Raw genomic sequence first — 57,671 nt, 5'->3', positions numbered from 1 at the left:
AGCGAACCGATCACGCTGACCAGTGAGAGCATTCCGCCTTGGAAGGCGTAGATCATCGTCCCGTTCGCGACGACGTCGAGGACGCTGACGTACACCGCGAGTTTGAGTGGCTCGCCTCGTGGGAGAACGAAGTGACCGGCCGCCAGCGCGACCAACCACACCACGACGGTCGCGGCGCCGCGAGATACGGCCAACGCCCACAGTCCGCTGCCCTCGCCGATCTGGTGAAGTGCGATGAACGAGAGAGCAAATGCGCCGCCGCTTCCGACGGTCAGAAGCGCCACTTGCCTGGTGAAGCGGAGAGTGATTCCGCCGGCGACCTCACCCGCGGTGTCGTCAGGCGACTCGCGGCTGACCAGGACGACGGCGACCAGCGCGACGGCAATACCCAGGTACGCGATCAACCCCGGCCGCTCACCGAATGCGAATCCGACGAGCACCGGAATACCCGCCACCAGAACAGCTGTCAGCGGCGAGACCACCGACATTGGGCCAGTTGCCAGCGCGAGATAGAACCACCACACCGCCAGACCACTCGTGACGCCCGCGATCGCGCCCCAGATCAAACCGTTCAGCGTCAGCGTCCCGGATACGAAAGGTGCTGCGATCAGAACGATGACGAGCGAGAGCGGATACGAGACGATCACCACACGCAGTGCGGCAACTCGTCGTGATGCAACTCCCCCGACGAAGTCGCTGACTCCGTAGGCAACTGCCGCCACGAGGGCAAGCAGGATGGAGGTCAGCGCATGCCCTTGATACGACGACCGAGCTCGCGGGTCACCTCGCGCTCGGCGGTCCGCTTGGCCATGTCCTGGCGCTTGTCGTAGTCCTGCTTACCCTTTGCCAGCGCGAGTTCGACCTTGACCTTGCCGTCGTTGAAGTACATCGACAGCGGAACCAGTGTCTGGTTTCCCTCGCGGGTCTTGCCGACGAGGTGCTCGATCTCACGCTTGTGCAGCAGGAGCTTTCGGGTGCGACGCGGAGAGTGGTTGTTCCACGTGCCTTGCGTGTACTCCGGAATGTGCAACGAGCGCAACCACACTTCGCCGTTGTCCACGGTGGCGAACGCATCGACGAGCGACGCCTTGCCTTCACGCAGACTCTTGACCTCGGTCCCGACGAGCGCGATACCGGCCTCGTAGGTGTCGATGATCGTGTAGTTGTGGCGTGCTTTGCGATTGGTCGCAATGACCTTGCGGCCCTTTTCCTTCACTGTCCGGGCCTCTCAGTCCGCTGTCTTGCTGTCGAATGGTTCTTGCTGTTCCAGCATAGAAGCTCGTGCAAACCGATTATTCGCGGACGTACAGACGCAGTGTCACGTACGCCGTCACCGCGGCCATTCCGACGCCGGCAAGCACGAGGATCGGCGAGACGAACAGCACGTCACTGTTGGAGATCCGCGCCACGATGTTGGCTTCGTAGACATCGGACAGGACCCCGTCGATGAAGACGTTCTTCGCCGTGAACAGTCCGGCAATGGCGAGCACCGCACCGATCAAGGCCGCCACGACGGCTTCGAGGAGGAACGGAAGCTGGGTGTACCACCGCGTCGCGCCGACCAACCGCATGATGTTGACCTCGGTACGACGCGTGAACGCGGCGATCTGGACCATGTTGGCGATCAGCAGGATGGCCGCGATCGCCTGGACGATCGCGATCGCGAACGCTGCGTTGCGCACTCCACCGAGCACGCTGAACAGTCGGTCCACCAACTCGCGCTGATTGAGCACACTCTCGACGCCGGGCCTCGAACCGAAGGTGTCGTTGATGACGCCGAATCGCTCCGGGTCACTGAGCTTGACCTTGAACGACGCCGGGAAGCTGTCCGGGCTCACCAGCGCTGCCAGCTCGGGCTGGTCCTTGAACACGCGCTCGGTGGCGTCCTTCACGGCGTCTTCGCGGTTGAGGTACTGAACCGCGACGACGGACGGAGTCTGCTCGAGTTCCTTGCGCAACGAACTGCAGATCTCCTGCTCGCAACCGGGATCAGCCGAAGAGATGTCGTCGGTCAGGAAGATCTGCACCTCGACGCGTTCGAGGAAGATCTGCTGGGTCTTGCCTGCCATCTGCACGACCAGCAGACCCCCGCCGAAGAGACCGAGGGAGATTGCCGTCGTCAAGATCATGGCGATGGTCATCGTGATGTTGCGGCGTAGGCCGGTCAGTACTTCGCTGAAAATAAAGCTGGCGCGCATCGGGGAATCCGATTCCTTTTCGAGAGGCCGGTTGTTTCACGACAACCGGTGGGCGTACGGGACGTGTGGTCGTAGTCGGCGCTACCTGCCGACGCCGTACACACCCCGCGCTTCGTCTCTGGTCACCTTGCCGAGATCGAGTTCGATGACGCGTCGACGCATGGAGTCGACGATGTGGTGATCGTGGGTCGCCATCACGACGGTGGTGCCTGTGCGGTTGATCCGCTCGAGCAGCAACATGATGTCCTGGCTCGTTTCGGGGTCCAGGTTGCCGGTGGGCTCGTCGGCGAGCAGCACGAGCGGGCGGTTCACGAATGCGCGGGCGATGGCGACGCGCTGCTGCTCACCGCCGGAGAGTTCGGTGGGCAGTCGATCGGCTTTGCCGGCCAGACCGACCATGTCGAGAACCTCGGGCACAGTGCGCGCGATGACGTTGCGGGGTTTGCCGATGACTTCCAACGCAAAGGCGACGTTCTCGGACACCGTCTTCTGCTGAAGCAGGCGGAAGTCCTGGAAAACACAACCCATGCTTTGGCGAAGCTTCGGCACGCGGCGGGCCGCCAACTTGTTGACGTGGAAATCCGCGACCTCGATGTCACCGGACGTGGGCGACTCCATCTTGAGCAGCAACCGCATGAACGTCGACTTGCCGGAGCCGGAGGGGCCGATGAGGAAGACGAACTCCCCCTTCTCCACCTCCACGCTCACTTTGTCGAGCGCCGGCCTGGTGGAGGCCTTGTAGGACTTCGACACATTCTTCATGCTGATCACAACTAGCCAGTCTAGCCGTTATCTAACGGTGACCTTGGCGCCACGCGCGAGCACCCTCGTCCTTATCCGGTACCTGTGGTCGCAGGTGACTGTGGCACCGACGTCGGTGCCTGCATTGCCGCGCCAGGTTGCGGGACGGTCGTCGTCGCAGGAGTCGTCGGCACTGTGGTCGCAGACTGTTCGGCGTTTCCCGGAGCAGGCGCTGGACCAGAAGTCGGCGTCGGAGAACCGGAGCTGCCCGTACTCGATTCCGAGGACGGAGCCTCGGAGGTGGTCGTCTGCTCGGTCGAGGACGGCACGGGGGTCGTCGTCGACGGTTGTTTGACCGAAGGCGCGACGTACGGCTCGGTCTGCGACGTGTCGACGCTCGGCGGCGGGTTTGCTGCCGTTTCTTCCGGGTTGAGGTACGTGTGCAGCAGATACGTGAGGATCCAGGCGACCACGAGAATGAACGTCGAGGTGCGCATCCGGCCACCGAAGATCCGTGACGGAAGCCAGTCCAGGTGAATCAGGCGGTCGAGTCCGCGGCGCGGTTCCTGATCGGTCATTCGCTCGCCTCCTCGGTCCGTGCGGTGTGCAGATCCGGTGACACCGTGATCCCCTGACGTCGCAGTGCTGCGGCGACGCGGACACGAAGTGCTCGCCCGACCTGGAATTGTTTGCCAGGCAGCGTGCGCGCAACCATCCGCACGTTGACCTGATCGACCTCGAGGCTTTCGACGCCCATGACAGTGGGCTCGTCGAGCAGCAGTTTCTTGAGTCCACGGTCAGCCATCGCGTCGACTCCGACCTGACGAAGTACCTCGTTGACCCGGGTGAGGTCGGCAGTCGCCGGAACCGGAACGTCGATGACGGCGCGTGCCCAGTCCTTGGACAGGTTGGTCGCTTTCACGATCTGGCCGTTGGGAACGGTGATGACCTCGCCGTCGGAGTTTCTCATCCGCGTCACGCGCAGGGTCACGTCCTCGATGACACCTTCGGCGTCGTCGGAGGAGCCGGTGATCGCAAGCCGGACGGTGTCACCGAAGCCGTACTGGCGTTCGGTGATGATGAAAAAACCGGCAAGAATGTCCTGCACGACGCGCTGTGCACCGAAACCGAGCGCCGCACCGAGAACAGTTGCCGGCGCCACGAGACTGCCGATCGGCAAATTCAGTTGGTCGAGAACCTTCAGCGTCGCGATCACGTAGATGAACGTGATGACCACCCAGGTGATGACCTGCGCGACCGAGTGGCGATGCTTGGTCGCCTCGGAGCGAACCAGCGCATCGCCCAACTGATAGTTGGAGTCGATCTGGTCGGTGACCTTGTTGCCGCCCCAACTGACCAACCGGGCGAGAATCATCGCGCCGAGCACGGTCATGAGGACGGACAAACCGGTGGTTTGAAGCCAATCGAGCAGGTTCTGCCCAGGTCGAAGTAAAGTCATCGTGCCTTTCGGTATCCGAACGCTATGCGGACTGGTTCTCGCTCATGCGCCAGCGGATGCCGGCCTCGAGGAACCCGTCGATGTCGCCGTCGAGCACTGCCGACGGGTTGTTGACCTCGTACTCGGTACGCAGGTCCTTGACCATCTGGTACGGATGCAGAACGTAGGAACGCATCTGGTTGCCCCACGAGCTGCCGCTGTCGCCCTTGAGCGCATCCATCTCGGCGCGCTCTTCCTGACGCTTGACCGCGAGCAGCTTGGCCTGCAGGACGCGCATCGCCGACACCTTGTTCTGGAGCTGCGACTTCTCGTTCTGACAGGTGACGACGATTCCCGTCGGGATGTGTGTGAGTCGAACGGCGGAGTCAGTGGTGTTCACGGACTGGCCACCCGGACCGGACGAGCGGTAGACGTCGACGCGGATGTCGTTCTCGTTGATCTCGATGTGGTCGGTCGTCTCGACGACCGGCAGGACCTCGACCTCGGCGAACGACGTCTGGCGACGCCCCTGGTTGTCGAACGGGCTGATTCGGACGAGCCGGTGGGTGCCCATCTCGACTGACAGCGTTCCGTAGGTGTACGGACCCTTGATCGCGAACGTCGCGCTCTTGAGTCCGGCTTCTTCGGCGTACGACGTGTCGTAGACCTCGACGCCGTAGTCGTGCTTCTCTGCCCAGCGGATGTACATACGCATGAGCATCTCGGCCCAGTCTGCGGCGTCGATTCCGCCGGCGCCGGAGCGGATGTTGATGAGTGCGTCGCGCTCGTCGTACTCGCCCGACAGCATGGTCTTGACTTCCATCGCCGCGATGTCGTCACGCAGGCTCGCCCGCTCGGCGTCGGCATCGGCCACCGCGTCGGGGCCTTCGTCTTCTGCCAGTTCGTAGAGGATCGGCATCTCGTCGAGCCGCTCGCGCAGTGCGACGATGCGGCGAAGCTCCGCCTGGGCGTGGGATAGCTGGCTGGTGACCTGCTGGGCGTGTTCCTGGTCGTTCCACAGACCGGGGTCGGCCGCCTGGTGCTCGAGCTCGTCGATGCGTCGGCGCAGCTCCTCGACGTCCACAACCGATTCGCAGGTGCGAAGGGTGGTGTCGAGGGCGTTCAGGTCTGCAATTACGTCGGGATGCACGGTTCTCAAGGCTACCGGGTGCCGACCTGGGCTCTGCTGTGCGTCACCCTGTCCGCTCCCCCGTGCGTCACCTATTGGGATCACCGCGACTGGAAGCCTTGCCAACCAGGGTCCGAGGGAACCTACTGGAGTGATGACTGTCACCGACGAATACCTGCAGAACAACGCCGCCTACGCCGAGCAGTTCACCGGTCCGCTCCCCCTCCCACCCAGCAAGCACGTTGCCGTTCTCGCCTGCATGGACGCCCGCATCGACGTCTATCGGGTGCTGGGGATCCAGGAAGGTGAATCGCACGTCATCCGCAATGCGGGTGGAGTCGTCACCGACGACGAGATCCGATCCCTCGCCATCAGCCAGCGTCTGCTGGGAACTACCGAGATCATCCTCATCCACCACACCGACTGCGGAATGCTGACGTTCACCGACGACGACTTCAAGCGATCCATCCAGGACGAGATCGGCATCAAACCCAACTGGGCTGCCGAATCGTTCCCCGACATCGACGAGGACGTCCGTCAGTCGTTGAAGCGCATCGAGAACAGTCCGTTCGTCACCGCGACGACCTCCCTACGCGGATTCGTCTTCGACGTCGCCACCGGAAAGCTGAACGAAGTCCTCCCCGTTTGAGCCGGTAGGTTGTGTACCCGTGACCGATCGCGCATCCGACCTCGCACTCGCCCTCCGTATCGCCGACGAGGCTGACGCGATCACTCGCGCCCGCTTCGGTGCGCTCGATCTTCGAGTCGACGACAAGCCGGACCTCACCCCTGTCTCCGACGCCGACCTCGCTGTCGAGCGTGCAGTGCGCGCGACACTCGGTGAGCACCGACCGGAGGATTCCGTACTGGGCGAAGAATTCGGCGGCGACGCAGTCTTCGAGGGCAGGCAGTGGGTGGTCGACCCCATCGACGGGACCAAGAACTTCGTCCGCAACGTACCGGTGTGGGCCACGCTGATCAGCTTGCTCGAGGACGGCGTCCCCGTCATCGGCGTCGTGAGCGCACCCGCCCTGAATCGGCGATGGTGGGCTGCAACAGGTTTGGGCGCACATACGTCCTTCGGGGACAGTGATGCGCGGGCGATCCAGGTATCCGCCGTCGATCGCAGCGAGTCAGCGAGCCTGAGCTTCTCGAGCCTCTCGGGGTGGAAGGACCGCGGAATTCGCGATCAGTTCGTCGAACTCACCGACCACGTATGGCGCGTGCGCGGTTACGGGGACTTCTTCTCCTACTGCCTCGTGGCCGAAGGCGCCGTCGACATTGCTGCCGAACCCGAGGTTTCCCTGTGGGATCTGGCAGCGCTCGACGTATTGGTCCGTGAGGCCGGCGGCGCGTTCACCGATCTGGACGGCGGCGCAGGTCCGCACGGCGGCAGCGCGGTCGCCACCAACGGACTGCTGCACGAAGACGTTCTGGCCCGCCTGCGGTAACCACCCGGATACCAGAACATCCCACCCGCCGCAAGGGCCCGAGGGAGGAGTTCCGACAGGCCCGTCGGCAGGATTCGGCACGACATCTCGGCCCGTTGACTGGAAGTAGTTGATCACGCACTACTTCCAGGAGAACGATGAACCGGATATCCAGGCGCACGATTCTGTTCGGTCTGGCCGCAGCGCCCCTCGGGCTCGCGGTGGGCTGCGGCGCCGACCCGGCAGCGAAGAGCACCACGTTGGCGGTGGCCGGAACTTCGCGTCCGCTACCGATTCCGCCGCTTGCCGAATCCACCGTCGACGACGCTGGTGTTCGCCACTTCACACTCCGTGCCGGTGCCGGAACCGCCGAGATCGTCGCGGGAAAACTCACCGACACTTGGGGTTTCAACGGATCCATTCTGGGGCCCACCGTCCGCGCCGAGCGCGGAGAATCTGTCGCATTCACGATCGACAACACACTGGCAGAGCCCACGACCGTCCATTGGCACGGCATGCATCTGCCCGCCAGATACGACGGTGGCCCGCACCAGACCATCGAAGCCGGCGGACGCTGGGAACCGGCGTGGACGATCGGCCAGCCGGCGTCGACGCTCTGGTATCACCCACACCCGCACGGATCCACCGAACGGCACGTGCAGCGCGGTCTTGCCAGACTTTTCCTGATCGACGATGCCGACACGCGGGCGCTGGACATCCCCAAAACCTATGGTGTCGACGATGTTCCGCTGATAATCCAGGATCGTCGATTCCTCGCCGACGGCAGCTTCGACGAATCAGATCCGACCGACATCGGCCTGCTCGGCGACACGATCGTCACCAACGGCATCTCCGACGCCTACCTCGACGTCACCACCGGGGTCGTCCGGTTGCGCATCCTGAACGGCTCTTCCGGCCGTCTCTACAACCTGGGGTTCCCCGACGACCGCACGTTCGATCTGATTGCCACCGACGGCGGACTGCTCGAATCACCGATTGCAATCAAGCGGATTCAGCTCAGCCCCGGCGAACGAGCCGAGATCGTGGTTCGCGTCGACCCCGGTGCGACGACCACACTGGTGTCGTTCCCGATCGAGGACGGCGGTGGCGTGAGTTCCTCCGACGCCGAGAACTTCGGCATGAACGACCGCTTCGACATCATCGAACTGCGGGGCGTTGCCAGCCGCGCGTCACGGTCGACTCTCCCGGCGCAGTTGGCCGCACTGCCGCGTCTCGATCCGTCGAAGGCTAGCGTTTCCCGAACCTTCGATCTGCAGTGGTACATGATCAACGGGCAACGAATGGACATGAACCGCATCGACTTCGAGGCCGAGGTCGGCGCGACCGAGGTGTGGACGATCACCAACAAGGACAACTGGCCACACAATTTCCATGTCCACGACGTACAGTTCCAGATCCTCGACGTCGACGGTCGCACTCCCCCGCCACACTTGCGCGGACTCAAGGACACCGTCTACACACCGCCGGGCGGCAGGGTTCGCGTCGCACTGCAGTGGTCCGAGTACACCGATCCCACGTTCCCGTACATGTTCCACTGCCACCTGCTGATGCACGAGGACCAAGGGATGATGGGCCAATTCCTCGTCCTCGAGCCGGGACAGAAGGCGGCTCCGATGCAGATGGACATGCCGATGCCTGGTTCGCACTCCGGTCACTGAGAGTTCTGCAAGTGGTACACAGCGAGGCGAACCCGATTGTCGCAACCGGTCTTCGACATCAGGTTCGCCACGTGTGTCTTCACCGTGGTCACACCCAGATGCAGCGTGTCCGCGATCTCCTGATTGCTCTTCCCTTCTGCCACCAGTGCGAGGACCTGCGATTCGCGATCGGTCAGCGGAACCCTCTCTGTCACCGCAGTGTCTGCGATACCACCGATCACCGCTCGATCCACAACGCGGCGGAGAAGTTCCGAAGTGAACACCATCTCGCCCTCGGCGACCCGCCGAATGGCGCCGAGCAGCTCGGCGGGTTCGGTATCCTTGACGAAGAACCCCGAAGCCCCCGCGGCGAGTGCGGGATACAGATGATCGTCGTCGTCGAAGGTGGTCAACACGAGAATGCGCGCTCGTCGACCGGCCTTGACGATCTGCTGCGTGGCACCGATCCCGTCCAGCCCGGGCATTCTCAAGTCCATCAGAATCACGTCGGGATCCAATTCGGCAGCGAGTGCTACCGCCTCGACGCCGTTCGACGCCTCACCGGCCACGGTCATGTCCTCGGCTGCAGCGCACAGCATCCGCAAACCGGCGCGCACCAGTCGCTGGTCGTCGACGATCAGCACGCTGATCACGAGACACCGCCCGAGACAACCAGTGGAATACTCACGTGCACTTCCCATTTCCCGTCACTGTTCGTGCCGGCGGTCATCTCGCCGCCGACCAACTCCGCGCGCTCCTGCATTCCCACCAGGCCATGACCTGCATTCCGGGGCGATCCCTCGACGTCGTTGACAACCCTGACATGCACCCGGTTGTCATCGCGACCGACCGAGACCGATACCAGCCCCTTCTTGTCGCCATGCTTCATGACGTTGGTCAGTGATTCCTGAATCACCCGCAACAACGTCAGCCTCCCGATCGCATCGAGATCGGCTGCGCCTGACTCGACATTCTCCTGGGTATCGAAAACCGACTGCACCTCGAAACCTGCCGCACGCACACGATCTATCGCCGCACCGATTTCCGCGTCTACGGCATCCGGCTCGACCAGAGCGACCTCACCGAGCGAAGGATCACGAAGTGCGACCAGAAGCCGACGGATATCGGCCAACGCATCCGACGCCGTCGCACGCACATCCGCGAGGACCTCACGCACGGCCTCGTCCTGGGGCGCCAAGACATGTTGAGCCACGCCGATTCTCAGGACGATCGATGCCATGTGGTGTGCAACCAGGTCGTGCAGTTCGCGGGCGAGCGCACTGCGCTCCGCAGCGCGGGTCTGCGCAAGATTGTTCGCGGCCAATTCACGCTGCGAGCGCAGATACAGTCCGAGCAGCAGTGGCAACCCCACGTACGCAAGCACTTTCACAGCCGTGGTGACCGAGAAGAATGCTTCGTGAGCTTCGAACCAGATCCCCGCGAGCACCGAACCGCACCATCCTGCTGCCGATACGGCAACCATTTCTCTGCGCTCGGCCCGCATCGTGACGTCGACGACGGCGACAGCCCCGAGATACGGAACAAGTTCGGACAGCCCCCAGGCGTCGGCGACGAACATCGGAACGGCGAGCGCCGAGATGACCAGTGAAGCGAAGACCGGCCATCGACGGCCGGCGACGAAGGCGAGCGCCGACAGCATCGACAGCATCCAGTAGGTGACGGGAACTCGATACTCCCCCGGATACGTGCTGGCGATCAACAGGCACGGGACCACCACCAACGGCGCGTAGCGCATATATCGCTGTATCCGATCTGGCACCTCTGTCCGGCTCACCCCTCGAGCCTATGACGCGCATCATTTCGCGGTTTCTCGACAACAGACCTTACTGATGAGTAAGATAAAAATCGTCCAACGCCCCAACACCGAGAAACAGCTGGTGATCATGACCAAGCAAGACAGTGTTGCCCCCGACAAGAGCGCTCAGCGCAGCGAATCGGGCGCGCAGCGCGGCGGCGCCAAGGGTGCGCCACGCGACACGTCCGCCGTCGGCCTGAACCCGATCAAACGCGACGCCATGGGCGCAGCCATGCGTGTGCTTACCAAGATCACCGGTTCGGAACTGGCCGAGAAGTTCAATCTGCGTCAGACCATCGATCGCGTGACCTACGAGGGCACCAAGACGGGCTTCAAAACCCTGGGTGCCGCCACTCGAGGATTCCAGAAGGTCTCGGGCAACGGTGCACCCAAGCGCCTGCCCGACAACCCGAGCAAGAACGCCGACTACTTCGATCTCACCCCGGACGACGACCAGAAGATGATCGTCGAGACGGTGCGTGAGTTCGCGGCCGAAATCCTGCGTCCCGCGGCCTACGACGCCGACGGCGCAGCTCAGGCCCCCGCCGATCTCTCCAAGCGCGCGGCCGAGCTCGGTATCACGCTGATCAACGTTCCCGAAGAACTCGACGGAGCAGCCGCCGATCGCGGCGCAGTCACCAATTCTCTTGTTGCCGAGGCACTTGCGCACGGAGACATGGGACTTGCACTTCCGATCCTCGCACCGAGCGGTGTTGCAGTTGCACTGACGCAGTGGGGCACCGACGCGCAGCAGAAGACCTACCTTCCGGCCTTCACCGGCGAGCAGGTCCCCGGCGCAGCAGTGGTGGTCAACGAACCACGCGCACTGTTCGATCCGTTTGCCCTGCAGACCAAGGCAGTGCGCTCCCCCAGCGGATACAAGCTCAACGGCGTCAAGAGCTTGGTGCCCGCCGCGGCTACGTCCGAACTCTTCGTCATCGCCGCGGAACTCGACGGCAAGCCGTCCTTCTTCATCGTCGAATCCGACACCAAGGGACTCGTCGTCGAAGCAGATCCCAGCATGGGTCTGCGCGCCGCCGGCCTGGGTCGCCTGATCCTCACCGACGTCGCTGTGTCGGAGTCCGCACTGCTCGGCGACGGTGACGCCGAGCAGCGCAAGGCCGAATACGCCGACGCGATTCGCCTGGCTCGCCTCGGTTGGGCGTCCATGGCCGTCGGCACCAGTCAGGCAGTTCTCGACTACGTGATTCCGTACGTCAACGAGCGCGAAGCGTTCGGCGAGCCGATCAGCCACCGCCAGGCGGTTGCCTTCATGGTCGCCAACATCGGCATCGAACTCGACGGACTGCGTCTGGTCACGCTTCGCGGCGCTTCACGCGCCGAGCAAGGCTTGTCCTTCGCTCGCGAATCCGCTCTGGCCCGGAAGCTGGCTTCCGAGAAGGGCATGCAGATCGGCCTCGACGGTGTGCAACTCCTCGGTGGACACGGGTTCACCAAGGAACACCCGGTCGAGCGCTGGTACCGCGACCTCCGTGCCATCGGCGTTGCCGAGGGCATCGTCCTCATCTGACGCCGCTGAACTTCCAGGAGAACCACGATGATCAACCTCGAACTTCCCAAGAAGCTCAAAGCATCAGCGAACCAGGCACATCAGGTCGCGGCGCAGATCTTCCGACCCATTTCACGTAAGTACGATCTCGCTGAGCACGAGTATCCCGTCGAGCTCGACACCATGGCCGCCATGGTCGAAGGCCTCTCCGATTCCGGTGGAGACATCGGCGGTGCCAGCGGCGGACGGTCCGACGCGAGCGCCAAGGGTGGCAACGCCAACGGCGGCAACATGTCTGCGCTCCTCAACTCGCTCGAAACATCTTGGGGCGACGTCGGACTCATGCTCTCGATCCCCTACCAGGGGCTCGGCAACGCCGCGATCGCCGCAGTGTCCACCGACGAACAGCTCGAACGTTTCGGCAAGGTGTGGGCCTCGATGGCCATCACCGAACCGAGCTTCGGTTCCGACTCCGCCGCAGTGACCACCACCGCCGTTCTCGACGGCGACGAGTGGGTTCTCAACGGCGAGAAGATCTTCGTCACCGCCGGTGAGCGTTCGACGCACATCGTCGTGTGGGCGTCAGTCGACAAGTCGAAGGGCCGAGCGGCCATCAAGTCGTTCGTCGTTCCGCGTGACGCACCGGGCCTGAGCGTTGCTCGCCTCGAGCACAAGCTGGGCATCAAGGCCTCCGACACCGCAGTACTCCTGCTCCAGGATTGCCGCATTCCCGCGGACAACATCCTCGGCAGCCCGGAGGTCAACGTCGAGCAGGGCTTTGCCGGCGTCATGCAGACGTTCGACAACACCCGGCCCCTCGTTGCAGCCATGGCCGTCGGCGTCGGACGCGCGGCTCTCGAAGAACTGCGCGGCATCCTGACCGAAGCCGGTGTCGAGATCTCCTACGACACACCGGTCTACAACCAGCATGCAGCTGCAGCCGAGTTCATCCGTTTGGAAGCCGACTGGGAGGCCGCGTACCTGCTGTCTCTGCGCGCGGCGTGGATGGCGGACAACAAGAAGCCGAACTCGCTCGAAGCGTCCATGTCCAAGGCGAAGGCCGGCCGCACCGGCACCGACGTGACGCTCAAGGCAGTCGAGTTGGCCGGAACCTACGGCTACTCGCAGCGCCCGTTGCTCGAGAAGTGGGGCCGCGACTCGAAGATTCTCGACATCTTCGAGGGCACCCAGCAGATCCAGCAGCTGATCGTCGCACGCCGCCTGCTCGGAAAGTCGTCCGCCGAACTGAAGTGACGGTCGAACTGAAGTGACGGTCGCACAGACCCGATCCCGAAACCCTCCGCCCCGCCACCTTTCGAGGTGGCGGGGCGGAGTGCTCGGTCGCCATCGTGAAACTTCACCACCGAAACCTGATTGCCCATTAGTGTGTAATCAGTCCTACAACGACGCTCGGAAGAGGTTCACGTATGCCCGGATTGGTCACCAAGGTCACTGACACCATCGGCGCGGCGGGGGTCATGTTCCGAGCCGGACTCGTCCCGTTCCCTCGCCTCGATCGCGGGCTCAAATCCATTGCAGCCGTGGACAAGTACGGACCCTTTGCCGGGCCGGTCCATGCACACGCCGAGAACGGCTACGACGCGGTGGCGATCATCGACGAGCGCGGACCCATCACCTATGCCGAGCTCGAGCGTCAGAGCAACGCGTTGGTCCGGGCGTGGCAGGCCGACGGCATCACGTCCGACTCCGTCATGGGTGCGATGTGCCGTAACCATCGAGGCTTGGTCCTGACCATGCTGGCGGCAGCGAAGAACGGAACGAAGCTCGTTCTCATGAACACGGGCTTCGCACGGCCCCAACTCGTGGACGTCGCAGCGCGTGAGAAGGTGGTCGCCTTCGTCTACGACGACGAGTTCGCTGACATCGCCGATGCCTTGCCGGACGACGTCGTCGTCTATCGTTCCTGGCCAGAGGGCACGGCCGCGGACGGTTCCACGGCAGCTACTCTCGACGAGGCCATCGCCGGACGCACCACGTCGTCGGTGCCGGCACCCGAGAAGAACGGTGGCTTCGTCCTCCTCACCAGCGGCACAACGGGAACTCCCAAGGGTGCGCCGCGTGGCCACACCTCCCCTCTCGCGTCGGCGCAGTTCCTCGACCGCGTGCCGTTGCGCCGCGGACAGACCATGATGATGGCGGCCCCTGCCTTCCACGGAACCGGCGTTTCGCAGTTCGCTCTCGCGTTGGCGCTCGGCCAGACCGTCGTCATGCATCGAAAGTTCGACCCGGAGAACACGATCAAACTTGTCGCACAATACAAGTGCGACAGTCTGGTCGTGGTCCCGACGATGCTCACTCGCATCATCGACCTCGGTCCCGACGTGCTGTCCAAGTACGACACGTCGAACCTGAAGATCATCTTCTCGGCAGGTTCGTCACTCTCACCCGATCTGTGCAAGCGAGTCACGGCCTCGTTCGGCTACGTCCTCTACAACCTGTACGGATCCACCGAGGTCGCGGTGGCAACAGTCGCGACTCCCGAGGATCTGACCATTGCGCCGGGAACCGCGGGCCGCGCGCCGGTGACCTGTCACGTCGAACTGTTCGACGAGAACAACAAGAAGATCACCACCCCACACACGATCGGCAGAATCTTCGTCGCCAGCGGGCTGAGCTTCGAGGGATACACCGACGGGCGTGACAAGGAACGTATCGACGGACTTCTCTCGACCGGCGACGTCGGACACTTCGACGCCAACGGCCTCCTCTTCGTCGACGGCCGCGACGACGACATGATCGTCTCCGGTGGCGAGAACGTCTACCCGCTCGAAGTCGAGAACCTGCTCGCCGATCGAGAGGACGTCTTGGAAGCGGCAGTCATCGGAGTCGAGGACGCCGACTTCGGGCACCGCCTGCGAGCGTTTGTCGTCGTCGCCCACGGCGCCGACCAGAACTCCGACGAGCTGAAGGATCACGTCCGGTCGAATCTCGCGCGCTACAAGGTTCCCCGCGAGATCGTCTTCATCGACGAACTTCCCCGCAACGCCACCGGAAAGCTGTTGCGCCGCGTCCTGATCGAGATGGAGATCAGCGAAGACTGAGCACAGTCACAAAGCGCTGAGCGTCCGGATCAATTCCGCCTCGTCGACGCGAGTTGAGTGCCCGTCGCGGAGCACGACCTCGCCCGCAACCAACACCGTGTCCACGATCTGACGACTGCCCGTCGTGAGAATGGACGCGCCCGGATCTCGCACCGGGAGGCAACCGAAGTCGCGTTCGAACCGAATCATGGTGAGGTCGGCGGGATCGCCCACGGAGATCCCGCCAGACCTGGCCGGCAGACCGAGTGCTGCGTTCGCACCGCCGGATGCGATGTCGATCATGGCTTCGAAGCCGAGCAGGTCGGCGCGGCCACGCGCGGCTCGCTGCACGTAGGCGCCGGTGCGCAGCGTCTCGAGCATGTCCTGAGTATCGTTGCTGGCTGCGCCGTCCACACCCAACCCCACCGCGATCCCCGCGTCGAGGAAACTCGGGACGGGCGCGATTCCGCTACCGAGGCGCATGTTGCTGACGGGGTTGTACGACACTCCGACGCCGCGCTCCGCCAGCACCTTCTGACCACGGTCGTCGAGTTCGACGCAGTGGACCGCCAGCACCCGGTCCCACAAGAACCCATGGGAATCGAGGTAGTCGACCGCGTTCATGCCCGCGTGTTCGGTACACATCGTGTTGTCGGTCTGCGTCTCGAGCAGGTGAATCGAGACCGTCAGGTCGCGAGCCTGCGCGAACTCACGCACTTCCGACATCCCGTCCGGGGTCAGCGAACGCGGGTTCGGTACCGCGACTGCCACGTCAATGCGGGAACCGGCGACGTCGCGCATCATCTGATCCGTATGTGCGAGAACATCTCCGAGTGGTTGCATGAGCCGCGGATCGAAGCCCCACTTCCTCGTCTTGTCCGCCCGGTCTGCGGTTCCGCGTCCCAGCACCGCACGAATCCCGGTGTCGTGCAACGCCCGGATCACAGCGTCGTGAACCTCGCTGGACGGGTGCGGCCACATGTGTTCGACCAGGGTCGTCGTACCGCTGCGCAATGCCTCCAGCGAGGCTGCGACAGTGGCCGTGTGTGCGCGCTCCGGCGTGATCTGAACCGACTCTTCTGCGACCGCGAGTAGCCATTCGAGAAGCGGTGTCCCTTCGGCGATCCCACGCATCAGTGACTGCTGAAGGTGCGTATGGGTGTTGACGAACCCAGGGATCAGATACGCCCCCGATCCGTCCACACTTCCAGGTGTGGCGGTGCCGGTCGACTTCTCGATCAATTCGACCACCCCATTCGAGACGACGACGTCGCGGCCGGTCAGCCATTGCCCGCCGCTGTACAACGTCACGTCCCGGATGATCGCGTCGGTCATGTTCTTGGGCGCGGTAGTCATCGCCAGTTCTCCTGAAAGTGTGTGACGGAACGGATACGGATCAACGCGCGAAGTTCGCGCGTACTCGCTGGTCGATGTAGTCCTCGGCAGTGATCGGCGGGTATTTGCCCGCCGGCCCCTCGATGGTCACGTCGCGGTTCGCCTGAGCGAAGAACGCGAGGCTGTAGCGGGCTCCCCGATAGTCGGTGACTCCGGGACTCTTGACCCGGTGGAAGTTCGACGGCAGGACATCATCACTCCATCTCATCAGCATGTCGCCGATGTTGCAGGTGATCGCTTCCTCGGCCGGCACCACCGACGTCCATTCCTGGGTGTCCATCTCCTTGCCCGGGCACAGTTGCAACCCGCCCTGACCGTCACGCTGGAAAAGCAATGTCAGGCAATCGAAATCGGTGTGCGCTCCGGCACGCCACATCCCTTCGACATCTGCGTCGGCGGCAAGGGGGAAGTAGTGGAGTAGTCGCAGTGTGCTCTGGTAGGTGGCCACCGACGGGTCATGTGCCCTGGTGAAGAAGTCTCGTTCGAATCCCAGCTTCTCGGCGAAGCACGACAACAGGTCCATCGCAATGCCCCAGCACTTGGCTTCGAAGTCCAGGATCGTTTCGCGGAATCCACCCAATTCGTCTGCAGTGGGCCACAGATCACCCATATGCGGGCGGGTCACCTGGTAGGACTCTTTCTGATCAGGTGTTCCGATGGACGGACGCACCTGCGTCATGCTCTCCCAGCCGGAGTTGAAACCCTTCTTGAGCGGGTACTGCGCCTTGACCTCAGTGGGCAGTGCAAAGAATCGCTCGGCCGCCGCGAAAGCCTCGCGGACCTGGTCCAGATCGATTCCGTGATTGACGATTTGGAAGAATCCGATGTCGGTCGCTGCCGACCACAACTCCTCGGCGATCTCGCTGCGCCGGTTCTCGAAATCCGAGAGATCGATTCTTCGGACCTCGCGGTCGGTGGTCTCCGTGCCCAGGCCACCCATGCGGGTCTCGCGGTTGAGTTCTGTCATGTCGTACGTCATTTGCTGTGAGCTCCTTCAGCGGATTCCGATGGACCGATCGGTGAATTTGTCGGTGTAGATCTCTTCAGCAGTCAATGACTGCGGTATCGCCGCACCCCCGGCGTTGAGAATGGGCTTCAGTTCTTCGACGGTGTGAGCGACTCGCGTCATGTCGAACGTGCCGACGGATCCGTCTGCCTCGTTCGCGATCAGGCCTTTCTCTTTCAGGAGCTGGGCACTGAACGCTGCTTCACCCTCGGTGTAGGGAGAGAACGACACGTCCTGCGAGACGACGTCGACAATGGCAGCATTCGCCGCATCCGGCGCAGTGATGTAGTCCGCGGTGGCCTGCTGAATGATCGGAACCAGCTTGCTCAAACACGGCGAGAGTGTCTCGACCTTGTCGGCACGAACGGAAACATTGGACGCGTAGATGTCGAAACCCGAATCTTTCAGCAGGTCATAGGAAACCGGCTTGTCCCACGCCGGCGTCTCCTTCTCGTACGTGTACGGTTCCGAATTCGCGAATCCTTGCTGAGCGATGGTCGGGTCACCGACAAATCGCGAGGGAGCTCCGTCGTAGCTCGTGTCGAGCTGAGACTGCTTCAGTAGTCCTTTCGCCACGAGCCACTGCGGAAAGAGTTGCTCCTTGGAAACGACGACACTCGCGTCGGACTTGCCGATATCGGCAACACTCGTCCAGTCCGGATGAGACTCTTTGTCCCACATGAGGATTGCCGGGCTGTATTTGAGCAATGGCGTGACGGCCACAACGGGCTGACTTGCCGCTGCCGCGATCACCTGATCCCCGTGCACCAAGCCGAGAGTGATGGAATCGTCGACGTACATCTGGGAGCTGACGGATTGGAACCCGATTGCCGGTCCCCCGGCCCGCAAGGTCAGGTCGACTCCGGTGTCCTTCCCTCCGGCGACAAGAGTCCCACTGACGGACTTGTCGTCGGTGTCGACCGAATAGCCGGGACCGAGCATCTCGAAGAGCGCTCCCATATCCGACTGTGGCTGCCATTGGAGTTGAACCACAACGTTTTCCGGACAGAGACCCGCAAGGTTCTGCGCCTCGGCAGCTGGTTCGAGAGATTCGGCTTTCGCCGTCTCAGCCTCACTGGAGCTGCACGCAGTCAATCCGATGGCTGCACACATGGCCAGTGCCGCGCCCGCCGCTCCCACACTTCTGCGATTGGAATGCACCTTGCGATTTGAATACACAGCGTCTCCTTCGTGAAAACAATTGGGATGTGGGCGAACCAAGAAGGGTGATCCGATGAGCACACTCTGCAGCACGTGGATTACATGCAATCGCCTCGTTGTTTCCATCAGGTAACGCGCGCCAGGATTCTCGCTTCACCTGCAATGTCACCTCACATTTACATTCAGCAATCTAAGCGACATACATGCAATTCAAGATAGTTCCTACATCTTGAAGAACTTTTGCATGCATTACCGAACCGGAGGCTCAGATGGAACTCGCGAACACGATGCAGGATGCCGACGCTCGCAAGCTCACCGCGCCGATGCAGATGGTCTTTTCCGATGTCGTCAAGAAGTTCGATACCGGCACTGTCGCGCTGGACGGCATCGATCTGGACGTGGAGCGAGGAGACTTCGTCGCCGTGGTCGGACCCTCAGGCTGTGGCAAGTCGACTTTGTTGCGCATGGCGGCCGGCCTCGAGCGACCGACCAGTGGTGCGGTTGCCTTCGACACCGAATCAGTTGGCTTCATCTTCCAGGAGCCGACTCTCCTCCCCTGGCGAACCGTGCAGGCCAACGTCGAATTATCGGCTGAACTCGGTGGCGGCGACAAAGCAGCGCGAAAGTTGCGCGCCGACGAGGCAATCCGCGCAGTCGGCCTTGCGGACTTTGCGAAACAACTGCCCAATGCGTTGTCAGGCGGAATGAAGATGCGTGTCTCGTTGGCGCGTGCGCTCACCCTCGCACCCGCTGTGATGCTGCTCGACGAACCTTTTGGTGCGCTCGACGAGATGACACGACTGGAGATGCAGGTAGAGCTCCAAAGGCTCTACACCGACAAAGGGTTCACCTCGATGTTCATCACGCACTCGGTATCCGAGGCCGTGTACCTCGCGAACAAGGTGGTCGTCATGACCGCCAGGCCTGGACGAATACATTCGGTCGTGGACATCGATTTCCCGTACCCGCGTAGCCCGGAACTGCGCTACGACGCCCGATACACCGAACACGTCGCCGAGATCTCGGCCAGCCTCCATGGGAGCTCACGATGACCGAAGTCCTTGCAGTACAACAGGGCACCACCGTACGCAATACCGCCGTTCGTACTGATTCTGCGACCACGGCGCAAGCACAGGCACAGTCCGGACGGCCCTCTCGAATGAGAGCGCTCGGCACCTTCCTGCTCTATCCGCTGCTCTCACTTGCCGGCGCGGTCGCAGCGTGGTCGATCGTCAGCTACCTCGTTCTCTCCCCGGAACGTCGATTTCTCCTTCCGCCGCCGAGTCAAGTACTGACGAAGTCGCTACTCGACTGGAAACACCTCTCTCCCATGCTCGAAGCCCTCGCAGTGACGGCACAGGTTGCGCTGGTCGGCTTCGTCGTCGCGGTGGCAGTCGGCGTCGGAACCGGCGTGCTGATGAGCCAGGCCAAGTGGATCGAGCGGATCGTCTATCCATATGCCGTTGTGCTGCAGGTCATTCCCATCCTCGCCATCGTCCCCCTCATCGGGCTCTGGTTCGGCTACGGCATGACCGCGCGCACCCTGGTTTGCGTTCTCATCGCAGCCTTCCCGATCATCACCAACACACACTTCGGGTTGCAATCGGTCGATCGCGGACTGCACGAACTCTTCACCCTCGGCCGCGCCTCGCGTTGGGATCGACTGGTGAAACTCGAACTGCGAGCGGCAATGCCGGCCATTCTCACCGGTATCCGCACCGCCTCCGGCCTTGTTGTCGTCGGTGCCATCATCGGCGACATGTTCTTCGCCAAAGGACAACCCGGGATCGGGACCCTGCTCGACGTCTACCGAAGCCGCCTTCAGTCCGAGGATCTGATCGCCGCGATCGTGATCGCGTCGGTGTTCGGCGTCCTCGTCTTCTCTGCCTTTGGATTCCTCTCACGTGTGCTCGTCGGTAAGTGGCACACGTCCGGCCGCAAGGACTTTAAATGACCCACGAAATTCCCGCCTTCGAAATCCCTACGATCGATATCAGCCCGTACCTCACCGGCGAGGCATCGGCTGCAAACGCCACCAACAGCACTGCCTGTGCGGAAGTGGCAGCTCAACTCGATCGCGCGTGCCGGGAGGTCGGATTCATACAGATTGTCGGACACAGCATTCCACGATCGGCGACCGACGGACTGGCCGACGCTCTCGACGAGTTCTTTGCTCTCCCACTGACGGTGAAGAACAACTATCGCCGTCCCTCGTCCGAGAACCGTGGCTACTCGCCACCGAAGTCGGAATCACTCAGCATGAGCCTGGGCGTCGCCGCTGCGAACCAGATGAACGATTTCTACGAAGCAATAGTCGTGGGCACAGAGGTGAGCGACTATCCGGGCGTCGACCTACCCGAGTCCAGCTACGCCGCCAACACTTGGCCCGAGGCCGCGCCCGGATTCCGACCGGCAATCGAAGAGTATTTCCGTCATGCCCAGGGCTTGGCACGAATCCTGATGTGCGCCTTTACCGACGCCCTCGGATTGCAGCCCGAGTACTTCGATTCGATGCTCGACCATTCGATCGACGCGATGAAGATGAACAACTACGCACTGCCTGAGGGCGAGATCCGCATCTCCGGCGACATGACGGGAATGGGCGCTCACACCGACTTCGGAATCTTGACCATCCTGTGGGCAGATCAAGTTCCGGGCCTTCAAGTTCTGAGTACCGATGGCATATGGCACGACGTCCAACCTGCCGACGGCGCACTCTTGATCAACCTCGGCGACGCGATGGCACGATGGACGAACGACCGATGGCGCTCGACAGTGCACCGAGTCGACCCACCTATCGTCGATGGTCAGATCATCCGACGTCGCTCTGCCGCATTCTTTTTCGACGGAAACTACGACGCCGTCATCGAAGCACTGCCAGGGACTCTCGAACCGGGCGAGGTGGGATACCCGCCGATCACGATCGCCGAGAACATCGCGGCCAAAGTGGCCGGACTGAAAGGCGCGACGGCGCCCGACGTCGACAGTCGCAGCGCTGACCGGGTGCGCGCCGCCGGATAGCGCTCCCGGGTACCGTCGATATCGTGCAGGATCGAAGTGAGGACAAGATGACCACCACCGAACGAGCTTTGCTCACCGAGTCCGTGCACGAGACGCTTCGAGAACTGATCTTTTCGGGAGAGCTGGCGCCGGGGACACCACTGAGTGTTCCCGCGCTGGCGAGCAAGCTCAATGTCAGTCGAACGCCGGTCCGCGAGGCCGTGCAGCAGTTGATCTACGAGGGCATCGCGGTCCACACCCGAAATGCGGGTGCAAAAGTCGATTCGCTGGACGCAGAGTCTCTGCGCGCGGTCTTCGAGGTGCGTGAGGTACTCGACGGTCTCGCGGCTTTCAACGCGACGGCCAATGCCACGCATGAAACCGTGTCACAGCTGAACAAGATGGTGCAGGTGCAACGCGAACTTCTCGAGAGCCCGCCGGATCAGCGTCGCGATTCGACGCTGGACCTCGAGTTCCACACCTTGATTCGTGAGACTGCATGCAATCACCCGCTCAGTGAAGCCCTACATCGTCTCGACGGACAGTCACATCTCTACCGTTCGGACATGTGGAGCCTCGAGCTCAATCGACGGATCGCCGTCACCGAGCACGCTCGTATAGTCGCGGCCATCGAATCGGGTGACGCCTTGGAGGCCAGAACTGCCGCGAGCGCACACGTAGCCGGGCTACTCGTCCGAACAACCCGGACCTGAAGCTTTACCGAAATGACGGGAACAACGTGTCAGGCCAGGTGATGTCGCCGTCGTTCTCGTCCACGAACGTACCGACACAGTCGCGCCCCAAAGCGCTGATCGCTCCCGAGATGACCTCTGGATGCTCGAGCTCGGTGAGATGGTCTGCTCCGGTTCCGGCCCCGGGAACGCCATCGACGTACACCCGGCACTGGCCCCCGTCCAACCGACCGTCCGCCCACTCGCCCGAACTCTGCACCACCGAATAGTAGGCAGATCCAGGAGTGTCCTCACCGGCATTGAGCTTGGCGAGAACTTCGGAGAACATGCAGGTGTCGTAACCGTCGGCAGGGCCTTGTACGCAGCCACCGGGGCTACCGTACTGCGGAGCACCGATGGCGACGAATGAATCCACTACTTCGGAGCCACCGAGGAACTTCGCGTAGTACCGGGAGCTCAGTCCACCCGCACTGTGTGCGATCACCCCGACGGAGTCAGCGCCGGCAGCGTAGGAGCGAATCGAATCGGCAATCAGCTCGGCGTCGGCCGCAATCATCTTGCCGGGTGCGTCGACGAAGTGTGTCTCGTAGCCCGCAGCGCTCAGTGCCTCGTCGAGGGCGCGGTAGGTCGCCTGGTGCGTTTCTCCCGAGTTGTAGAGCTGCTGCCCTGGAACGATGAAGACCACGCGCTTCGCATCGGCGATCCGCCCACCGGCGGCAGCGCTTCCTGCCGAGAACGCCAGAGCGGTGGTCACCAGCGAAGTAGTCACCGCCATCGCCAAAAGAATCTTCGAGAGTCGCACGTCGCCACCCTACGACGGCTGCGCACAAAAAAGGACCGCCGCACTGAAATCCAGTGCGGCGGTCCTTTTCTAGTAGCGGGGACAGGATTTGAACCTGCGACCTCTGGGTTATGAGCCCAGCGAGCTACCGAGCTGCTCCACCCCGCGATGCATTGACAAAGTTACACGAGCAGATGAACGGAACGCAAATCGCCTGCGCTGGAGCGAAATACACGCCTGAAAGTCGAAGAATCGGGTGACTGGGTTCACAAAATGCCCGTGAGCATCAACACATAACAAGCATGTAACGAACGTACCTCGAAACGGCATCGGAAAGGCTCTACCAGCATAAACGCCGAAAATCCTGGATGGGAGAAGACCAGGTGGTCCGGAAAATCGCGAATCGACCCTCGTTCAGCGCTCCCGTACGGTCGGTCCCGGCCCGAATCAACCGGGCGAACGCCGACCCGCCGCTGCTCCACTCTGCCCCGCGGGATCGGAACCCCCGAAACCTTCGAGGGGCAGAGACACGGAGAGACAAGCGCCCGGGAAAGTCAGCATCATCGCCGACCCGCAGGCCCGCCGATGTCAGCAAGCGCGGAGAGGATTTACCCCGACATGACGTACACCAGCATCAGCAAGCGTGCATTCGGCACATTGGCAGTAGCCGGCGCACTTGTCGCAGTGCCCCTCACCATGAGCACCGGCACCGCTTCCGCAGCCACCCACAACTGGGACGGCGTCGCACAGTGCGAGAGCGGTGGCGACTGGAACATCAACACCGGAAACGGCTACTACGGCGGCCTGCAGTTCTCGCAGAGCACCTGGACCGCCAACGGTGGCACCGGCTCGCCCGCCAACGCTTCCAAGGAAGAGCAGATCCGCGTCGCCGAGAACACCCTGCAGAGCCAGGGCCCCGGCGCATGGCCAGTCTGCGGCCAGCGTCTGACCGTCGCAAGCGAGCCGGCAGTCGAAGAGGCTCCCGCCGCAGCACCGGCTCCCGTCGCCGAGGCACCCGCAGTTGCTCCCGCCGTCGAAATCCCGGCCGAGCTCAAGCCCGCCGCACAGCAGGCTTACGACACCGCTCGTGACCTCGCCGGCCAGTACGGATTCGCCGCACAGTTCCAGCAGCTCTCCGATGCCAACGCACCGATCGTTGCAGCACTGCGCTGATTCAGCTCATACAGCTTCACCTGAGCACACAAGAAGGCCCACCATCCGATCGGATGGTGGGCCTTCTGCTGTTCATGAACTGACGCCGCTTACCGCGGCAGCGCCTGGTACGCGTCAACAGCCTTCTGCAGGCGGTCGAGCGCAGCACCGTAGCTGGTGAAGTCACCGCTCTGTTGCGCCGACTTCAATGCCGCCATTGCCGAATTGACCTCGGCCAGCGCCTTCGTGACGTCATCCGAAGAAGCCGGCGGGGCCGGTGCCGTCGGAGTTGTCGGCGTTTCCGGTTGCGCTCCGGTATCCGGATCGGGTGCCGGCTGGGTGACAGTCGCTGCCGAACCTGCGCCCGGCCAAATCTGACTGATCGCCTCGGAGACGGTCGGTGCATAACCGATCCGAATGCCGTTGGTGTCGCTGAAGCTCACCAGTACACGCGCCAACTGAGGGAACGCGTTCTGCGAGTTTCGCTGCGAGTACAAAGGCTCGACATAGAGGATTCCACCCTCGGCAATCGGCAGAGTCAGCAAGTTTCCGTACTGAATCTTGTTCGACTGCTTGAGCAGTGACACTTCCGAAGCAACACGCGAATCCGACGTCATCGCAGACTGAGCCTGCTGTGGACCCTGAGTCTGCGTATCGGTCGGCAACTGCAGCACCGTGAACTTGCCGTAGTTCTCCTTGTCGTTCGCCACCGAGATGTAGGCCGACAGCAACTCACGACTGAACCCGACCATCGGACTGGTCAGACGGAAATCCGCCTTCGCGGTGTCCTTGTCGCCCACCAGCACGTAGTACGGCGGTTGGTTGGCCGACGTGTCGATCGTCGGATCGCTCGGAACTGACCAGAACGCGTTGTTGGTGAAGAACTCACTCGGATCGTCGACGTGGTACTTCGCCAGCATCTCTCGCTGAACCTTGAACATGTCTTCCGGGTAGCGGAAGTGTGCCTGCAGGTCGTCCGAGATTTCGCTCTTCGGCTTCACCGTGTTCGGGAAGACTCCCATCCACGCCTTCAGAACCGGATCCTGCTCGTCGACCTGGTAGAGCGTGACCGTGCCGTCGTAGGCGTCGACCGTGGCCTTCACGGAGTTGCGGATGTAGGAGAACTCCTGGCGCGGAATGAGGCGCCCGGTCGTCTGGTCGATACTGTCCTCGACCAACCCGTCGAGCGAACTGCGCTGCGCGTACGGGTAGTCCTGGGCGGTGGTGTAACCGTCGATGATCCACTGCATCTTGCCGTCGACCACTGCCGGGTAGGCAGCGCCGTCGGTCGTCAGCCAAGGCGCGACCTCCTCGACCCTTTCCTTCGGATCACGCTTGAAGATGATCTTGGAGTTCGAGCCGATTGCACTCGAGAACAAGATGTTGCGCTCGGTGTACTTCGCCGCGAAGGCAAGACGGTTGAACCAGTTGCCGATCGAGACACCACCCGAACCGGTGTAGGTGTACTTCGAGGTGTCGGTGTCGTACTCACGAGGTCCCTCGCCGTCGACGGAACCGACGATCGAGTAATCGGCGTCCGACTGGCTGATCACCTCGCCGTAGTACGACCGAGGATTGTCTACCTTGAGGTTCTCGTTCTCGGGCGTGGTCGTCAGGTCGCTGACCGAGTAGATCGGGTAACCACCGGTGTTGTTCTGACTGTCGCCCTGCACGGCCGTGACTTCGTTTGCCTGGGCCGCGACGAAGCCGTTGCCGTGCGTGTAGACCGTGTGCTTGTTGATCCAGTCCGTCTGGTTGCCGGAAAGGTTGTTCGGCGACAGCTCACGCGCGGCGACAACGAAGTCGCGCAACTGGCCGTCCTGTTCGTAGCGGTCGACGTTGAGCGTCTGCGGGAACCCGTAGAAGTTCTTGAGCTGACGCTGAGCGGTGAACGTCGGCGACAGAATGGTCGGATCCAACAGTCGGGTGTTCGCGATCGTGGTCCGGTCGGCCGGAACGTCCTGGGGCTGCTTGGTGCCAACTCCCGGATAGTCGACGTAGTCGACGTTTTCTTCCGTGATCCCGTACGCCTGACGGGTCGCTTCGATGTTTCGTTCGATGTACGTGCTCTCCTTCTGCGCCGCATTGGGCTTGACGGAGAACTGCTCGACGATCATCGGGTAGACCGCACCGACGAGCACCGACGAAAGAACCAGTAGAGCGACTGCCATGGCCGGTATCCGAAGATCCCGCGTGAAGATCGAGGCGAAGAACGCCAAGGCGCAGATGACCGCAATGGACAACAGAATCAGCTTCGCCGGCAGAACCGCATTGATGTCGGTGAAGCCCGGACCGGTGAACGTCGGTTCCTTACGACTACTCGACATCAACGAGTACCGATCGAACCAGTACGCCACCGCCTTGAGGAGCACGAAGGTGCCGGCGATGACAGCCAGTTGAACACGTGCGGCAGTCGTGAATGTCCCAGCGCGCCCGGCCAACTTGATCCCACCGAAAACGTAGTGGGTAACCAGGTTTGCCACGAAGGCAAGCAGAATCGAGACGAACAACCAGTTCAGAACGAAGCGGTAGAACGGCAGATCGAACGTGTAGAAGCCGACGTCCAAGTTGAACTGAGGATCGGTGATGCCGAACGGCTGACCGTTGAGGAACAACTGGATCGTGACCCAGTTGGCCTGCGCGATGAGACCGGAGAGAATGCCGATCGCGACCGGAATGATCACGCCGAACAGACGAAGTCGCGACATGACGGTCGTGCGGTAGCGCGCGATCGGATCGTTGGGTCCGGAGACCGGAACGAACACCGGACGTGCGCGGTACGCGAGAAGCATCGCGAGCCACACGATGGCTCCGACGACAATTCCGACCACGAGGAAGAGCACGAATCGCGTCAGCAGAACCTTGGTGAAGACACCGCGGTAGCCGACTTCTCCGAACCACAACCAGTCCGTGTACATGCCGATCAGTCGCGGCCCCACGAGCAGCAAGGCCGCCACTACGACAGCCACCACCAACAAGATTCGACTGCGTCTGGACAGAGAGGGTAAACCTGCGGGGGGCCGCATGCCCACGTGCCACGCTCCAAGATTTGGCGACGCCGTGGCGTCGCAACCGATTGCATCGATCACTGCGGCCACGCCCGAGTGGACTTGGCCGTTTCCGACCACTCTACGTAACAACGGTCACGGGTTGACAACACGGAGAGCAGGGAGCCGGACAGAAGGTGGGAGGATGAACGTGTGAGTGAAGAGAATATGAGCAGATCACCGAGTGCCCTCGCCCGGTGCGTTCATGAAGTTGTCGACCACATCGACGCCGAAGGCTGGGATCAACCGCCGAAGCTGTACGCGTTGGTGCCTACCGAAATGCTCGCCGCGGCCGAACCAGGACTGCTCGACCAACTCGCCGAGGGCGCCGAATACACACCGATCGAACAGGAATCGCTTCCCGAGGACATCATCGGCGGTTCACGGGCACTCGACGAGTTCCTGGCAACGACGCATTGGCCCGAGTCGGTGCAGGGTTGCATCCTGGTTCAGGAGATCGTCGTCCTGCCGCCCGAGGCGGAATCGGATCTCGATCACGCCACGGCGCCGGTATTGACCGATCAGCATGCTGCGGACGAGGTCGCGCGACTGACGGCCAACGCGCATCCCGATCGACGCGAGGCTCGACTGTTCGTCGGCGTGCTCCGTGACGGTCCTTCGCTGTCGCTTCTGCAGATGCGTCCCGACGAGGATGCGGATCCGTACGGCGACCTGGAACTGCTCACCTACGACGGTCTTGCACCTCACCTGGTTCACGCGTTGTATGCGACGCTCGACGAGGTCGAAGAAGACTGAAAGAAGAAGACTGACCGAGTCTGTCTTCGGCAAGGCAGGTTTCAGCAGCGGGGTGCGTCGCCGCCCGTGTTGAGGCTTTCGAGTGAGTCCACTGCGCCGGGCAGGTTGTCGACCTTGACGAGTCGAAGCCCGTCCGGCGCATTCTGTTTCGCCTCGTCACAGTTCTGGGCCGGCACGAGGAAGGTCTCAGCACCGGCTTCGGAGGCGGCGATCAACTTGTACCTGATACCGCCGATCGGACCGACCTCGCCGTCGGAGTCGATGGTGCCCGTTCCGGCCACGAACTTTCCGCCGTTGAGCTCCCCTGGAGTCAGCTTGTCCACCAACGCAAGTGTGAACATCAGTCCGGCAGAAGGACCGCCGATGTCGGCAAGGTTGAACTGCACGGTGAAGGGAACGTCCGGGACCTCGTTGGGCGTGACGCCGAGGTAACCCGATTCGGGCTTGTTGGGCCGCGCCCCGACGGTGACCGGCACAACGGTCTCCACACCCTCGCGAAGGACGGTGACGTCGATCGCGGTGCCGGGCGCGATCGCACCGACCGTGTCCTGAACGCCGGTGATGGTGGTTACCGGAGTGTCGCCGATCTTGACCAGGACATCGCCCTCTTGCAGGGCACCCGCGGCGGGGCCGTCCGGGGTCACCTTCGAGACAGTGAGTGCCACCGGCTTACCGAGAAAGTGCAGTGCAGCCAACTCGGCACTGTCCTCGGACTGCTGGAAGTCGGCGGTGTTGGCCTGCTGAATCTCTTCCTTCGACTTCTCAGGCGGATAGATCTCCGAGCGAGGGACGAGTCCGTTGCTGCCACTCGCCCACAGTCCGAACGCTTCGAAGACGTTGAGGCCGTCGCGAACCGACACCGTTGTCATGTTGAGGTTGCCGTCGGTGGGATCGACCTCGGTCCCCTGGATGTCGACGACGGGCTTACCGTCGACGTCGCCGAGGGTGTTGAAGGTGGGGCCAGGACCGAGTGCGACATAAGGAACAGTGACCATTGTTCCGACGACTCCCAACACGACGATGGGTGCGAGTGCGGCCAAGAGCGTCACTATCCGTCGATTCACCTGATCCAGAGTAAAGCGCGAAGGCGCCGGAGCACCGATCGCACCGCCTGAGCGCCGTGCGTGTTCGCCGTCAGCGTGACTCGGAGGGCGACTCCGACCGCTCGAGCCTTGTACCGTTGAGGTATGAGCAATATGCCGTTCGGCTTCTCCAACTCCGACGACGATCCCGATCGCGACAAGAACGCGGCGGGTGGCAATCCGTTCGGGGGTGGTGACACGCCGTTCGGGTTCGGCGCGGGCGGTGAGGGATTCGATCCGGCTCAGCTCGGCCAGATGCTCACCCAGTTCGGTCAGATGCTGAGCGGGATGGGCTCGTCGATGGGCCAGGGCGGTACTTCCGGCCCGGTGAACTACGACATCGCCAAGAAGCTGGCACGCCAACAGATCGGATCGGTTACACCGATCACCGAGGGCAATGTCAAGGCGATCGCCGACGCCGCACATCTGGCGGAGATGTGGCTGGACGCCGCAACGACGCTTCCGGCCGGAGCGAGCCGCACTCTCGCCTGGACTCCGAACGACTGGCTCGACAACACGATCGACACGTGGAAGCGACTCTGTGATCCGGTGGCCGAGAAGGTGGCGGGCATGTGGGTCCAGGGACTTCCCGCCGAAGCACAGCAGATGGCGGGCCCGATGCTGGGCATGCTCGGCCAGATGGGTGGACTCGCGTTCGGCTCGCAATTGGGCCAGGCACTCGGCCAACTGTCCACCGAGGTGCTCTCCTCCACCGACATCGGCTTGCCCCTCGGACCAGAGGGCACCGCGGCCCTTCTCCCCGCTGCGGTTCAGGCGTTCAGCGAGGGTCTCGAACAGCCGCATCAGGAAGTTCTGGTGTTCCTCGCTGCGAGGGAAGCAGCTCATCAGCGCCTTTACAGTCACGTTCCGTGGCTGCGACAGCGTGTTCTCGCCACAGTCGAGGAATACGCCCGCGGGATCACGATGGACTTTTCGGCAATGGAAGAATTTGCCAAGGACCTCGACCCGTCCGCTCTCACCGATCCGAGCAAGCTCGAAGCGCTGATGCAGCAGGGCACGTTCGAGCCGCAGAACACCCCGGAGCAGAAAGCCGCTCTCGAACGGCTCGAGACTCTGCTTGCGCTGGTCGAGGGTTGGGTGGAGACGGTCGTCACCGCCGCACTCGGCGAGCGACTGCCCGGTGTTGCCGCGATGAGCGAGACGTTGCGGCGTCGCCGTGCCACCGGCGGCCCCGCCGAACAGACCTTTGCGACGCTGGTCGGACTCGAACTTCGTCCTCGCAAGGTCCGTGAAGCGGCCGGGTTGTGGCAGAAGCTCACCGCGGAAGCCGGTATGGACACTCGTGACGGCGTCTGGTCACATCCCGACCTCATGCCCGATTCGAGCGATCTCGACGCACCGGACGGATTTGTCGCCCGGGTCCTCGGCGGCGGCGAAGCCGGCAATTTCGACGACCCGATCGCCCAGCTCGAAGCCGTCGAGGCAAAAGAGCGTGCGGCCGAGGCAGCGATGGACAAGACCCGCGAGGACGACGAAGAGAAATAATTCCTTCTCGACACATTTTCGCAGTTCAGCCATGCTGACGTCCTGTGGATAACTGTCACTGACGCGGACTCGCCGACGGCCCGCCGTGCCAGCATCGAACGATGACCGGTGACACGCAAGACGACACCACACAGAACAGCACGTCACAGCGATCCGCGGGACCCCGATGGGACCCGCGGATCGCTGTTCTGTCGCGCCCGGACGGTCGGCTGCAGCTGGGATGGACACCCGGACGTGCCGTCCTGCTGACGCTGCCTGTCGGGGTCGATGCGCGCGCGGTGAAGTCGATCCTCCGCAAAATGGACGGCTCCAGATCCCGCGCGACCATCCTGTGGGAAGCATCGACGCGCGGGATTTCGACGTCGGTGACGGAGAAGTTGCTCGAGCAACTCACCGATTCCGGATTCGTCCACACTGCCGCCAGGAGGACCGTGTCCGTCCGGATCCACGGTGTCGGTCCACTCTCGGACGCCGTCGAGCGCGCCCTGGTCACCGGCGGGGTAAGCACGCGTCGCTCGCGCGGGTATCGCAACACCGACGTCGTGCGCACGTGGAACGAACAACTGGTGGTCCTGGCCGACGACGTTGTCACTGATCCTCGCCTGGTCAGCGATCTCGTTCGCTGCGGACTCCCCCACCTTTCCGTCCGCATCCGCGACGGCAACGGCGTGATCGGTCCTCTTGTCGTGCCGGGCCAGTCGAGTTGCCTGCGATGCGCCGACATCATCCGATCCGAACTCGACCCTCATTGGCTTCATCTGTCCGCGCAGCTACTCGGCAGCGCCGGCCACGCGGAATCGGCGATGATCCATGCAAGTGTCGCGCTGGCCCTGGCCGAGATCGACTCCGCATTATCCGAGACAGCGGCGACGCATGCGGCGAGTCTGTCGTCGACGCTCGAGATCGCGCTCCGTCCGTATCGGATCACAACCAGGCGCTGGCCTCGGCAAATATCTTGCAGTTGCCAATACCTGGCACCTGTTTCGGGCAAAGGACGCCCCAGTCAGACATGATGGTGTGGTGTCCGAGATCCCACGCAAGAGTTCTGCCCGTACTGCCAAACTCGCGAGCATCCCCCTGGGGATGGCCGGTCGCGCCGCCATGGGCTTCGGACGCAAGCTCGCCGGCGGCGACAAAGGCGAGATCGACGCCCAGTTGAGCGCGAAGGCCGCCGAGCAACTGTTCGCGGTGCTGGGCGAACTCAAGGGCGGCGCGATGAAGCTGGGCCAAGCGCTCAGCGTCATGGAGGCGGCGATTCCGGAGGAATTCGCGGAGCCGTACCGCGAGTCGCTGAACAAGCTCCAGGCCGCCGCCCCGCCGCTGCCGACCAAGCAAGTACACAAGATGCTCGATCAGCAACTCGGAACCAAATGGCGCGACCGTTTCCAGTCGTTCGACGACGAACCGACCGCGTCGGCAAGCATCGGGCAGGTTCACCGTGCGGTCTGGGCGGACGGCCGCGACGTGGCCGTGAAAGTTCAGTACCCCGGCGCCGACGAAGCTCTACGCGCCGACCTCAAGACCTTGGGCAGATTTGCCGGTCTCTTCGGTTCTGTCATGCCCGGTGTCGATGTGCGCCCCGTGATCGAGGAGTTCACCGCGCGCACCGAGGAAGAACTCGACTATCGGATCGAGGCGAACAATCAGCGAGCTTTTGCAAAAGAATTCGACGGCGATCCCCAATTCGTGATCCCGCACGTCGTGGCGAGCGCGCCGAAAGTGGTCGTGACCGAATGGATGACGGCAACCCCGTTGACCAGAATCATCGAAAGTGGAACGCCGGAGCAGCGCAATGCTGCCGGTGCACTACTCGCCGAATTCCACTTCGCGTCTCCGGCCCGTGTCGGCTTGCTCCACTGCGACCCGCACCCCGGCAATTTCATGCTTCTCGAGGACGGCCGACTCGGCGTCATCGACTTCGGTGCGGCTGCGCCGTTCCCGAACGGACTGCCACGGGTTCTCGGCACGATGGTGCGCTTGGCTGTCGAGGAACAATTCGACGAATTGACGGAGTTGTTGCGCGCCAACGGTTTCGTGATTCCCGGACGCACGGTGACCGACAAGGAGATCGCGGATTACCTGCGACCCTTCACCGACCCGATCCAGACCGAGTCATTTCACTTCACTCGGTCGTGGCTGCAAAAGGCCGCCGGAACCGCCACTGACTTCAACAGTGCGCAGTTCCGAACGGCCCGTGCACTCAACCTTCCGGCCGAGTATTTGATGATCTTCCGAGTTCTTCTCGGTTCGGTCGGCATATGCGCCCAGTTGGACGCATATGCCCCGTACATGGAAATCCTGACTCGTTGGTTGCCAGGGTTCGCGGAGCCGGTTCTGGACGACACCGGCTCCGCCGAATAGGGCTCTCACGCGCACACGAGTTGCTTGCGTGGGCGCCCCCTCGGTCTCTTGCGCGCTATGACGGCCCCCTGATCGAGGATCTCGCCTCCCCACACCCCCCACGGCTCGGCGCGGTCGAGAGCCGCACTGAGACAACGGGAACGGATGGGGCACTGCGCGCACAGTGCCTTCGCCTGCTCGAGTTCGGCCGGAGCTTCGGCGAACCAGAGATCGGGGTTGGATGCCCGGCACGGCAGGTCGCGGCGGGTGGACGCGACCTCGATGAACGTGACTGCAGCCGAAGTGACGTCGGTGGAAGTTACTGCAGTGGTGGAGTTTTCGGATTCCACGCGGATTGTCTGGGCAGACAACTCGGTCTCCTAGTGCTCGGATGCGAAACTGTGTCGCACGATATGGGTTCGATGGGTGCGAACCTGAGCCGAGTCGGAAACCGGATAAAGAGGGGTATCCAACACAAAGGCCACGGTCCGCAGGGGCTGCGGGTCCGTGGCCGTAAGTGAACGGATGTGTCCTACCGAGAAATACCTCGATGGCTTAAGAACACGGACTCGACAGCTGCTTTCTTTGCTGCTGCTTGAGGGCGCAGGCGGAACGCATGCTGCGCCCATCCCGCTGCACGCGGCAGCATGGGGGCGGCAACAGCGAACTTTGCGCTTGCGCACGCTTCATACGAGATCAAGTTCGTCATTTTTTTGCCACCTCCATTTCGTGTCGGTCCGGATAGTTTCTGCGCACAGGTTGCCCCGTAACACTGAAAACCAGAGTAGAGAATTCGTCGAATCTGCACAACCTATTTTTGACCTGCGGTTATGTAACTCACCGTTGTCGATTCGGATGCATTTCAGATATCGAGTGTTGCCGCACGCAGTTCGCCGCGAATGACAGCTAGTACGTCTTCTCCGAAGTTGTCGAGTTTCTTCGGCCCGATTCCAGGGATCGAAACCAGTCCACGATTGTCCTGTGGTCGTTGTTCGGCAATAGCCATCAGTGTGTTGTCACTGAAGACGACATAGGCCGGAACTTTGAGTTCTCGGGACTTGTCCAGACGCCAGGCCTTGAGGTGCTCGAGCAATTCCAGGTCGACATTGGACGGGCATTTTTCGCAGCGCCCGAGCATTGTCGCCGACGTCCCGATCAACGGTTTGCCGCAGACGCGGCAGCGCGGACGCTTCTTGTTCCCCGACGACGGCGCGGCAACGCGCGAAGCCGGTGAGTCCTCGGGGATGAGCCCGTTGAGGAACCTCGACCGGCGACGGGACTTGCGTCCACCCTCATTGCGAGCCAATGCCCAAGACAGCTGCAGATGCTCGCGGGCGCGGGTAACCCCCACGTACAGAAGCCGACGCTCCTCCTCCACCGCGACGTCGTCGGCGCCCGAATTGGCGTCGCCGAGAACGTGTTGGATCGGCAGGGTGCCGTCGTTGAGGCCGACCAGGAACACCGCATCCCATTCGAGCCCCTTGGCCGCGTGAAGGGAAGCCAACGTCACGCCCTTCACGGTCGGTGGGTGCCGCGCCTCGGCTCGGGCTGTTAGCTCCTGTAGAAGCCCGGTGAGCGACAGTTCGGGTTCGTGGACGAGTTGTTCTTCGGTCAGCGCCACGAGAGCCGAGAGCGACGCCCAGCGCTCGCGGGCTTGCGTGCCCGAAGGTTCTTCGTTGGTCAGACCGAGTGGCGCGAGTACAGCGCGAACCAGTGAAACCAGCGCTTCGCCGTTGTCTGCGCCTTCGGGGAGGTCGTCTCGTCCGGCGGCCTGACGCAGTGCCGCCACTGCCTGACGGACCTCGGTGCGGGTGAAGAAGCCCTCTCCACCACGCACCTGGAACGGAATGCCGAGCTTGGTGAGTGCCTGCTCGTGCGCCTCCGACTGAGCATTGATCCGATACAGAACAGCGATCTCGGCCGCTGGAGTGCCTGCCGCGATCAGCCGTTTGATCGCCCGCGCAACGCCGAGCGCTTCGGCAGGCTCGTCGTCGAACTCCATGAACTCCGGCTCAGGCCCCGGAGCGCGTTGCCCGATCAACTGAAGACGCGTCCCGGCGATCCGTCCGCGCGCTGCACCGATCACGCGGTTCGCCAGCGACACGACCTCAGGGGTGGAGCGGTAGTCCCGTTCGAGCCGGACGACGGTCGCTTCGGGGAATTTCCGCGAGAAATCCAACAGATAGTTCGGGGTGGCGCCGGTGAAGGAGTAGATGGTCTGATTCGCATCGCCCACCACGGTCAGGTCGTCGCGGTCGCCGAGCCAGGCGTCGAGCACCCGCTGTTGCAGCGGGGTGACGTCCTGATACTCGTCGACCACGAAGCAGCGGTACCGCTCGCGGAACTCGTCGGCAACCGTCGAATGCTCTTCGAGCGCAGCCGCGGTGTGAAGTAGGAGATCGTCGAAATCGAGGAGCATTCCGTCCTGGCCACGTGCCTTCAGCTCTTCGTATGCCGCGTAGACCTGCGCAACCTTGGTGGCCTCGACCGGCGCCTCGCGACGAATCTTGGCTATCGCGCGTGGGTAGTCCTCGGGCGCGATCAGTGAGGCCTTGGACCACTCGATTTCGCTGGCGAGGTCGCGCACGCTTTCCGTACTGGTGGACAACCCGACACGAGCGGCGGCACTGCTGACAACCGCGAACTTCCGATCGAGCAGACGCCACGGCGTGTCACCGATCACCTGCGGCCAGAAGTACTTGAGTTGACGAAGAGCGGCGGCGTGGAAGGTGCGAGCCTGTACCTGCGGCCCACTTCCACCAACCCCCAGCTCACGAAGCCGTCCACGCATTTCGCCGGCCGCTCGCGCTGTGAATGTCACGGCAAGCACCTGGCCGGCGGAGACATGGCCGTCGGCAACCAGATGCGCGATCCGGCGGGTAATGGTGCGGGTTTTGCCTGTTCCAGCGCCCGCGAGGACACATACCGGGCCGCGTGGCGCGAGCACGGCGGCCGATTGTTCTGGATCCAGTCCGGTGTCCGCAGGCATGGGGACCATCATGGCAGGACGTTCCGACACGCCATTCGCCGCGCCCGACGGTATGTGGGCAAGAGAACACGGGCCGATACGGAACAACGCTCTCGGTCGTGGTGTTATATCGGCCGTGACTTCTACCGAAAATGCGCCTGCCCTGACCATCTACTCGACCACGTGGTGTGGCTACTGCCGCCGCCTCAAGACGCAGCTCAACGCGTCGGGGATCGAGTACACCGAGATCGACATCGAGAACGATCCGGCAGCAGCCGATTTCGTCGGCAGCGTCAACGGTGGAAATCACGTCGTTCCGACCGTGAAGTACGGCGACGGCAGCGTCGCGACCAACCCGTCGCTCAACCAGGTCAAGCAGGCCCTGGGTCTTTAGAGCCTTTCAGGCAGCTGTCTGACCCAGCACTTATTTGACCCAGCTCTCGAGCATTCCGCGAGCGATGGAGATCGAGCCGGGCAGCAGCAGTGGCGCGTCCGCTTCCGAACCCCAGTCGCCGAGTTCGAGAGCGGCACGCACCTCGTCCTTCGTGAACCAGGTGCCCTCGGCGATCTCGCCGTCCGCGAACAGAAGCGGAGCGGCGGGGTCGCCGATTGCGGCGAAGCCCAACATCACCGAGCGAGGGAACGGCCAAGGCTGGCTCCCGAGGTATCGAACGCTGTGCACGTCGATGCCGACTTCTTCCTTGATCTCGCGGACAACGCACGTTTCGAGCGACTCCCCGGCCTCGACGAATCCCGCGAGAATCGAGAAACGTCGCTGCGGCCAGGTCGGCTGACGCGCGAGTAGAACTCGATCGCCGCCGTCGTGCACCAGGCAGATGACCGCCGGATCCGTTCGGGGAAACTCCTCGTGGCCGGTGGACGTGGAAATGCGTGACCAGCCGGACATGGTGGGTTCACTCGGTGCGCCGTCGATAGCGCTGAATCCGGCACTGTCGTGCCAGTTGAGAATCGCGACGGCACCGGTCAACAAACCGGCGTCCGCGTCGTCGAGTGTTCCGCCGAGCATGCGCAATTCGGACAACGTGCCCGCCAGCAGCGACACCCGCACCGCCCAGACGTGGCGATTCTCCCGAATTCCCAGGAACACTGCACCGCGCACCGGTTCCGGACCCAGTTCGGTTGCCTCGGCGAAGACCAACTGACCTTCCGGTGAGACCTTGACCTGACCCCGTGAATTCACACGGAGGAGCAGCGCGTCCGCCCAACCCGTGGTCAGTGCGGCGGCATCCGACCGCAATTCCTCGGCGCGGCCGACGCTCGAGCGTGAGAGCAGCGGTGTTTCGGTCAGCTGGAAGTCGTTCACGCTCACGACATTACTGCGCGCACGAAGCTCGGCAGCACTCAGTTCGTGACGCGGCGGATGTAGAGCAGGCGATCGTTCTCCTCGACGGCGTCCACCTCGGGCGAACCGACGCGAACCAGACGGCCGTCGCGAACTACCCCGAGCACGATGTCGGAGAGATGACGCGGAGAGCCGCCGACCTCGTCACGTTCGACTGCGCGCTCGGCGATCGCGAATCCGGCTTCCGGGGTCAGAAGGTCTTCGATCATCTCCACGACAGTGGGCGTTGTGGTCGCGATGCCGAGGAGTCGACCTGCCGTCTCCGAGGACACGACCACCGAGTCTGCGCCGGACTGACGCAGAAGATGCGCGTTGTCGGCTTCACGGATGGCTGCGGCGATCTTGGCTTTCGGCGCGATTTCGCGGGCTGTCAGCGTCACGAGCACTGCGGTGTCGTCACGATTCGTAGCCACGATGATCGACGACGCATTCTGCGCGCCTGCCAACCGAAGTACGTCCGATTTCGTCGCCGAACCGAACACCGTCACCAGGCCCTTGCTCGCCGCGGAGTCGAGGACTGTCTGATCGGTATCGACGACCACGATCTCCGACGCCGGTACACCGTCACCGAGCATTGCTTCGATTGCCGTCCGCCCCTTGGTCCCGTATCCGACGACGACGGTGTGATTACGCACGTGCTGCCTCCAACGCTGAATTTTGAACGCCTGACGCGAACTCTCGGTCAGAGCTGAAAGTGTGGTTCCGACCAACACGATCAAGAAGAAGATTCGAAGTGGCGTGATCAACAGGACGTTGACCAGGCGCGCCGACGGAGTGAACGGAGTGATATCGCCGTAGCCGGTGGTCGAGAGCGAAACCGTCGCATAGTAGATGCAGTCGAGCAGCGAAAGCTCGTTGTCCTGTGCGTCTCGGTATCCGGCGCGATCGATGTACACGATCAACACGGCGGCACCGAGGGCACCCAACGCGATGAGAACTCGCTTGTAGATGGCCCGCGCCGGACTTGTCTGTAGCTGGGGAATGCGCAGCACCCCGACAAGGGCGAAGTCAGGCTGATCGGTCAATGCTTCCGACCTGGTCAAACGCGCCCGGAGCTTACCGGCCATACATCGACTCTCTCACTCGAACTTACGAAATACCTACACGGACATCGGCAGGCAGCGTAACCCTCGAAGATCGACTTCGGAACTCGGGCGCCGAATAGCGTGCGGGTCGTGGCGCCGGTAGTGGCAAGAAGGTCCACCGTGAGGCAGGCTGGGCAAATGCCTTTCACCGGTTCGACGTCCACTCCCAGCCAAGCAGCCGCTCTTCGTTTGTCGGCCCTCCTTCTCGGCGCCGGCACCATGCATTTTGTAGCGCCCTCGTTCTTCGACAGCACCGTTCCCCGCCAGCTTCCCGGACAGGCCCGCACCTACACCCAGGTGTCCGGCGTCGCGGAACTGGCGATCGGCGCTGCCTTGGCCGTGCCGAAGACCCGCAAGCTCGGCGCGGGCCTTGCCGCCGCGCTCTTTGTTGCCGTGTTCCCCGCCAACATCCAGATGGCGATCGACTGGTGCCGAAGCCCGAAGACGTCCACCCCGCAGAAGATCGGTTCGATCGCACGTCTCCCCCTGCAGGTTCCGCTGGTGACCGAAGCACTCAAGGCTCGCCGAAACGCAAGCTAATCTTGCGCGCCTGCCGTTCGGATGAGGCGAGCGAGAGCCTCACCGTCCGGCAGGTTCTCGGGTGCGATGGTGCGACCCGATCGAACGTAGTGAAACGCCGCCCGCACCTTGTCGGCCGGAAACTGTTCGTTGCGCCCCGCCGAACGAGCTCTGGCTGACATCAATTCGGCCCAGGCCACCCGATACGCGGCCAACTGCATCACAACAGCGTCCTCGTTGGCGGCCGACGGTTCGGCACCGGTCTTCCAGTCGATCACCGTCCATCCGCCGTCGGGATCGGCGAACACAGCGTCGATCCGACCGCGCAAAACCGTTCCGGCAATGGATGTTTCGAAAGGAACTTCCACTTCGATCGGGCTGCGATTGGCCCACGGGGACCGCAAGAACGCATCCTGAAGTTTCACCAGGTCGGTCTCGGGACCCGCGCCGGTATCCGCGGCGCCGGGTAGCTCGTCGAGATCCAACAGCCGAGTCGCACCGAACCTTCGCTCGATCCAGGCGTGAAAAGCGGTTCCGCGACGAGCCAACGGGTTGGGCGGATACGGCAGCGGACGACGTAGGCGAGCCGCCAGTTCGTCCGGATCTGCCTTGAGGTCGACGAGCTGAGTCACCGAAAGCTGCGCCGGGAGAATCACTTCGGCACGCGCGTTTGCGCGGGCCTCGCGCTCGGCCAGGAGAACGTCGACGTCCGAGGCCCAGTTCTCCGGATCGTCCTCCGGTTCTTCCGCCTCTTCGCTGTCTTGCGGCAGCGATGCGAGTGCGGACAGGACGCTCGCGGCTCCGGCCTCGACGGCGCCGCGCCGCGCACCCAGCGGATCCGGCGGCCACTGCGCCGTACGGGGCGTGGCGGCCAACGGGTTCTCGGTATCGGGTTCCGGGGCCGGCGCCCATTCCTCCACGACACCGATCGCACCGCGTGAGTCTTCCTCATCGGCATCGTTGTCGGCCGTGACCATCTGATGCAGCTCGTCCAGGAACTCCGAAGGCCCCTTCGGTTCCGAACCGGATTCCGCCCAGTGATGCGCCGAGATGAACAGCGCCCGTTCGGTTCTGGTCAGCGCGACGTAGAACAACCGCCGGTCCTCGTCCAGTCGACGGTTGGACAAGGCCTTCTTGTGCGCTGTTATCGCGTTCTCGAGGTCCTTGCGGTTGTAGAGCTCCTCGAGGTCGAGCACCGGAACTCCGTCGGCCGAATCCGCGTCGACCGCCCGGTCACCACGCAACGACGGTGGCAGTTCGGCGAGCGCCCCGAGCCACGATCCGGACGCGGTGGACGAGGGGAACACCCCGTCGCTGACATGCGGGATCGCCACTACTTCCCATTCGAGCCCCTTCGCCGAGTGCACGGTCAGGATCTGGACCCGATCCGGCGCCACCTCCACTTCGCCTGGCGTGAGGCCCTTTTCGATCTGTTCGGCTGCCGCGAAGAAAGCCAGCATCCCGGTCAGATTGGCAGTTGGACGCGTCGCGTAGTTGGCGACGACGTCGGCGAAGGCGTCGAGATGCTCGCGGCCCGCGGTCCCGACGACGCCGACTCGGGTCCGTGCGCCCGCCTCGATTCCGATCCCGAGCACCCGCTCGACCTCCGCCACCAATTCGGTGAGCGGCTGGCCGATACGTTCGCGCAACGACGCCAACTCTGCCGCTATCGCGTTGATGCGTGTGTACCCGAGAGCCGAATAGCGTTCTGCCGGGCCTGGATCGGAGATCGAGTCGACCAATCCTGCTTGCTCGGCGTTCTCCCCGGGCAGAGCATCGTGGACCGCCGAGGTAAGCGCCTCGGCGTCGGTGACCGCACCCGCCGTTCCGTATCCCGCGGAGATGGCAAGTTCGCGGGAGCGTTGAGAGAGTGCGGCGAGATCCTTCGCGCCGATCTGCCATCGCGCGCCGGTGAGCAGCCGAACGGCAGCGCTTCCTGCAAGCGGATCGGCGACCACCCGGAGCATGGCGATCACGTCCGCAACCTCGGGTGTGTGCAGGAGCCCACCGAGTCCGACCACTTCGACCGGCAGACCTTTGGACCGCAAGGCCTCGGCCAGCGGAGCGGCATCGGCGTTCCGGCGGATCAACACCGCTGCCGTGGGCGTCGGGCGGTCTTCGGCACGTGCCGCCTCGTATTCTTCGGCGATCTTCTCCGCCACCCACTGACGTTCCTGTTCGACGTCTCCCAGAAGCGCCAGTCGAACGTCTCCGGCGACGGCTCCCGGCCGTGCACGCAGGGTACTGACGGCCACGCCGCGTCGACGCAACGGTGCCGACGACAGGTTAGCCAGCTCGAGAGCCTCCGGCGGGTTACGCCAACTGGTGAGCAGTTCGAGCGTCGGAGCCGGTTTTCCGTTGGCAAGCGGGAAGTCGGTTGCAAACCGGGGCAGGTTGGCCGCCGACGCGCCGCGCCAACCGTAGATCGACTGCATCGGATCGCCGACGGCCGTCAGCGCCAAACGGCCGTCGGCTCCCCCACCGAACAACGAGGACAACAACACTCGCTGAGCGTGACCGGTGTCCTGGTACTCGTCGAGAAGAACCACCCGAAAGCGCTCACGCTCGGTCTGCCCGACCTCGGGATGCTCGGCGGCGACCCGGGCAGACAGCGACATCTGGCTGCCGAAATCCAATGCGCCTTCACGCCGCAGCGTCTCACCCAGCCGGGCGACGAGAGGCAACAGTTCGATGCGCTTATGTTGCACATCAAGGTAATTCAACAGCTCCTTGCTCGGTCCACCCCGCTGTTTCGGGCCGGCGGGCAGAGTGTGAATCAGCTTGTCCAGCTCGGTGTGTGCCTCGAGCAACTGCTCGGGATCGACCAGGTGCTCCGCCAACTGACCGGCAAGAGCCAGAACGGTCTCGGTGATCGAACCCGGATTCTTGTCGGTGTCCAGATCACTGTCCCAGCCGCTGACGACGCGGTGCGCAACCTGCCACAGTTCGGTCTCGGACAACAACGTCGCCGAGGGTTCGATGGGCAACAGCAGTCCGTGTTCGGAGAGCAACCGTCCCGCGTAAGCATGGTAGGTACTGACTTCGGGTTCGCCGGCCAGAATCCGGGAACGCACTCCGCCGGTCGGGTCGAGTGCCCGCAGAACGTCCGAACCCGCCAGCCGCGCCAACCGCTTGCGGATTCGCGACGTGAGCTGTTGCGCCGCTTTGCGCGTGAAGGTCAGGCCGAGAACCGCCTCGGGGTCGACGAAGCCGTTGGCCACCAGCCACACGACGCGAGCAGCCATCGTCTCGGTCTTTCCGGCACCGGCGCCGGCGACCACCAATGTCGGACCGAGCGGTGCGGCGATCACTGCTGCCTGCTCGGACGTCGGAGGGTGCTGACCGAGCGCGACCGCCAGGTCGACAGGGTCGATCTTCGGTCGGCGTGCCTTCTGCGTCGCGGCAGCCACTTAGTTACTCACCTGTCGTCCCTCGTCGTGTGCCGGGCAACTCGAACGCACCGGGCAATGTCTACATCCGTCGTTGACCCTGGCCAGATACTGCGGCCCTTGGGTCGCTGCCGCTGCGTTGTGAATGACGTCTCGCCACATCTCGACAGCTTCGGCCGTCAGCGGCGGCTGAACTCGCTGCGCCGCACCGTCCTTCTTGTTGGACTTGGCCACGAATACCAGGCGCGCACCGCCGGGTTGTGTGGCCGGTTCGCCGGCAATCGCACCTTCGGCCGCTGCGACCTGGTACGCCGCCAACTGCGCATGAGATTGCGCGGCCTCGTTGCTGACGGGGTTTCGCGCAGTCTTGACGTCGACAACCACTGGACGACCTTCGGTGTCGCGCTCGAGCCGGTCGATCCGGCCACGTAGCTTGACCGCAGGCGCTCCTTCTTCGCGCGGTTCGAGGACCCCCTCGACCGCCACCTCGACGCCGACTTCGGTCAGCTCACCGCGAGTTGCGTTCATCCAGGCCGTGAACGTCGCCAGCATCTCCCGAGTTCGATTGAGTTCACGGCGCGAGTACCACTGCGATCCCAGATCGATGGATTCCCAGGCATTTTCGAGTGCCTTCTCGACCTGATCCGGTGGAATCCGGCCGGCCAGTGCCTGCACCAAGGTATGGACCAGCGTACCGGCGATCGCATGAGTGTTGTCTCCGTCGCTGCCACCGTGGCGCTCGAACACCCATCGGAGAGGACATGTTTCGAGAAGCTCGATGGTGGACGGGGACAGTGAAACCGGTCCGTCCTCGGGTTGCCACATGGGAGCAGCGGTACTCGGCTCGGCTGTGCCGTACCACTGATCCGGATGCGCGCCTCGTACTCCGGCCGCAGCCAGACGGGCCAACTGGCGAGCAGCCCGAGAATGCTTCTCGGGGTCGAAATGCGCGATGTCGGGATCACACACCACGCTGCGAAGCTGTGCGACCAGTGCAGGCAGCGACAGAACCCGGGTATCCCCGGTCTCGGGTGCAACGACGTCGAGATCGGAGGACGGGTCGTCCGAGTACGCGTCACCACGGATCAATTCGTCCACGAACCGCGAAGGCACCAAGTCGGTGTCCCCCGAAGCCGATTCGACTGCGGTGATCAGCAGACGGCGACGAGCACGGCTACAGGCGACCAGGAACAACCTGCGTTCTTCGGCCAGAAGCGGCGCGGTTCGCGAGAGTCGTTCGGCAGCCGAGTCACTGCCGTCGGAGACTCCGTTGACCAGGTCGATAAGTGCTTCGGTACGCAGTAGCGAGCCGCGTGCCCGCAAACTCGGCCAGAGCCCCTCCTGCACACCCGCCACCGCCACCACCGCCCATTCGCGCCCCGCCGCGGCGTGAGCGCTGACCACGGTGACGGCGTCGGGAGCGATGACCGATCGGCTCCGCGAGTCGGTCGGTATCTCCTGGCTGGTCAAGTAGTCGACAAAACCGGAGAGTTGCGAACGCGGCAGCCGGTCGACGTAGTTGGCAGCCGCGTCGAAGAGTGCGACTACGGCATCGAGGTCTCGATCGGCTTGTGAGCCGATCGGTCCGCCGCGCGCCGACGCAGCCGCCCAGCGCCGTTCCAGCCCCGTCGCCTGCCAGGCCGCCCACAGAACTTCTTCGACCCCGAGACCACGCTCGAGAGGCACTCGGGCCTTGCGAAGGACCGACAGCACGCGATTGAGGGCCGCAGCTTCGACGTCTGTCAGCTTGCCCATCAGGCGCTTGGACTGCGCACGATCCTCGTCGATCAGTATGAGCCGCAACAACTCCGAGGATTCCCGATCACTTCCCGATGCCAACTCGACTCGGCGCAGGCCACGACGCAATCGGCGCAGGGTGACCGGTTCGGCGCCGCCGATGGGACCGGCCATCAGGGCAAGCGCGTCGTCGCCGGTGAACTGATCGCCGCCGAGCGCCCGGAGGACCAGCAGCAGGCCGGACACTCCGTGTTGCCGCGCGAGCGGCAATTCGGTGGCAGCGGTCGTGACGGGCACCCCCGCCGCGAGCAGGGCTCGCCGGAGAGGGGCGAGAGTGCGCGGGACCGACCGCACGATGACGGCCATGTCGGACCACGCAATCCCGTCCAGCAGATGCGCCCGCCGCAAGGTATCTGCGACGACTGCCGCTTCTTTGGCCGTCGTACCGAGAACCCGCACCGACGCCCGTCCCGGATTCTCATCGGTGAGATCGGATGGAACCGCGATGCGATGAGCCAAGTTGCCAGGCAGCCGCGCAGCGATCTTGGCCGCGATCGACGCGACGTCGGCGTTGTTGCGATACGTGACGGGCAGAACGATCTGGCGCTCGTCTCCGCGCTCGGCCAGTCCGAGCAGGAACGCCGAATCCGCACCGCGGAATCCGAAGACGGACTGATCGGGATCACCGGCGATGATCGTGCCCGCAGTTCCGGTTCCGATCAACCGAACCAGTTGCGCCGCCTGCGGATCCAGATGTTGTGCGTCGTCGACAAGGAGGTGCCGGATCCGAGCGCGCTCGGAGCGAAGCAATTCGGGATCGGTGGCGAACGCGGTCAAGGCCGCACCGATCAACTCGGCCGCGTCGAGCGCCGGCGCCGTCGCCTCCGGAGCCTCGACACCGACACTGCCGCGCAGCAGCACGCCTTGCTCGTAGGCCTCGGCGAACCGCCCGGCCGCCACCCACTCCGGACGGCCACGCTTCTTGCCGAGCTTGACCAGATCTTCGGGGCCGAGCCCGCGCTCGTTGGCTCGCAGCATCAGATCTCGAAGTTCGACGGCAAAGCCGTTCAAACCCAATGCGGGTCGCAGGCGCTCCGGCCACCGGAGCGCACCGTCTTCGATGTCGCCGCGCAACATCTCGCGGAGCACCGAGTCCTGCTCGGCGCCGGTGATCAGGCGTGGCGGCGCGTTGCCGTGTGCTGCGGCTTGAAGCCGGAGAACGGCAAAGGCGTAGGAGTGAACGGTGCGTACCAGCGGCTCACGGGTTGCCTGCGGTCCGCGTTCCTGTTGGTACCCGAGCAACCCAGCTGTGATCTGCTCGCGGACCTGCGTCGCGGCTCGGCGTGACTGGGTGAGCACCAGGACCGATTCAGGATCTTCGCCACCCGAGATCTTCTGCACTGCCAGATCCACGAGAAGGGACGTCTTGCCGGTTCCGGGACTGCCGAGTACCTGCCAGGGATTCCAAGCCGCTGCCGAACCGAAAGAAACAGGGCCGAACGCGAGCTGGAACGGATCCTCGGACGGCGGCGCGAAGAGCCGCGTCGTCCCTTCATCCCACGTTCGGGGTATCGGAGACGGCGCAGTTCGGTGCACCAACCGCGCCCGCGGAATGGTGACCTTGCTGCGTGTTGCCGTCTCACTCACCCAGGCATTCCACCAGAGCGCACCGACAACTCACACATCGCCTGCATCCGGCATGATTGACCTCGTGTCTGCACTCCATACGTATCTCTACGGACCCGTCGGGGCGCCGGAGATCCTTTCGCTGCACGGTCTGACCGGTCACGGCCGCCGTTGGCAGTCGATGGCCGAGAACCAACTGCCCCAAGCGCGCTGGATCTCGCCCGATCTGCGCGGTCACGGGCGCTCGACCTGGGCTCCCCCGTGGAACATCGAATCCCACGTGGAGAGCCTGCTCGAGACACTGGACGAACATGCAAACGGACCGGTGGTGATCGTCGCGCATTCGTTCGGCGGAATGCTGGCGCTTCACCTCGCGGCCACCGCGCCGGAACGCGTTCGTGGGCTCGTTCTGCTCGATCCAGCGATCGGCTTGGATCCGACTTTCATGCAGGAAGTGGCCGAACTCACAATCGGCTCACCGGATTACACCGATGCGGCCGAGGCGTACTCCGAGAAGATTCACGGCTCGTGGGGTGAGGTTCCCACCCAGGACCTCGACGTCGAGATGGCCGAGCACCTGATTCAACTGGGCAACGGGCGCGTCAACTGGCGCCTGTCCACGCCCGCAATCGTGACCGGGTGGGGCGAACTCGCTCGCCCGATCGTGCTGCCACCGCCTTCGATGCCGACCGTGCTGGTTCAAGCAATGAAAGTCCAGCCTCCGTACGTCACCGACGAGTTCCGGGCAGCGCTCACCGAGCACCTCGGTGAAAATCTGACCAGCGTCGAATTCGACTGTGACCACATGGTCCCGCACGTGCGGGCCGACGAAGTCGCCGCCCTCGTTCGCAGCGTGCTCTGAAGGAACCGACATGGCAGCCACCACCGAAGAGCAGATCGAAGAGGTACGGCGACTCATCGCGTCGATTCCCGCCGGTTTCGTGGCGACGTACGGCGATATCGCTGATGCTGCAGGACTTTCCAGTGCTCGCACGGTCGGTTGGATCATGCGGACGGACTCTGCCGACCTGCCGTGGCATCGGGTTCTCGGCGCCTCCGGCAAACCGTCGGCGCACCTGGCTCATCGTCAGATCGCCAAGCTCGAACTCGAAGGGGTACCGATCAAGGAGGGTCGGATCGACCTGAAGAAGGCACGGTTTCACTTCTGATCCCGTGTCACCGGTCGTCCTCACCCCGGCGATGGGGCAGCATGGAGGCATGACCACCACGCCGCCGACTGCCGCCGTCATTCTGGCGGGTGGTCGCGGGACCAGAATGGGTGGTGTCGACAAACCTGGCCTTCTCGTACACGGTCGCAGGCTCCTCGACATCGCGCTTTCAGCAACGTCGCATCTCGACGCCGTCGTCGTGGTCGGCCCGCATCGACCTGAACTTGATCCTGGAATCACCCAAACTCAGGAATCTCCGGCCGGAGCCGGCCCTGTCGAGGCGATCTGGGCCGGGTTGTCTGCGACCCGGTTACCCGATAACGCCGTGGTGGTGGTGCTGGCGTCCGACCTGCCGCACATCGAGGCCGAATCAGTCGACGCCTTGATCGCTGCCACGTCGACGGACAATCCGGTGACGTGTGCCGTGGACGAGAACAACCGAACCCAATTCCTGTTCTCCGCATGGACATTTCGCGAACTCCGGCAACGCCTGTCCACATTGCGGGAGAGTTCGGGGCTGGAGAACCAACCTATGAAAGCGATTGTCACCGAGCCGTTCTCGACGCTGAGTGTCGCTGGTACGACCGACTGCGACACACCGGAAGACATCGATCGCGCGCGAAGCCATCCGCGGCTGACGGTCGATCAAGCCCGCGCCGCCGTCAGGAACTCGCTGACAGCATTGCCGCCGCACCGTGCCGATCTCGCCGACAGCCTCGGAGCAACGCTCGCGCAGCCTCTGGTCGCCCTGGGTGATCTTCCCAGGTCAGACGTTTCGGCGATGGACGGGTACGCGGTCTCCGGCGAGGGCCCTTGGCGAATCCGCACCGAGATCCGCATCGCGGGCGCCGACGGGCAACTCGAACTCGGCGAAGGTGAAGCGATTCGCATTGCCACGGGAGCACACCTGCCCCTCGGCGCCACCTCAGTAATTCGTGACGAGTATCTGTCCGTCGACGGGCCATCTCGGATGGTACGGAGAATGCCGGATGCGCCGCACCGCAACGACGCTCGACCACGAGGGGAAGATTGGACCACCGGATTCACGATCGCCCCGACAGGTACCGCGGTGACTCCGGCGGTGATCTCCGCAGCTGCCAGCGGTGAAGTGTTCGACGCCCTCGTCCGTGGTCCGGTACGGGCACGCCTGATAGTCACCGGCGACGAGATCCGGCGGACCGGTCCACTGCGTGAAGGTCAGACTCGCGACTCCGTCGGCGGGATTCTCCCCTACCTACTGGAAAGCAACGGCGTACGGTGCGTGGCGAATTCGCACCTGCGAGACACTGCGGACAGTTTCGAGCGGGTGCTCGCAGACGGAGTCGACCAGGAAGCCGATCTAGTCGTCGTCATCGGCGCGACGGGAGGCGGCGCTGCCGACGAAATGCGCAGTGCGCTCGATCGACTCGGCGCTCGCACGATTGTCGGGCGAGTCGCCTCGCGCCCCGGCGGATCTCAGATAACGGCCGTCCTGCCCAGTGGCCTGGTGGTTCTCGGCCTCCCCGGCAATCCGTATGCCGCCGTGACCACCCTGTTGACGATGCTGCCCACCGTCGTGGCCGCCTTGACCGGAAGCGACACGCCGCCGCCACTACTCGGCATCATCGAGAATGCCGCTGCGGTGAGTTCCGATGCGGTACGCCTGTTGCCGGTGACACAATCCGAAGACGGTCGCTGGCGCGCCGATCCGTCTGTACGTACCGCGCACCTTGCGGGGTTGATCGAACGCTCGGCGTTTGCACTCGTACCGGCACACTCCGACGACGGCGCCGTCGCCGAATTGGTCGTCCTCCCACGCTGATAGGGTCAGCGGTTTCGGCGACTGCGCCGGCCGACGTCCGCCAGCACGATCACGCCGACCACGATCGCGAGCACCAGCGAATACACGCCCCACAGCACCAAGAACGGCAGCAGCCAGCCGGCATCAACGGTCTGACCGCGCGGTCCGACGCAGTACAGCGTGAAATTGGTGGACGTACCGTCGCCGTCGGTAAAGGAATCCGAGACGACCATCGCGCTCGATGTCGGTTCTTCACAGAAGATCGGCGCCAAGTGCGCGACCTGGCCGGGCCAGATCACCGAAGACAGCAGTGCGGCAAAGATTCCCACGACCACGATCACCGCTACCGAGATCAGTAACGGAGCGATTCGGCGGCTCACAGCGGCTGCACCAGAAAGGGAGTTCCGTCAGGCTCGAAGACCACAAGTACTCGCGAGCGTGGGGATTCCACCATCACGGAGGCGTGTATCGACTCGGTGCGACTGACCGAGATCCCGGAAACTTCGCCGTCGTCGACTCCGCTGCTCGCCAGCGCGTCGTCGACCAACTTCTCGACATTCGCCAATGCCGGCACTTGATCCAGCGTGAACGATCGCGCATCGAGATCGTCGGTGACACTGACTTGCACGGGGATGGGCTCGCCGAGAATGACGCCGTCGAAAGAGAATCTGTCGAGCTGTGACGGCTTCCCGGGGTCACGAACGGTGACGCCGAGCGTCTCGATCGGGCTGATGTCGATGCTGGTCACCGATATCGCGTCGACGCCGTATCTATTTGCGAGGCTGTCGAACCCGCCTCGCACCAACTCCGACGTCATCCCACCGCCACGTTCGCGCATCTGGTTGTCGAAATCCATCCGATCGACGGCACCGATGCATCCGCTCAGACCCGTGGCCGTCAAGGCGATGGCTACCGTCCACAGCGCCGGCCGCACCTGCGAGGACGCCAATTTCATGAGCGGAGCGTACCGCGAGTGTCCGGTTCCATCTCGGTGACCTGCGCGTCGGACGAACCCCTGTCGGCGACTCGTGGGATCATCGCGCCATGAATCGTGTCGACGAAGGATTCGAACCGCCGGACGCATTGGTCGAGTGGTGCCGCTCCCGCACCTTTCCACTGCACGTCCTCGACGACGAAGCGACCGTCGACCTGGATTGGTGGAACGCGCACCTGAAGGACGCCGGCCACACCATCAGCCTGCGCGGGCGTGATCTCGACGGCAAAGTGATCACCGAAGGCCGAGCCATCGTTCAACGCAACGACCTTCGCCCGTCGAGCGACCTCGTTGTCGCCCAGCACGACGGCCTCGGACTGCTCTTTCTCTGCGCGGCCTGGCAGGGCTCGCACGAAAGCAGACGGTTCACGCGGCGGTTCCCCAACGTCTTCAATCCGCATCACCGCGAAGACGAGGATCCGCTGACCCAGATCACAGCCATTCTCGATCACTGTTCGAAAAACAAGTCGATGCCGGTCGTGCGGCGCGACACCTGGTCCGGGTGGCCACTCACGCCCGGCGTGGGGGTATCACTCATGGCCGCTTTCATGTGGGCGGTGGGCGTACAGGACGAAGGCCGACGCGCTCAGATGATCGATCAGTACGGCGTCTCGACACTCATCCACGAGGGCTGGCTCGAGGATCCTTCCGTCACGGGCTTCACGACGCGTCGCTACCGCCGGTACTGCGAACTGCTCGACAGTTGGGCCTATGCCGCCGGCACCCAACCCGAGATCGTCGAGATGTGGTTGGTGAAACGGTGGAGTGCGCGGTTGGCCCAAGCACGCAACGACGTCAGCGCCCCCACCCTGTTCTAACTCTCAGAAAGGCCGTGTCTCAGAAAGGCCAGGCAGGGAGGGTAGGCAGCCCCACCCTCGTCGGCCTCCCGACCAACCAGGCCAAGGTCTCCGCATCCGACAGCGAAGGAACACGTACACCCGGGACCGCTGTCTCGAGTGCGCCCAACTGACGGGCGAGAGTGAATTCCACGAACTCGGCAGGCCAGTCGTGGCAGGTGTAGCCGATGTCGAGGTCCATCAGGTGAATCTCGATCTCGTTCCAGCGCAGAATCGGCAGATCGAATGCCGTCACAGGTTTGCGCCACGGCACCGGCGTGTCCAGTCGATCTGCCTGGATCTCGCACAACACGTCGACCAGTCTCGTTCCCGAGAAGCGGTAGTCGAGAGCCAACAATTCAGCCGGGCGATCTGCACCTTCCTCGATTGCAGCATTGCGCGCGTCCGGTCCCCCGGGATACATCTCCCCCGATTCGCCGCCCTGCACTCCGGCGACAAATCTGCCCAGCGCGTCGGCGTTGCGCGACATGTGCGTCACGACGTGTCCCCGGCTCCACCCGGGGAGCCCGGAGGGCTCACGCGCCTGCTCTTCGGTCAGACCGCCGATGAGAGCCTGTGCCTTGACGTCGGATTCACGAACTGCGGCGACCAGGTCGGCATACGTCGGCGTTACGGAGTGAGACGTCATGCAGCGATACTAGTTCCCTTCGCGCACTCTCATACCGATTCACGACAAGGTCCACCACTCCCGGATCGACGCCGAGCGGTTCGGTCACACCATCGGCTCCTGCAGCGTGCAATCTTTCGTGAAACAGTCCGTGTGCGAGGAGGTACGAGGCAACGAACACTCGCTTCGCGCCGCGAACGCGTGCTGCTGCAACAACATCGGCTACCTTCGGTTCCCCGGTCGCGATGTATCCGATGTCCACCCGGATCCCCGCCGCTTCGGCGAGCATCAGCGCGGCACGCTCGACGTCTCGCAGCGCCCGCGCATCGGAGGACCCGGCGGCAGCAAGCACTATCGCGTCGCCTGGACTCCACCCCGCTTCGGTCAAGCGTCGGAGCAGCACGCGCGCAAGCGCCGGATCGGGTCCGAGTGCGGGCGTCACAGTCACAGCCGAGTGCTCACTGATCGCCACTTCGCGTCGAACATCGGTGTGAACGTGGTAGCCGGACGCCAGGAAGGCCGGTACGAGAATCGCTCGCCCCGGAGTGTCCCGGAGGACTTCAGAAGGTGACGGACCGAGCACATCGACGAAGGCAACGCGCGTGCGTCCGACGCGCGTGCCGACGGCTTCGGCAAGGGCGGCAACCATTTCCACGCCACGTGGGCTACGCGTGCCGTGAGCTACCAGTACGAGCACATCGTCATCGCGTTGCATAGTCACCTGGATTCTGGACGTAGTCGCCGGGGTCGAGGGCAAGTCGATAGCCCCGCTTGACCACGGTCTGAACGGCTTTGGGCGCACCGAGGCACGCGCGCAATCGGGCGACGGCGGTCTCGACGGCATGGGTGTCGCCGCCGCCACCGGGAAGAGACGCCAGAAGTTCGTCGCGGGAGACGACTCGGCCGGGGCTGGCCCCGAGAGTGCGGATCAACGACATCGCAGCCGGCGGCAATTGCTTCACTTCACCGTCCACGACTACGCAACCGCCGCGGATGCTGATTTCGTGTTCGCCGGCTTGAATCTTGTTGGCTCGCTGCGGGAGTTCGTCGACGATGTGTCGCGCGAGCGCCCCGAGACGTGCCCGCGCCGGGGCTGTGGTCGGTACATTCAAGGCTTCGAGCGGCGCCGAGGTGACCGGGCCGACGCACATTGCCGCCACCGGACCCCGCATCGCGTCGAGAATGTCGCCGAGATCCCCGGTCTTGTCGGCGCGCATCAACATCGACGCAACGGCCGGTGCACTGGTGAAGCTGACGGCGTCGATTCCGGCTGAAGCGATGGCGTCGATCATCCGGTCGAGCAGCGTCGGATCCTCCGGCGGTTCCCATCGATAGACAGGGACCGCGATGACCTCGGCGCCCGCGTCGCGCAGCACCTGACAGAAATCGGGAATCGGCTCCCATTCGGTAGTGGCGCCGTGCAGTTGAACGGCGATTCGTTTTCCCGAGACACCTTCTGCAAGAAGATGTTCGAGCACTTCGGCGGAAGACTCGGATGCCGGGGACCATTCTTCACGAAGGTCGGCCGCGCGGATTGCCCCTTTGGCCTTGGGTCCGCGCGCGAGCAGACGAGCCGAGCCCAACGCGGATCCGAGATTTTCCGCCTCACCCCACCCGTCGGCTGCTTCCAGCCAACCCCGGAATCCGATCCCGGTGGTGGCGACAACCACCTCGGGAGGATCCGAGATGATCTGCTGTGTCACCCTTTCGAGCTCGCGGTCGTCGGCGAGAGGGATGATCCGAATCGCCGGAGCGTGAACGACGTCCGCTCCCCGACGAGTCAGCAACGTCGCGAATTCCTCGGCGCGGCGCGAAGCGGTGATACCTACCGTGAATCCAGCCAGCGGCATGTCGTCACTCACGAGACTGCATCGGCGACAGTCGAGCGAACGCCCTGCATCTGAAGGCTGTGTACCTGAACGACGCCTGCCCACACGCGAACTCCGTATACCGGCAGCGCGACCGCGGAGTCGTCCATCGCTCGGCCGTCGACCAGCGAGAACGCCTGCTTGAGCAGCGGCGAGACCACGATCGGTTCACCGTCCCGGTCGCCGACGAGTCCGCGTGACATCACCGCGGCGCGCCCGTACGGATCGAAGTTGCTGACAGCTCGCAGTGTGCCGTCCTCTAGCAGGAACAGCGCCACCTGCTCGCCGCCGCGAAGAAGCACGGCGACCCCGCGTCCAGGGATCAGATGGCTCAGCGGGCAGGCCGACGTCCATTCGAGTCGATCCGAATCCAGCTTGGCGATCTGCGCATCGATGACACTCATCGAAGTCCTCCTGTCGATCCGGCGACAACGTCGCGCGGGTTCTTGTCTACGTTTCTACGGACCCCGTGTTTCCCACGGGTTACGCGACTATTACCGGCGCGTAGGGATGCTCGGCATACCCATCAGGACTGGAACCTTGCGCACTCCGGTCTCGTCGAACACAACCGTCGGGTCGGCTTTCTCCGGTGCGTTGACGAACGAGACAAACCTCGACAACTTCTCCGGATCACCCAGCACACCAGCCCATTCGTCCTGGTAGCCCTCGACGTGCTTGGCCATCAGAGCCTCGAGTTCTTCGCCGATTCCCAGGCTGTCTTCACAAATCACAGCCTTGAGGTGATCGAGTCCGCCTTCGAGTGATTCGACCCACGGCGCCGTGCGCTGCAGGCGATCGGCGGTGCGGATGTAGAACATGAGGTAGCGGTCGATGTACTTGACCAAGGTTGCGTCGTCGAGGCCTCCGGCAAGCAGCTGAGCGTGTTTGGGCGACTGTCCGCCGTTGCCACCCACATACAGATTCCAACCGTTCTCCGTCGCGATGACGCCGACGTCCTTGCCACGCGCTTCGGCGCATTCACGAGCACATCCCGAGACGCCGAACTTGATCTTGTGCGGCGAACGCAGGCCGCGGTAGCGGTTCTCGAGGTCGACGGCCATTCCCACCGAGTCCTGAACGCCGTAGCGGCACCAGCTCGAACCGACGCAGCTCTTGACCGTCCGCAGGGACTTGCCGTACGCCTGACCCGATTCCATCCCGGCGTCGACGAGACGCTTCCAGATCGCGGGCAACTGTTCGACACGAGCCCCGAACAAGTCGATGCGCTGACCGCCGGTCACCTTCGTGTACAAGCCGAAGTCACGCGCCACCTCACCGATGACGATGAGCTGCTCACCCGTGACCTCGCCGCCAGGCATACGAGGTACCACGGAGTACGTACCGTTCTTCTGGATGTTCGCGAGGAAGTGATCGTTGGTGTCCTGCAACGACGCCTGCTGGCGGTGCAGGATGTGATCGGAGTCCGTCGATGCCAGAATCGAAGCGACTACGGGCTTGCAGATGTCGCAACCGGCGCCCTTACCGTACTTGGCGATCAGCGCCGAGAAGGTTCTGGTCTGCGTCGACTGCACGATCTGGAACAACTCGGCCCGCGATTGCGCAAAATGTTCGCACAGTGCCTTCGACATCACGACGCCGGAATCGGCCAGCAGCTGCTTCACAGTGGGAAGGCAACCGCCACAGGTGGTTCCGGCGCTGGTGCACGCCTTCACCGAAGCAATGTCGCATGCGCCGGCCGCGATTGCGCCGCAGATGGCTCCCTTGGTCACCGCGTTGCACGAGCACACCTCGGCATCGTCGGGCAGCGAGCCTGCACCCGGCTTCTCCCCCGCAGGCGAGATCAATGTCGCCGGGTCACCGGGTAGTTCGCGACCGACCAGCGGGCGCAGCGACGCGTAGGCCGACGCGTCACCGACAAGAATGCCGCCGAGCAGGATCTTCGCATCATCGGAGACCACGAGCTTCGCGTACGTCCCCTTGGACGCGTCGCTGAGGACAACTTCGAGAGCTCGGGGTGAGGTCGCCATCGCGTCACCGAAACTGGCGACGTCGACGCCCATGAGCTTGAGCTTGGTGGACATGTCGGCGCCCGGGAAATCCGCGGCGCCGCCGAGCAGACGATCGGCCACGATCTCGGCCGTCGTGTAGCCGGGAGCAACCAGACCGTAGCAACGGCCTTCCACCGCAGCACATTCTCCGACGGCATAGATGTTCTCGTCCGAAGTCACGCAGCCGAGGTCGGTCAGGATGCCGCCGCGCTCCCCCACTGCGATGCCGGCGTCGCGGGCCAGCTGATCACGCGGACGAACTCCGGCGGAGAAGACGAGCAGCGACGCGTCGATGGTGGAGCCGTCGGATAGTTCGACCACGATTCCGTTGTCGGCCTGCGAGATTCCCGCCGTCCCGACTCCGGTGTGAACGGTGAGACCGAGTTCGGTGACGAGGCGAGCGAGCAGTGCGCCGCCGCCCTCGTCGACCTGCATCGGCATCAATCGCGCATTGTGTTCGACGACATGTGCCGTCATTCCCATGAGCGAGAGAGCATTTGCGGCCTCGAGTCCGAGAAGACCGCCGCCCACCACGACGCCGACAGCGCCAGGACCCGCCTTCTCGGCGGCGGCCCGGATACCGTCGAGGTCGTCGAGGGTGCGGTAGACAAAACATCCGTCGCCGTCGTGCCCCGGTACGGGAGGCACGAACGGATACGAACCGGTCGCCATCACCAGAGCGTCGTAGGAGATCGTCTCGCCGGTTGTCGTCGTGACCGTGCGTGCATCTTTGTCGATCGAGAGCGCGCCTTCCCCCACTCGGAGGTCGACCAGGCTGTCGCCGACGTAATCGTTGCCGGCCAGTGCCAATTCCTTGGGGTCCCACGCTCCGACGTACGAGGACAGCCCGACTCGGTCGTACGCTGCGTACTGCTCGTCGCAGAGTACGGTCACCGACCAGTTGTTCGCTTCGTCGCGCGAACGCAGTGCCTCGACGAATCGGTGTCCGACCATTCCGTGTCCGATGACAACAACCGACTTGCTCATGACGCCTACTTCCTGAGGTACGAGATAGTTCTGAGATTCTGCGGACCGCTCACGCCGTGACTGCGACCTTCGCCTCGTCGACGTCTGTGGTCAGCGTCGACGGCTTGCGCAGGAAGACGAACCAGGTGACTGCGATGCAGGCGATGTAGAAGGCCAGGAACACCCAGAAGGCCATGGTCGCCGACTTCGCGGGGCTGCTGTACGACGCGCGCAGCACCAGGTTGATGCCTACGCCGCCCAAACCGCCTACCGCACCGGCAAATCCGATGAGAGCACCGGAGATACTGCGCGACCACGTTGCCTTCTCGCTTCGATCCATGTGATCGAAGCTCTGAGCCTTCGCCTCGAAGATCGCCGGGATCATCTTGTAAACGGATCCGTTTCCGATGCCGGAGAGCAGGAACAGGGCGATGAATCCGAGAACGAATGTCACCATGATTCCGGCGCTGGCGACGCCCGCGGTGTTGTCGTCCATCGTTCCGGCCGTCACGAGAATCGATGCAGCGAATGCCATGGCGACAAACGTCCACATGGTGATCTTGCCGCCGCCGATCCGGTCGGCCAGCTTGCCGCCGAGGGGGCGAGCGATCGAACCGAGGAGAGGACCGATGAAGGCGATCTGGGCTGCATGCAGCGCGGCCGCGGCCGGAGTGGCACCGCCGGCGAGGAAGTTGATCTGCAGAACCTGACCGAAGGCGAAGCTGAATCCGATGAAGGAACCGAACGTACCGATGTACAGGAAGCTGATCACCCACGACTCGGAGAACTTGAGTGCCTTGGCCATCGAGCGCAGGTCCGACTTCTGGTTGCCCAGGTTGTCCATGAACAGCGCGGCACCGACGGCAGCAGCGGCAATGAACACGAGATAGACAGCGCACACGATCCACGGAGCACGGTTACCGACGGTGGCGATCACCAGCAGACCGATCAGCTGGATCATCGGCACACCGATGTTGCCGCCGCCGGCATTGAGACCGAGCGCCCACCCCTTGAGGCGTTGCGGGTAGAAGGCATTGATGTTGGTCATCGACGACGCGAAGTTGCCGCCGCCGATACCTGCAGTGGCCGCTACCAACATGAACGTGGTGTACGACGCACCCGGATTCATCATCAGGTAGAGCGTGAGAAGTGTTGGTACGAAGAGGAACAGCGCACTCATGACGGTCCAGTTGCGACCACCGAACCGTGCGGTGGCAACCGTGTATGGAATGCGGAGGACCGACCCGACAAGTGTGGGCACTGCGACGAGGAAGAACTTTCCGGCCGCGTCGATGCCGTAGATATCCGTCGGCATGAACAACACCATCACGGACCAGATCGACCAGATCGAGAAGCCGACGTGTTCGGCTACCACTGACCAGATCAGGTTCCGCTTCGCGATGTCCTTGCCGCCGGATTCCCAGGCGTCGACGTCCTCTGCATCCCAATGCTCGATGTAATGACTCACCAGGGCCTCCTGAATATGTTGGAGACCCAAAGGTAGAAAACGGTTATTGCGCCGGTGCTGCGTGCGATGACCGCGAAGTCAATTGATCCTCACCCGGTAACAAGACCGGGTGTGAGCTAGTTTTTCGCAGGTGCGTGCCAGGAATCCTCGAGCATCCGAGGCTTGCATGCCTGGTAGGCGCCCAGGAGCACCACGATCACAGCGACGACGAGCAGGCCGAACGGCGCAGCGTATCCACCGGACACGTCGTGGAAAACGCCGAACAGGAGCGGACCGAGGCAGGCAACGGAGTAGCCGATGCCCTGGGTGAAGCCGGACAGTGCCGAGGAACCGATGTGCGAACGAGTACGCAGGTTGATCAGCGTGAGCGACATCGGGAACGTGCTC

51 protein-coding genes and 1 tRNA gene (2 of these 52 only partly in view) are annotated in these 57,671 nt (G+C 63.4%); 21 read left to right on the top strand and 31 right to left on the bottom strand.

Annotated elements, in window-relative coordinates:
• From RA302_RS11180 to prfB, 7 genes are all read right to left on the bottom strand, one after another.
• A protein-coding gene (locus RA302_RS11180; protein WP_075832889.1) for a DMT family transporter crosses the window boundary here: on the bottom strand, window positions 1-734 show its 5' portion. 124 nt of this gene lie to the left of the window's left edge; 734 of the gene's 858 nt are visible here — the first part of the coding sequence; the start codon lies at window positions 732-734; its stop codon lies beyond the left edge, outside the window.
• An 8-nt stretch (window positions 735-742) separates the two neighbouring features.
• Window positions 743-1,216: an SsrA-binding protein SmpB gene (gene smpB, locus RA302_RS11175; protein WP_003942330.1), complete on the bottom strand. Its 474-nt coding sequence runs from the start codon at window positions 1,214-1,216 to the stop codon at window positions 743-745.
• 76 nt (window positions 1,217-1,292) lie between these two features.
• Window positions 1,293-2,198, bottom strand: a complete 906-nt coding sequence (gene ftsX, locus RA302_RS11170; RefSeq protein ID WP_003942367.1) for a permease-like cell division protein FtsX — start codon at window positions 2,196-2,198, stop codon at window positions 1,293-1,295.
• Between the two features lie 81 nt (window positions 2,199-2,279).
• A complete protein-coding gene (gene ftsE, locus RA302_RS11165) occupies window positions 2,280-2,969 on the bottom strand; it encodes a cell division ATP-binding protein FtsE (protein WP_003942294.1) in 690 nt (229 codons plus the stop codon).
• Window positions 2,970-3,031: 62 nt separating this feature from the next.
• Complete coding sequence (locus RA302_RS11160; RefSeq protein WP_020907206.1) at window positions 3,032-3,517, bottom strand: hypothetical protein; 486 nt, start codon at window positions 3,515-3,517, stop codon at window positions 3,032-3,034.
• Window positions 3,514-4,398, bottom strand: a complete 885-nt coding sequence (locus tag RA302_RS11155; RefSeq protein WP_019747849.1) for a mechanosensitive ion channel family protein — start codon at window positions 4,396-4,398, stop codon at window positions 3,514-3,516. The genes RA302_RS11160 and RA302_RS11155 overlap by 4 nt, the downstream gene beginning before the upstream one ends.
• A 22-nt stretch (window positions 4,399-4,420) precedes the next feature.
• Window positions 4,421-5,527 carry a peptide chain release factor 2 gene (prfB, locus tag RA302_RS11150; protein ID WP_003942364.1) on the bottom strand — a complete coding sequence of 369 codons (1,107 nt, stop codon included), beginning with the start codon at window positions 5,525-5,527 and terminating at the stop codon, window positions 4,421-4,423.
• A gap of 133 nt (window positions 5,528-5,660) precedes the next feature.
• Here prfB and RA302_RS11145 point away from each other — a divergent pair, with 133 nt between their 5' ends.
• The 3 genes from RA302_RS11145 (at window position 5,661) to RA302_RS11135 (ending at window position 8,615) form a co-directional block, all read left to right on the top strand.
• Window positions 5,661-6,155, top strand: coding sequence for a carbonic anhydrase (locus tag RA302_RS11145; RefSeq protein ID WP_019747848.1), 495 nt, complete (start codon window positions 5,661-5,663; stop codon window positions 6,153-6,155).
• A gap of 19 nt (window positions 6,156-6,174) precedes the next feature.
• On the top strand, window positions 6,175-6,957 hold the full coding sequence (hisN, locus tag RA302_RS11140; protein ID WP_019747847.1) for a histidinol-phosphatase: 783 nt from the start codon (window positions 6,175-6,177) through the stop codon (window positions 6,955-6,957).
• Between the two features lie 137 nt (window positions 6,958-7,094).
• Complete coding sequence (locus RA302_RS11135; protein WP_338480652.1) at window positions 7,095-8,615, top strand: multicopper oxidase domain-containing protein; 1,521 nt, start codon at window positions 7,095-7,097, stop codon at window positions 8,613-8,615.
• Here RA302_RS11135 and RA302_RS11130 read toward each other — a convergent pair.
• On the bottom strand, window positions 8,609-9,247 hold the full coding sequence (locus RA302_RS11130; RefSeq protein WP_269577736.1) for a response regulator transcription factor: 639 nt from the start codon (window positions 9,245-9,247) through the stop codon (window positions 8,609-8,611). The two genes, RA302_RS11135 and RA302_RS11130, sit on opposite strands and share 7 nt — an antisense overlap.
• Window positions 9,244-10,350 (bottom strand): histidine kinase, encoded by a 1,107-nt coding sequence (locus tag RA302_RS11125; protein WP_338481170.1) that lies wholly within the window; start codon window positions 10,348-10,350, stop codon window positions 9,244-9,246. Before RA302_RS11125 ends, RA302_RS11130 begins: the two co-directional genes overlap by 4 nt.
• A gap of 142 nt (window positions 10,351-10,492) precedes the next feature.
• Between RA302_RS11125 and RA302_RS11120 the strand changes: the two genes are divergently transcribed.
• The 3 genes from RA302_RS11120 (at window position 10,493) to RA302_RS11110 (ending at window position 14,982) form a co-directional block, all read left to right on the top strand.
• Window positions 10,493-11,941, top strand: coding sequence for an acyl-CoA dehydrogenase family protein (locus tag RA302_RS11120; RefSeq protein ID WP_029255064.1), 1,449 nt, complete (start codon window positions 10,493-10,495; stop codon window positions 11,939-11,941).
• A gap of 27 nt (window positions 11,942-11,968) precedes the next feature.
• Window positions 11,969-13,174, top strand: coding sequence for an acyl-CoA dehydrogenase family protein (locus RA302_RS11115; protein ID WP_003942363.1), 1,206 nt, complete (start codon window positions 11,969-11,971; stop codon window positions 13,172-13,174).
• A 173-nt stretch (window positions 13,175-13,347) separates the two neighbouring features.
• Entirely contained in the window at window positions 13,348-14,982 is a 1,635-nt protein-coding gene (locus RA302_RS11110; protein WP_003942348.1) for an acyl-CoA synthetase, read from the top strand.
• Window positions 14,983-14,988: 6 nt separating this feature from the next.
• Here RA302_RS11110 and RA302_RS11105 read toward each other — a convergent pair whose 3' ends face one another.
• The 3 genes from RA302_RS11105 to RA302_RS11095 are packed head-to-tail and all read right to left on the bottom strand — an operon-like array spanning window position 14,989 to window position 18,541.
• The gene (locus RA302_RS11105) at window positions 14,989-16,317 is read right to left on the bottom strand and encodes an amidohydrolase family protein (RefSeq protein WP_338480648.1); all 1,329 of its coding nucleotides are present in this window, start codon (window positions 16,315-16,317) and stop codon (window positions 14,989-14,991) included.
• A gap of 40 nt (window positions 16,318-16,357) precedes the next feature.
• A complete protein-coding gene (locus tag RA302_RS11100; RefSeq protein WP_020907141.1) occupies window positions 16,358-17,335 on the bottom strand; it encodes a 2-oxoglutarate and iron-dependent oxygenase domain-containing protein in 978 nt (325 codons plus the stop codon).
• Window positions 17,336-17,350: 15 nt separating this feature from the next.
• Window positions 17,351-18,541: a nitrate ABC transporter substrate-binding protein gene (locus RA302_RS11095; protein WP_235867780.1), complete on the bottom strand. Its 1,191-nt coding sequence runs from the start codon at window positions 18,539-18,541 to the stop codon at window positions 17,351-17,353.
• A gap of 251 nt (window positions 18,542-18,792) precedes the next feature.
• Between RA302_RS11095 and RA302_RS11090 the strand changes: the two genes are divergently transcribed.
• Genes RA302_RS11090 through RA302_RS11075 form a run of 4 tightly spaced genes read left to right on the top strand, consistent with a single transcriptional unit; the run spans window position 18,793 to window position 22,236 of the window.
• On the top strand, window positions 18,793-19,575 hold the full coding sequence (locus tag RA302_RS11090) for an ABC transporter ATP-binding protein (RefSeq protein ID WP_338480645.1): 783 nt from the start codon (window positions 18,793-18,795) through the stop codon (window positions 19,573-19,575).
• Window positions 19,572-20,477, top strand: a complete 906-nt coding sequence (locus RA302_RS11085; protein WP_020969249.1) for an ABC transporter permease — start codon at window positions 19,572-19,574, stop codon at window positions 20,475-20,477. The genes RA302_RS11090 and RA302_RS11085 overlap by 4 nt, the downstream gene beginning before the upstream one ends.
• A complete protein-coding gene (locus RA302_RS11080; protein WP_084326430.1) occupies window positions 20,474-21,544 on the top strand; it encodes a 2-oxoglutarate and iron-dependent oxygenase domain-containing protein in 1,071 nt (356 codons plus the stop codon). The genes RA302_RS11085 and RA302_RS11080 overlap by 4 nt, the downstream gene beginning before the upstream one ends.
• A 47-nt stretch (window positions 21,545-21,591) precedes the next feature.
• On the top strand, window positions 21,592-22,236 hold the full coding sequence (locus tag RA302_RS11075) for a GntR family transcriptional regulator (RefSeq protein WP_338481169.1): 645 nt from the start codon (window positions 21,592-21,594) through the stop codon (window positions 22,234-22,236).
• 4 nt (window positions 22,237-22,240) lie between these two features.
• Here the strand turns inward: RA302_RS11075 and RA302_RS11070 are convergent, their stop codons facing one another.
• Together RA302_RS11070 and RA302_RS11065 are read right to left on the bottom strand one after the other, a co-directional pair.
• Window positions 22,241-23,017: a lipase gene (locus tag RA302_RS11070; RefSeq protein ID WP_046378354.1), complete on the bottom strand. Its 777-nt coding sequence runs from the start codon at window positions 23,015-23,017 to the stop codon at window positions 22,241-22,243.
• Between the two features lie 73 nt (window positions 23,018-23,090).
• Window positions 23,091-23,164, bottom strand: a tRNA-Met gene (locus tag RA302_RS11065).
• A gap of 450 nt (window positions 23,165-23,614) precedes the next feature.
• On the opposite strand from RA302_RS11065, the gene RA302_RS11060 reads away from it, so the two are divergent.
• Window positions 23,615-24,169: a transglycosylase family protein gene (locus RA302_RS11060; protein ID WP_019747833.1), complete on the top strand. Its 555-nt coding sequence runs from the start codon at window positions 23,615-23,617 to the stop codon at window positions 24,167-24,169.
• An 89-nt stretch (window positions 24,170-24,258) separates the two neighbouring features.
• On the opposite strand, the gene RA302_RS11055 is transcribed toward RA302_RS11060, so the two are convergent.
• A complete protein-coding gene (locus RA302_RS11055; protein WP_020969246.1) occupies window positions 24,259-27,180 on the bottom strand; it encodes a UPF0182 family protein in 2,922 nt (973 codons plus the stop codon).
• Between the two features lie 183 nt (window positions 27,181-27,363).
• Here RA302_RS11055 and RA302_RS11050 point away from each other — a divergent pair, with 183 nt between their 5' ends.
• Window positions 27,364-27,951, top strand: coding sequence for a PPA1309 family protein (locus RA302_RS11050; RefSeq protein ID WP_007731266.1), 588 nt, complete (start codon window positions 27,364-27,366; stop codon window positions 27,949-27,951).
• Window positions 27,952-27,992: 41 nt separating this feature from the next.
• Here RA302_RS11050 and RA302_RS11045 read toward each other — a convergent pair whose 3' ends face one another.
• Complete coding sequence (locus RA302_RS11045; protein ID WP_042951437.1) at window positions 27,993-29,015, bottom strand: PDZ domain-containing protein; 1,023 nt, start codon at window positions 29,013-29,015, stop codon at window positions 27,993-27,995.
• Window positions 29,016-29,138: 123 nt separating this feature from the next.
• On the opposite strand from RA302_RS11045, the gene RA302_RS11040 reads away from it, so the two are divergent.
• From RA302_RS11040 to RA302_RS11030, 3 genes are all read left to right on the top strand, one after another.
• A complete protein-coding gene (locus tag RA302_RS11040; RefSeq protein ID WP_024487215.1) occupies window positions 29,139-30,539 on the top strand; it encodes a zinc-dependent metalloprotease in 1,401 nt (466 codons plus the stop codon).
• 101 nt (window positions 30,540-30,640) lie between these two features.
• Window positions 30,641-31,552, top strand: coding sequence for a hypothetical protein (locus RA302_RS11035; protein WP_053062054.1), 912 nt, complete (start codon window positions 30,641-30,643; stop codon window positions 31,550-31,552).
• A gap of 4 nt (window positions 31,553-31,556) precedes the next feature.
• Window positions 31,557-32,900: an AarF/UbiB family protein gene (locus RA302_RS11030; protein ID WP_020907132.1), complete on the top strand. Its 1,344-nt coding sequence runs from the start codon at window positions 31,557-31,559 to the stop codon at window positions 32,898-32,900.
• 5 nt (window positions 32,901-32,905) lie between these two features.
• On the opposite strand, the gene RA302_RS11025 is transcribed toward RA302_RS11030, so the two are convergent.
• Both RA302_RS11025 and RA302_RS11020 read right to left on the bottom strand, forming a co-directional pair.
• Entirely contained in the window at window positions 32,906-33,229 is a 324-nt protein-coding gene (locus tag RA302_RS11025; RefSeq protein WP_003942321.1) for a WhiB family transcriptional regulator, read from the bottom strand.
• A 512-nt stretch (window positions 33,230-33,741) separates the two neighbouring features.
• On the bottom strand, window positions 33,742-35,880 hold the full coding sequence (locus tag RA302_RS11020; protein ID WP_338481168.1) for an ATP-dependent DNA helicase UvrD2: 2,139 nt from the start codon (window positions 35,878-35,880) through the stop codon (window positions 33,742-33,744).
• 103 nt (window positions 35,881-35,983) lie between these two features.
• On the opposite strand from RA302_RS11020, the gene RA302_RS11015 reads away from it, so the two are divergent.
• On the top strand, window positions 35,984-36,241 hold the full coding sequence (locus RA302_RS11015; RefSeq protein WP_003942350.1) for a mycoredoxin: 258 nt from the start codon (window positions 35,984-35,986) through the stop codon (window positions 36,239-36,241).
• A gap of 30 nt (window positions 36,242-36,271) precedes the next feature.
• Here the strand turns inward: RA302_RS11015 and nudC are convergent, their stop codons facing one another.
• Window positions 36,272-37,171 carry an NAD(+) diphosphatase gene (gene nudC / locus RA302_RS11010; RefSeq protein ID WP_007731249.1) on the bottom strand — a complete coding sequence of 300 codons (900 nt, stop codon included), beginning with the start codon at window positions 37,169-37,171 and terminating at the stop codon, window positions 36,272-36,274.
• A 38-nt stretch (window positions 37,172-37,209) separates the two neighbouring features.
• Complete coding sequence (locus RA302_RS11005; RefSeq protein ID WP_003942296.1) at window positions 37,210-38,277, bottom strand: potassium channel family protein; 1,068 nt, start codon at window positions 38,275-38,277, stop codon at window positions 37,210-37,212.
• 156 nt (window positions 38,278-38,433) lie between these two features.
• On the opposite strand from RA302_RS11005, the gene RA302_RS11000 reads away from it, so the two are divergent.
• Window positions 38,434-38,835: a hypothetical protein gene (locus RA302_RS11000; protein ID WP_003942341.1), complete on the top strand. Its 402-nt coding sequence runs from the start codon at window positions 38,434-38,436 to the stop codon at window positions 38,833-38,835.
• Here the strand turns inward: RA302_RS11000 and RA302_RS10995 are convergent.
• Both RA302_RS10995 and RA302_RS10990 read right to left on the bottom strand, forming a co-directional pair.
• Window positions 38,832-42,224, bottom strand: a complete 3,393-nt coding sequence (locus tag RA302_RS10995; RefSeq protein WP_338480633.1) for an ATP-dependent DNA helicase — start codon at window positions 42,222-42,224, stop codon at window positions 38,832-38,834. The genes RA302_RS11000 and RA302_RS10995 overlap by 4 nt on opposite strands.
• Window positions 42,225-45,587 carry an ATP-dependent DNA helicase gene (locus RA302_RS10990; RefSeq protein ID WP_338480631.1) on the bottom strand — a complete coding sequence of 1,121 codons (3,363 nt, stop codon included), beginning with the start codon at window positions 45,585-45,587 and terminating at the stop codon, window positions 42,225-42,227.
• Between the two features lie 55 nt (window positions 45,588-45,642).
• On the opposite strand from RA302_RS10990, the gene RA302_RS10985 reads away from it, so the two are divergent.
• The 3 genes from RA302_RS10985 to RA302_RS10975 are packed head-to-tail and all read left to right on the top strand — an operon-like array spanning window position 45,643 to window position 48,536.
• The gene (locus RA302_RS10985) at window positions 45,643-46,428 is read left to right on the top strand and encodes an alpha/beta hydrolase (protein ID WP_085989608.1); all 786 of its coding nucleotides are present in this window, start codon (window positions 45,643-45,645) and stop codon (window positions 46,426-46,428) included.
• A 10-nt stretch (window positions 46,429-46,438) separates the two neighbouring features.
• The gene (locus RA302_RS10980) at window positions 46,439-46,735 is read left to right on the top strand and encodes an MGMT family protein (RefSeq protein WP_019747820.1); all 297 of its coding nucleotides are present in this window, start codon (window positions 46,439-46,441) and stop codon (window positions 46,733-46,735) included.
• A 49-nt stretch (window positions 46,736-46,784) separates the two neighbouring features.
• On the top strand, window positions 46,785-48,536 hold the full coding sequence (locus tag RA302_RS10975) for an NTP transferase domain-containing protein (RefSeq protein WP_338480628.1): 1,752 nt from the start codon (window positions 46,785-46,787) through the stop codon (window positions 48,534-48,536).
• Between the two features lie 5 nt (window positions 48,537-48,541).
• Here RA302_RS10975 and RA302_RS10970 read toward each other — a convergent pair whose 3' ends face one another.
• On the bottom strand, window positions 48,542-48,895 hold the full coding sequence (locus RA302_RS10970; protein ID WP_338480626.1) for a hypothetical protein: 354 nt from the start codon (window positions 48,893-48,895) through the stop codon (window positions 48,542-48,544).
• Window positions 48,892-49,470: a hypothetical protein gene (locus tag RA302_RS10965; RefSeq protein ID WP_338480624.1), complete on the bottom strand. Its 579-nt coding sequence runs from the start codon at window positions 49,468-49,470 to the stop codon at window positions 48,892-48,894. The genes RA302_RS10970 and RA302_RS10965 overlap by 4 nt, the downstream gene beginning before the upstream one ends.
• An 89-nt stretch (window positions 49,471-49,559) precedes the next feature.
• Between RA302_RS10965 and RA302_RS10960 the strand changes: the two genes are divergently transcribed.
• Complete coding sequence (locus RA302_RS10960) at window positions 49,560-50,327, top strand: hypothetical protein (protein WP_003942311.1); 768 nt, start codon at window positions 49,560-49,562, stop codon at window positions 50,325-50,327.
• 19 nt (window positions 50,328-50,346) lie between these two features.
• Here RA302_RS10960 and RA302_RS10955 read toward each other — a convergent pair whose 3' ends face one another.
• The 7 genes from RA302_RS10955 to RA302_RS10925 form a co-directional block, all read right to left on the bottom strand.
• A complete protein-coding gene (locus RA302_RS10955) occupies window positions 50,347-50,994 on the bottom strand; it encodes a maleylpyruvate isomerase family mycothiol-dependent enzyme (protein WP_338480620.1) in 648 nt (215 codons plus the stop codon).
• On the bottom strand, window positions 50,939-51,688 hold the full coding sequence (locus RA302_RS10950) for a sirohydrochlorin chelatase (RefSeq protein ID WP_019747815.1): 750 nt from the start codon (window positions 51,686-51,688) through the stop codon (window positions 50,939-50,941). Before RA302_RS10950 ends, RA302_RS10955 begins: the two co-directional genes overlap by 56 nt.
• Window positions 51,675-52,835, bottom strand: a complete 1,161-nt coding sequence (locus tag RA302_RS10945) for a uroporphyrinogen-III synthase (protein ID WP_019747814.1) — start codon at window positions 52,833-52,835, stop codon at window positions 51,675-51,677. The genes RA302_RS10950 and RA302_RS10945 overlap by 14 nt, the downstream gene beginning before the upstream one ends.
• A complete protein-coding gene (nirD, locus tag RA302_RS10940) occupies window positions 52,832-53,245 on the bottom strand; it encodes a nitrite reductase small subunit NirD (RefSeq protein WP_338480617.1) in 414 nt (137 codons plus the stop codon). Before nirD ends, RA302_RS10945 begins: the two co-directional genes overlap by 4 nt.
• Before the next feature lie 90 nt (window positions 53,246-53,335).
• Entirely contained in the window at window positions 53,336-55,837 is a 2,502-nt protein-coding gene (gene nirB / locus RA302_RS10935) for a nitrite reductase large subunit NirB (protein ID WP_338480615.1), read from the bottom strand.
• Window positions 55,838-55,886: 49 nt separating this feature from the next.
• On the bottom strand, window positions 55,887-57,287 hold the full coding sequence (locus tag RA302_RS10930) for a nitrate/nitrite transporter (protein ID WP_085989607.1): 1,401 nt from the start codon (window positions 57,285-57,287) through the stop codon (window positions 55,887-55,889).
• Window positions 57,288-57,400: 113 nt separating this feature from the next.
• A protein-coding gene (locus RA302_RS10925; protein WP_070796175.1) for an MFS transporter crosses the window boundary here: on the bottom strand, window positions 57,401-57,671 show its 3' end. The gene runs 992 nt beyond the window's last position; the window shows 271 of its 1,263 coding nt (coding positions 993-1,263); its start codon lies off the right edge, out of view; its stop codon occupies window positions 57,401-57,403.

This window comes from Rhodococcus sp. DN22, from assembly GCF_036669995.1.
In the GTDB taxonomy this organism is placed as follows: Bacteria; Actinomycetota; Actinomycetes; order Mycobacteriales; family Mycobacteriaceae; genus Rhodococcus_F; species Rhodococcus_F erythropolis.
Note: the sequence above shows the minus strand (reverse complement) of the source record. Positions and strands in the feature narration are given on the sequence as shown.

Coding starts and splice junctions, on each gene's coding strand:
- ftsX (WP_003942367.1), bottom strand. CDS start 2,198: ATGCGCGCCAGCTTTATTTTCAGCGAAGTACTGACCGGCCTACGCCGC.
- RA302_RS11160 (WP_020907206.1), bottom strand. CDS start 3,517: ATGACCGATCAGGAACCGCGCCGCGGACTCGACCGCCTGATTCACCTG.
- RA302_RS11155 (WP_019747849.1), bottom strand. CDS start 4,398: ATGACTTTACTTCGACCTGGGCAGAACCTGCTCGATTGGCTTCAAACC.
- RA302_RS11145 (WP_019747848.1), top strand. CDS start 5,661: ATGACTGTCACCGACGAATACCTGCAGAACAACGCCGCCTACGCCGAG.
- RA302_RS11135 (WP_338480652.1), top strand. CDS start 7,095: ATGAACCGGATATCCAGGCGCACGATTCTGTTCGGTCTGGCCGCAGCG.
- RA302_RS11125 (WP_338481170.1), bottom strand. CDS start 10,350: ATGCGCTACGCGCCGTTGGTGGTGGTCCCGTGCCTGTTGATCGCCAGC.
- RA302_RS11115 (WP_003942363.1), top strand. CDS start 11,969: ATGATCAACCTCGAACTTCCCAAGAAGCTCAAAGCATCAGCGAACCAG.
- RA302_RS11110 (WP_003942348.1), top strand. CDS start 13,348: ATGCCCGGATTGGTCACCAAGGTCACTGACACCATCGGCGCGGCGGGG.
- RA302_RS11105 (WP_338480648.1), bottom strand. CDS start 16,317: ATGACTACCGCGCCCAAGAACATGACCGACGCGATCATCCGGGACGTG.
- RA302_RS11100 (WP_020907141.1), bottom strand. CDS start 17,335: ATGACGTACGACATGACAGAACTCAACCGCGAGACCCGCATGGGTGGC.
- RA302_RS11090 (WP_338480645.1), top strand. CDS start 18,793: ATGGAACTCGCGAACACGATGCAGGATGCCGACGCTCGCAAGCTCACC.
- RA302_RS11085 (WP_020969249.1), top strand. CDS start 19,572: ATGACCGAAGTCCTTGCAGTACAACAGGGCACCACCGTACGCAATACC.
- RA302_RS11080 (WP_084326430.1), top strand. CDS start 20,474: ATGACCCACGAAATTCCCGCCTTCGAAATCCCTACGATCGATATCAGC.
- RA302_RS11075 (WP_338481169.1), top strand. CDS start 21,592: ATGACCACCACCGAACGAGCTTTGCTCACCGAGTCCGTGCACGAGACG.
- RA302_RS11060 (WP_019747833.1), top strand. CDS start 23,615: ATGACGTACACCAGCATCAGCAAGCGTGCATTCGGCACATTGGCAGTA.
- RA302_RS11050 (WP_007731266.1), top strand. CDS start 27,364: ATGAGCAGATCACCGAGTGCCCTCGCCCGGTGCGTTCATGAAGTTGTC.
- RA302_RS11040 (WP_024487215.1), top strand. CDS start 29,139: ATGAGCAATATGCCGTTCGGCTTCTCCAACTCCGACGACGATCCCGAT.
- RA302_RS11035 (WP_053062054.1), top strand. CDS start 30,641: ATGACCGGTGACACGCAAGACGACACCACACAGAACAGCACGTCACAG.
- RA302_RS11020 (WP_338481168.1), bottom strand. CDS start 35,880: ATGATGGTCCCCATGCCTGCGGACACCGGACTGGATCCAGAACAATCG.
- RA302_RS11005 (WP_003942296.1), bottom strand. CDS start 38,277: ATGGCCGGTAAGCTCCGGGCGCGTTTGACCAGGTCGGAAGCATTGACC.
- RA302_RS11000 (WP_003942341.1), top strand. CDS start 38,434: ATGCCTTTCACCGGTTCGACGTCCACTCCCAGCCAAGCAGCCGCTCTT.
- RA302_RS10980 (WP_019747820.1), top strand. CDS start 46,439: ATGGCAGCCACCACCGAAGAGCAGATCGAAGAGGTACGGCGACTCATC.
- RA302_RS10975 (WP_338480628.1), top strand. CDS start 46,785: ATGACCACCACGCCGCCGACTGCCGCCGTCATTCTGGCGGGTGGTCGC.
- RA302_RS10965 (WP_338480624.1), bottom strand. CDS start 49,470: ATGAAATTGGCGTCCTCGCAGGTGCGGCCGGCGCTGTGGACGGTAGCC.
- RA302_RS10960 (WP_003942311.1), top strand. CDS start 49,560: ATGAATCGTGTCGACGAAGGATTCGAACCGCCGGACGCATTGGTCGAG.
- RA302_RS10955 (WP_338480620.1), bottom strand. CDS start 50,994: ATGACGTCTCACTCCGTAACGCCGACGTATGCCGACCTGGTCGCCGCA.
- RA302_RS10950 (WP_019747815.1), bottom strand. CDS start 51,688: ATGCAACGCGATGACGATGTGCTCGTACTGGTAGCTCACGGCACGCGT.
- nirD (WP_338480617.1), bottom strand. CDS start 53,245: ATGAGTGTCATCGATGCGCAGATCGCCAAGCTGGATTCGGATCGACTC.
- nirB (WP_338480615.1), bottom strand. CDS start 55,837: ATGAGCAAGTCGGTTGTTGTCATCGGACACGGAATGGTCGGACACCGA.